We start from the raw sequence: 43,431 nt of genomic DNA on the forward strand, positions 1-43,431 counted from the left end.
CCGCCAACAAGGTTAAGATCCGCCGCCGTGATTTCCTACCCCCGTTGTCGGACATCCGAAAGATCGGCTTTGGCTGCTATTTCAAATCCTGCTTGATAGGTTATTTTGTTGGTACATTGCCAGGTGCGGGCGGCTCGATGGGGTCGTTCCTGGCCTATACCGAAGCCGTGCGCACCTCTTCCGAGCCGGAGACGTTTGGCAAGGGTAACCCTCAGGGCATCGCTGCGTCGGAAAGCGCAAACAATGCTGTCTGTGGTGGGGCCATGGTGCCTATGCTGACCTTTGGTATTCCCGGCGATCCGATCACCGCGATCATGCTGGGCGTTCTGGTGATCAACGGCATTCAGCCAGGACCGCAACTGATGGCTGATCAAGCTGGGCTAATTGCCCCGATGCTAGCCACGCTTTTGTTCAGCGCGGTGGTGCTGATCCCCCTAACGCTCTGGCTGATAGGGCCGTATTTCATCAAGATCGTATCGGTGCGCAAAGATGTGCTATATGCCGTGATCGCGCTTCTGGCCGTCGTCGGCAGCTACGTGGCAACTTATTCAACTTTCCAAATGTTCATGGCACTTGGAATGGGAGTTTTGGCCTTTTATTTGCGGCGCAATGGATTTCCAGTGATCACTATGCTGCTAGGTTACATCCTTGGGCCAAACTTGGAAGAATTCTTGCGGCGGTCTCTGGCATTGTCGAACGGCGACCCGACGACCTTCTTCACCAACCCCGATAGCCTGTTCTTTGTCGTGCTGACGTTGGTGTTCGTCTACTTTTTGGTGATCCGCAAACCTGCACCGAAGCCTGCAGCTATCAAAACCAAGTAGGTTTCAGCTCTCTGGCCATCCCTTTCCAAAGGGGTGGTCGCATGTATTTTAGGCTCGCGCGCGCCGCCACTGTATTTTATACTCAGATGCGGTTTATAAAAAAACTTGACGCGAACGCCCAACCCTCAAACAAGGAGATCACGTTGTCAGAGACAAGGCTACCCTCACTGGCAGATCAAGTATACGATAAGCTTCTGACCAAGATCCTCGAAGAGGAATACCCGGTACATAGTCGGTTGCCCACCGAAGAAATGCTGGCTGAAAATTTCGGCGTCTCGCGACCGATCATACGTGGGGCACTGTCTCGACTTCGAGACGATGGCATCGTACAGTCGCGCCGCGGTTCGGGAAGCTACGTTCTACGCCGCCCTGACCGCGAGTTGATCAGCTTCGTACCGCTGGAATCAGTTTCTGATGTTCAACGTTGTTACGAGTTTCGCATCGATGTCGAGGGCGCTGCCGCCGCTTGGGCGGCGCGGCGGCGCGACGACGAGGATCTGGCGGCGATGGATGCAGCCTATCAAGTGATGGAGCAGACCTATCAGCAAAACGCTCTTGGCGTAGATGCCGATCAGCGCCTGCACCTAACGGTAGCACGGGCGGCAAAAAACCCATTTTTCTCTTCAGTGCTGGAATCCTTGAGCGAGCAAATTGCCTATGGCGTTAAGTTGTCACGTTCCTTGACCCTGCTTGATGCTCCCGTCCGTCAAGAGCTAGTGTTGGCAGAGCACCGCGCTGTGCTTGATGCGATCCGCTTGAAACAACCCGAGGTGGCACAAGCGACGATGCGCCACCACATCACCGCCGCGAAGGATCGAATGTTCGTGGGAACGCAGGACGACTGACTCCACGACGAACCGGCCGATCAAGGCAGAAGTGATATAGGGTTTCTTGGTAAAACGAAGGGAAATATCTTCTTGGTTTTTAACAAGCGCTCAGCCTAGACAGATCGCCATTGATATCCTTCGCAACGAACGTCAGCTTGGATGACTGTTCGTATTTGAGCTAACTGATCTAATCGAGCGCCTCTATCTTGATGCCCTGTTCGAGCTTCAACAGCTGAGCGTCCCGAAGTCCCTCCCAGTCTTCAGCATTCGCACCACCTTGGCGCAAGTCCGGAGCTGTTAATCCCGTTGATGCCAAATCTTCGACCTGTAGTATCAACATCTCTTGGCGAGGGGCATCCGCTGGCACATAAGCAAATCGCGACCAAATATAGTCCTTTGGCACGGGAAAACCTCGTTCGTCTGTAAAGGAATAGTAGCGTTCCGAATCCGTCCCCGGTAAGCCGTTGCGAACCAGCCAATGACGACGGACCGGATCAGCATCCACATAGAATTCCAAAGGTCCGATGCGTATCGCTCGCGGAGCTGCGGAATAATCGTAACTCCCTTTGATGTCAGGCAGGATCGCCTCAAATTGAACATTGATCAAGGCTCGCGTTGAGCCATCCGGGTGCGACGACGCAAACATGTATTGTTCGGCTTCAGCCGTGCCATAGAGAATAAACCTTTGAGCACCGAGATATTCATATTCTGGTGGAAAAGTGATGCGCACGGATGGATGTTCATAAGAAGTAAGCGTGTTACCTTCGACAGTTCGAGTCAAACCCTCCATGCTCACGTCTGATGAGAACCGCCCGGAATGGCTATAATAGATCTTGTAGATGGCGTAGCCAACGGCACCAGAAACTCCAAGAACAAAGAGGGTCGTGGCTATCAAAATCCACTTTTTCACTATCCTGCTCCTACGTCATTAGATCTCGCTATCCGGTGCGGTATTATTAGCGACCAGCTTTGCGGTCTTCAATGCACAGGGCAGCCGTTATGAAACCCTGGTTCTGCTAAGTTTGTCGCCTTATTACGTGCAGTAACTATCGGCTCATGTTCAAAGCAGACACTGGGGGAGGAGGCAGAATGCCAGCTTCTGTCCCCATAACCGGTATTGGCGACGACATTGTTTCGAAAATACAGACATTTCTATTGTACAATAGAAGAAGCAACTTACCTAAAGCAAAGACTGCCTGCACGCCTATCAATCAACAATATTCCGTTAATCTTTATTATGTTAAATTTTATAGTTATTCAATTTTGGTGCAAAACATTCGCCGAATAAATAAGGTTAAAAGTAACCGCTCGTTTGACCTCACCTACCATAATCTAGTGTAATCTGCGATTTTTGGAATGCATGGGTCTCACGTGAACATCACTGACGGGCGCTACGTTTATATGCGAGCCCCCCAAAACCCCGAGAACAAGCCACTCTACCAATATACGCTGATGCCGACCCATATGCGCGCATCATTTGCGGTGGAAGACTTTTCGTTTCAGAAAGGCGCCATGACGATGAAGATCGAAAACGTCACATGGGTTACGCGTGACAAACAGTTCGATACCATGCTCTGGGATACGGAAAAGGACCCAAACCAAGTAAGTTGCCTCGACAATTCAAAGGTTGAAAGTTACCTAAAATCAAAAATGTTCGAACTCATGCTAGAAGTAGATACGCCAACGGAATAGTTTGAGAGATTGGGACTTATCGAATCCTAATCAATCTGACTTTATTCAGCTGTCTTTGAAAGATATTTGCTCATCTGATTTCATTCAAGCAGCAGACCCGCCGGATGGATCACAAAACGGCGCCCATTTGCCACGGCACAAATTCAACGCCGCCAAACCCTAGCGCTTCGCTTTTGGTTGCGGCTCCACTGGCCACCGCAATAAGCGTTTCAAAAATTTCCGCACCCTTATCGGTTAACGAACAACCATCGGCGATGTCGCCACAGTTGATATCAATGTCATCGCCCATACGCGCAAACAGATCCGAATTGGACGACAGTTTAATACAAGGTGTGGGTTTATAACCTGAAACCGAACCGCGCCCCGTCGTAAACGCGATCAAATTTGCACCAGACGCCACCTGCCCTGTGACCGAACATGGATCATATCCTGGACTGTCCATGAAAACGAAACCCTTGGTCGTCAATGGCGCGCCATAATCGAAAACACCTGACAGGGGCGCTTGTCCGCTTTTTGATACTGCACCAAGCGATTTTTCCAAAATCGTGGTCAACCCGCCGCGCTTGTTTCCAGGGCTTGGATTATTATCCATTTTCGCATCGTTGCATGCACAATAATCTTCCCACCATGACAAGCGATCGACCAATGCTTCACCAACCTCTTTTGTCACCGCGCGCGATGTCAATAAATGTTCTGCGCCATAAATTTCCGACGTCTCTGACAGGATCGACGTCCCTCCATGTTGAACCAATAAATCCGATGCAACCCCCAAGGCAGGATTGGCGGTGAAACCAGAATACCCATCCGATCCACCACATTGCATTCCTAACACCAATTCGGAAACGGGTGCGGGTGCGCGGCTGGTTTTATTGGCAAAACTTGCCAGCGATGCAAGGTGTTCCTGCCCCATATCAATAGTGCGTTTGGTTCCACCGGTTTGTTGAATGGTCATATAGCGCAACGCGCCGTCTTGTGTGATTTTGCGATCCCCGACAATTTCGGCCAATTGCAAAACTTCACAGCCAAGACCAACCAACAATATCGCGCCAAAGTTTGGATGATTTGCGTATCCTTTGAGCGTGCGCAACAAAATATCATACCCTGCCCCGCGATTGGCCATGCCACACCCGCTGTTATGAACAATGGGCACAATCCCATCGACATTAGGGTAATCATCCAACATCCCAGATTTTTCGCACGCTTCGGTGATGAAGCGTGCAACAGAACCTGAACAATTCACCGATGTTAAAACGCCAATATAATTGCGCGTCCCAACACGCCCATTGTCACGATGATACCCCAAAAACGTGCGGTCTTGGTCAACCACAGGCAACGGAACGGCCGCCGATGAATATGCATAATCAACGCTATGCGTGCTCATATCCATGTTGTGATCATGCACATGCGATCCTTTTTCAATCGCACATGTCGCCTGCCCAATGATTTGCCCGTAACGCAAAATATGCGCACCCTTGGCAACATCATCCGTCGCCATTTTATGCGAACGCGGGATTTCCATAACCGCGCCAGCATCACCAATTGCTAAGTTTTGCAAAGCAATCACAACGTTATCCGCCGCATTTAGACGCAAAATAGCAGGCTGGTTATTGGATGAACTCATATGATTTGGCTCCGAGTCATTGGGTCGTTTGGCAATCTGTCCATGCTGATATTCCAGATGTTATCGATCAAATTCACACTTGCAGAAATTTCCACACCCTCAAACCCATCATCCGTGGGGCGGATATCATCTGAGCGAATGCCAAAAACCAATTGATCGCCCACCTTTGCACCCGCGGGCATATCACAGGCAATTTCACCACCAGATAATTTAATACCGTTTTTGGTCACAACACATTCAATCAAATTCATCGGCGGGCTTCCCATGAAACCCGCAACGAATAACGTATCAGGATCATGAAAAACCTCGTCTGGTGTGCCTTGCTGTTCAATCCGTCCATCCTTCATGATAACAATTTTATCCGCCAGCGTCATCGCTTCGACTTGGTCATGTGTCACATAAATGATGGTATTCTTAAGCCGTTGGTGCAAGCGTTTGATTTCTGCACGCATTTGCCCGCGCAGTTTTGCATCAAGATTGGACAAGGATTGAACCAAACAAGCCTATTGATACACGATCTGGTAAACCGTGGATCGCCCCCCTGCCCCAGATTTGTTCAACGCGCCGATTTTGACCAGTTCATTCAAATCACGCGTTGCCGTTGCAACAGAAGTTTTGGCGATCTTCACATAGGACTTATTGCTGATGCCAAGATCAACACGCGTTGGCCCTTGTCCGAACAGGTTTTGCAACACCTGTATCTGGCGGTCATTCATTTGAGCCACAAAGCGAGCGAAAAATTGGTTGCGATGGGTTAAAAACAACGCTTCTTGCAAACCGCGCTCTGCGGCTGTTTCCAAACATTGCAAAAACCAGACGACAAACGCAGTTGCATCAATTTGCCCCTCGCCCAAAACCCGCCCCGCCTGCAAGGCCGCGTAATATCCTGTCTTGTCCGATTCAATCTGGCGCGACATCGAAAATGGCAATGCGTCCGTTTTGGCAAAGATGTTTTCAACAATCGCACGCCCGATCCGCCCGTTGCCGTCTGAAAACGGGTGAATGCTTTCAAACCACAAATGCATAAGCGCCGCAAATACGGGCACAGAGCGCCCCTGATGGCTATTCGCACCCGCAACCCAGTTTTTCATTGCATCGCCAACGCTGGCCGCAGGGATCGCGTTATAGAGGATTTCTTCTCGATCCGCGCGCGCCGACTTCACAATCACCATTTCGGATTGGCGCCAACGGCCCAAATCTTCGGCCTCGGTATGGGCGAACAGCAGATGATGCCAACGACACAGGGTTTGTTCATCCAGTTTTGTTTTCGGATCGCGTGCCTCTAACATCATTTGTGCCACGCGATCTGATCGCCGTGTCGCGCCATCCAGATTGCGCCCCGCCATGGATGCAATAACAGATTGTTGGATATCTTGTGCGCGCAGCGTTACGCCTTCTATCCCAAAACTATGCACGGCCTCTTGTGCAATTTCGCGCAACAAAATCTGTTCACGATCCGCCGGCGACAATCCAGCATGAACACCGTGCACACGCCCCAATCCATGCGAAAGCCGTGCTAAATACGGTTCGACAACGTTGTTATCGACACCAAAATTTGGCCAATATGGCGATTCCCAGATTTCTGTCATGAGGCGATTATTATCGTCATTCACCGCAAAAAACAATAAATTATGAGGAGAATAGGCGAATTATTCTCCTCAATACGGTAAACCTTCCCCGCAGGGAAGGTTTTTAATCGTCAAGCGCATCCAACATCTGTGCCACGGCTGCTTCCAATTTCAAACGATCCATCGCGGAAAAATCTTTGGGCAATCGAATTTCCAATCGCCCCGATGATGCCGTACATTTTGCGGCACCTTCAGCGCGGGATAATTGAAATGTTGTCTTGGCAACCCGCGCCTTTTTCGTGACAGGTTGTTTATCTTCGGTGGCATTTTTTGAATCACCCCCCTGCCCCGCATAACGGCGCAGCACGTCCAATTCAGCCGCGGATTTGCGCCCCAGTCGCGGCCCCAAATCCGCCTTGATCGCATTTGCCATCCAATCCTTGGATTGGATTTCCTTTAACACCGCAATCCCCAATGCGCGTGGAATATCCTGTGGAAAAATCAACGCATCACCCAAAGCATCCAACAGAGAAATGAAATTGCGGATATAACTGCGCCGCGCATAATTCGCCGATGAAAACAACTCTGCTACGGCCTTGTTCGGATCGTTCTGCGGCGTGTCCGGGTCGGCGGCGTAACGCATCGCAAGCTGTGCCATTTCAGCAAATGAAATATCCTTGCGGATCATATTTTCATCCACCATCTGGCGATACAAACCTTCTAGCGAATTACCCTGTGCCTGAACCGATGCAGGAATGCGCCCATAGGTTTGCGCATCATCCGTATCGCTCAACAATGCGCGATACGCGCTCAGGCGACGATAGCCTTGGATCAGTTCAAAACGCCCCTGCCCCGTTGGTTCAACCTTGATCGGATTGGACAGACCAATTTGGCTGATCGATGTTTTCAGCTCGTCCAATTCAGGATCGGCACCATCTGCCCGATCACGGGTTAATTTATCGGTATCGATCAGGTGCAACTCTATCTGTTCAACAATGAGGCCCTGTTTTTTCATGCGCACATGTTCATGTGCAAGCGCATCATTTTCTGCACGTATCGCTGCCTCTGTGTCGGCGCGTTCGCGATTGCTCGCAGCATTTTCATTGATCGCCGTTGCCATTGGGCCGCGTCGATTTTTTGATGGCGTCGGTGTTTCAACCACAGGTGGCAAATCATCTGTGGGCATTTCAATGTCAAACATTCTGCGCTTCTTGCTCATGCTTCATCCTCCAATTTCTGCCACGCGGCCAGAAAGGTTTCTTTGAATTCGTCGTAGGCCAAATCAAAACTGCCGCGCGCGCGCCGCCATGTGTCACGCGTCATGTCGCGGTAATCAATTTCGTAAATCGAGCTGAGGAATCGGCTTGATTGTTCTACCGCGCGGGTCATTTCGATTGGGTTGTCGGTTAATCTATCCCCAAAAACCTTTCGAAATGCTTCTACCATCGCACGGTGCAAATCATTGCTTGGCTCGTATCGTGTCACCAAAAAGCGGATGTCTTGGAATACCTTGGGCAATGAAACCTTCCCCGCGGGGAAGGTTTGTTCAAACCCAGCGCTGAGATCTTCCAACGCTTCTGCAAGCTGTCCGATGAAGCTGGTGGTGCTGTCATATTCCCAATAGCCAGGGCCAGATGGAATATACAAAAGGTCCGCCGCAAACACAGCATTCATGGATTGATAGCCAATCGCAGGCGGGCAATCGAAAATAATCAAATCATACGCATCATCAGGCAACGCATCCAAATAACGGCTAACCGCGGCAAAGAATGACCATTCGGGATTCATATGACGATATTGCGCCGAGGCAAATTCCACAAAGGCTGCATTGGCACAGGACGGCACAATATCAATTGTGGACCATGCGGTTGGCTTGATGAAATCATTGACGCGCAAATCACCCAAACCCATATCGGTGATCGCTGCAGGAATGCGGCGTTGGGGCAGGGCGGTTCCGCTTTCGGCGCCCACCGCAGCGGCATTTTGACGGTTGGTTTCGCGCTCCAAGTCACGCGCCATAATGCCCCAAACGGTGTGATCTTCAGAGACATTCGTGAGCCCCATTGAATGGCTTAGTGTAGCTTGTGGATCAAAATCAACGGCCAACACACGGTATCCATCAAGGGCGGCGGCATGTGCAAAATGAAGTGCAACGGTTGATTTTCCAGCACCCCCTTTGAAATTCGCAATCGCGCAGCGCACCGCACGTTTTCCCGCAGGGCGTTCTGGCATCATGCTTTGGCGGTTCACCTTCATCTTGCGGCGCAGCTCGTTCACCTCTTCCAAAGTATACCAGCGCTGGCGGCCATCTTCTTCGACCAAGCCTGCAGGCAAGGTCGGGTCACTGGCCAAACGTCCGCGAAAGGTGGATTGGTTAATTTTAAGGATCAGGCTCGCCACTTCCCAACTTGAAAAACGACGCAGCTTTTTATCCATTTCAGGGCTGAACGTCTGTTGACGGATCCAGTTTTGCATCTTTAATGAATTGGCTTGAAGCTCGCTTAAATCTTGGTGCGTGAACATTTTATAAATCCCAGGACGCTAATTTTGATTATTTTCGTAAATACGCCTAATTTGCAAAAATTGCAAAGATGTAATTCACTCAATTAAGGAAATTGCGAAAATAGGCTTTTGCCTTATCTATAGCGGGTAAATGATCGAAACCGATTCGCAAACAATTGCGTTGTACAGGGAACAATGGCTGCGGGGTGAACACAAAATATAGGGGACACCAAATCACCGAATACCGCACAATGGGTGACACGAATACGCCAATAGGGGACACGTTGAGAGTCACCCTTTACCAATAATACCTTTCTTTTATATTTGATTTGGAAAAATTCTGGGGGAATGTTTCGGTATCCCTTGACAGAATCGGATCGCTCAACGCAAATATGAGGAGGTTGTTGAAAAGCGTTGGGAAACAGGCTAATCAACAGTCACCAAGCAAGACAGTTGGCAAAACTGCGAAAAGGGCGAGCAATGGCAATACGAAAGCCAGTGGGGCAGGGTGCCTCATCAAAGAAATACGATATTTTGACGGCTTTGTCTGTGCATGGTTTGTCGGCGGACAAACATGTTCAACGTCAAGTGTTGCGTATTATTGCGTTGATCACCAGTCGCTATAATTGGCGCGGCGATGAATTGTCGATGGGACACAAAGAAATTGCACGTCTTTGGGCGGTGGACCCGCGTACCGTGAAACGTGAAATGGCAAAACTGCGGGATAAGAATTGGATTGTTGTCAAACGCCAAGGCGCGCGCGGGCGGGTTTCGACATATGGAATAAACCTTGATCTGATCCTCAAAGATACACAGGAACAATGGCCCAATGTCGGGCCAGATTTTGTTGAAAGAGCAGGGGGGCTATTGCCCGCGCCCGCAAGTCCGAAGATTGTCAAAGTTGATTTTGGCAAACCGCAGCCCAAACCGATTGATATTCGCAAAGGCAGCTGGAGCGATGTCTGCGCAAGCCTTCGTGCAATTGATCCAGTGCGGTTTGAAAACTGGTTGGCACGCTTGGATTTTAAAATGATTGACGATGCCGTGCTCGTCCTTACCGCGCCAAGCAGCTTTATTGCGCAATATGTGCAAACACACCTATCTGATTTCATCCTCAAACAAGCGAGTGGCGCATATCCAGGGGTGAAATCATTGCGCGTTGAAACCTAGTGATTCAAGACTGTTCAATCATGAAAGCATCAAAGAATTTTGCAAGCTCTGCATGTGCTGTGACAGGCAAGATTGTCGCGATGTGTTGATCTGGTCTGACAATGACAACACAGCCGTTGGTGCGCTCGATCCCACGAAGATCATAGATATCATTGCCGTCCTGCGCTTGGAATACTTTTTCATAGTCACGCAGTGCGTATTTACCCTTGGCAGGCCAGAGATAGTCAGGAAGGTCATGCATTGACAAATCTTGTTGTTGAAAGACCGCGTAAGTATCAATCAAAGAGTCAATATCGCCATCTTTGGGTGTGTATTTTTTAACAGGAGAAGACGGGTCATTGGCCAAGAAATCAACGCATTGATATGCATCTGACGATGCTTGCCTTGGATCTTGGACGCCACCAAATAGAAAGAGGCGCCAGCGACCGTCGGCTTTGACGAGGTGACCCAAATGCTGGGTTCTGCCATCGGCCACGCGCGTTGCCTGTGCCGAGTGGAAGCGTTGCCCTATTTTAAGACCCGTCGCCAAATGTTGGTTTTCTTGTCCGGTACAAATGTAGGACGGGAAATATTCGATTGATGTGCCGCTTACAAAACCGCTTTGGCGTTTCATAAAGGCTTCGATCTCGGCTGTGCCGATTCTGGCTGAGTCTAAATTGCCACCAGCAGTGGGGCGCGTTGCGATCAATTTTGACAGCTCCTTATCCGCATCAATCAGTTGTTGCGCCACTTTGCGACGTTCGGTGCAATATGTGGCCAGCAATTTGGGATCGCTTTGGCCTTGCAAGACTGCGGCCATTTTCCAGCCCAAGTTAAAGGTATCGGGCAAGGATGTGTTTAAACCCCAGCCACCCTTGGGGCTGTGTGTGTGACAGGCATCACCAGACACAAAGGCACGCGGCATGACATCGTCTGAACTGTCGATGGGGCGGTTATCAAAGCGATCTGCAATACGTTGGCCCACCGAATAGATTGACCACCATGCCACCTCTTTGACGTCCAATGTGTAGGGGTGGAAAATTTTCTGTGCTTTGGCGATCAGGTCCTGTTCGGTTAGCTTGATATCGGTTGCGCGTTTGCCTTTGGCCATTGAATCCATTTCGACGTAAAAGCGGCAAAGATAACCGCCCTCGCGTGGGATGGTCATCACCGCGCCGTGGTCTTTGGATTGGATAAAGCTTTTGACGCGAATATCTGGGAAATCTGTGTTTAACAGAATGTCCATCACACCCCATGCTTTATCAGCGGAATCACCTTGCAACGAAATGCCAAGCCCCTTGCGAACGCTGCTTCTGCCGCCATCGCTCCCAACGATGAAACGCGCCTTGACCGTTTCAACCTTGCCAGCGCCCGCATCATCGGAGCGTTTGAATGTTGCGGTAATCGGATAGGCGTCGAGGTCTTGGGTAAGGGTATCGTCGATATCCAAATCAACCAATTCGCGGCTGTAATGCGGGCGCAGGTTGGTGATCGAATTTTTCATCCCGTCGATCAATATTTCATGCAGTCGTGCTTGGTTGACAATGCCGTGCGTGAATTCTGACAATCCGTCCCTTGCATCGCTGATTTTTTCAGTACGCTTGATGTTTTGTGGATTTGCGTCGTCTGGTTCCCAGAATGTGTTTTGTTTTAACTGATAGGTTTCTTTGACCACCAAGTCGCTGCTGTTAAAGGCTTCCATGATTTCGATGGTACGGCACGAAATGCCATCCGCGCGGCCAAACAGCAACGGACCATGTGCCATATCAACAATGCAGGTTTTGATGTCTGCAAATTCCGACATTTGCCGCGCCATGGTCAAACCTGCTGGGCCAGTGCCAATGATCAGCACGTCGATTTCGCTGGGCAAGTCTTCGATCGGGGGAATTGGGTATGGTTTTCTTGCTGCATCAGGAACCTGATAGTTACCCGGTTTGAACCCGTTTAGATGATATTGCATGATAACCTTCTCCCGAATGATCGTTCCGCATATGCCACAAGATCAGTTAATTGTCATGTTAACTATTATCGAAGGAAGTTGATATTCACAAGTATCCTTTTCACAATTCCTTGGTGCGATCTGGCACAGATATAGGGTGCGCGATCTTGCAGGATGCGCATTTGGTGGAGAATTCGACGTGGGTTTTGTTTATTGCGTGCGGACAACGCCGTTGCGATCAGGGGTTCGCATCGGGGTCCAGCCGGGCCAAAAGATCAAGTAATTCTTCGTATCCTTTGGGGCCGAGTTTTTCTTTGAACCCAGCGACGATCTTTAGCGCTTGGGGCGTGTGTTCATCAATAATCTGCTGACCATTTTTTGTGATTTCAATGAATTGTCGCCGTCTGTCATTGGTGTCGCGCGTTTGTGTCACAAGCCCCTTATCGCGCAAGGTTGCCGCGATCCGTGTGAGGCTTGGAAACATAAGACTGGATCGATTGGCCAGCGTTTTAGTATCCATGCGGCCAAATTCCGTTAAGACCCGCAAAACGCGCCATTGTTGTTCGGTAATACCCGTTGTTTCCAGCATTTCACGAATCGGGGACATCAGGCCTTCGCGTGCTCTGATCAGTGCAATCGGTAGAGATCGGGCCGTCGAAGGAAGTTGTTTTGTCATTGGTGCCTCAATTTATATATTCCCCCTCACTTGCACGAGAAAGAAGGTGTTGACAACGCATGTTAGCATTAATTAACTTAGCATCAATTAACATGTTAAGGAATTTACGTGCCACACTTTCACATCGAATATTCTGCCAACCTAGAGGACGTCATTGATATGGCGGCACTGTGTCAGGAAATCCGCGCCGAAGCGGCAAAAATCGATGCCTTCCCCACGCCAGGTATTCGGGTGCGGGCAACGCGCGTTGATCATTTTGCAATGGCTGATGGAAATCCTAAACATGGGTTTATTGATCTGTCGGTTCGATTGCGCGAGGGCAGGGCGCCAGACGTAAAGCACGCGGCAATCACGCGTCTGTTTGAGGTTCTTAAAGATTTCGTCGCCCCCGCAATGGCCACCCGTTCCATCGCGCTCTCGTCAGAGATGCGCGACATTAATGCCGATCTGTCGCCGAAATTTGGCAACGTTCGCGATCACTTGGAGGATCCTCAATGAGTAAACTGAATGACAACATCGCCAAACTGGATGGATATCTGGGCAGGTTTCGCAAAACCGGCATCCTGAACCGGATCGCAGGACAGGATGTGGCGGGTGCTGATGGGGTGTTTCAAAACACTTCGCCTGTGGACAAATCCGTAATTTGTGACGTGGCACATGGCGCGGCGGCGGATATTGATGCGGCAGCGAATGCCGCACATGATGCGTTTGCTGCTTGGCGTGATATGCCAGCGCTTGAACGCAAAAAAATCCTTATCAAGATCGCCGAAGGCATTGAGGCACGTGCCGAAGAAATTGCGCTGTGTGAATGTTGGGATACGGGCCAGACTTATAAATTCATGTCCAAGGCGGCATTGCGCGGTGCAGAAAATTTCCGATATTTTGCGGATCAAGTCGTGCAGGCGCGTGATGGTCAACAGTTACAATCACCAACATTGATGAACGTCACAACGCGCAAGCCCATTGGCCCTGTCGGTGTTATTACACCGTGGAACACGCCGTTCATGTTATCCACTTGGAAAATCGCGCCGGCCTTGGCTGCGGGATGTACTGTGGTGCATAAACCTGCGGAAGCCTCGCCATTGACTGCGCGTCTTTTGGTTGAAATCGCCGAAGAGGCAGGTTTGCCACCGGGCGTTTTGAACACCGTCAATGGATTTGGCGAAGGTGCTGGCAAGGCGCTTTGTGAACATCCAAAAATCAAGGCGATTGCATTTGTGGGCGAGAGCCGCACAGGCAGTTTGATCACCAAACAAGGTGCGGATACGTTGAAACGTAATCACCTTGAACTTGGCGGTAAAAACCCTGTTATTGTATTTGACGATGCCGATCTGGATCGCGCATTGGATGCTGTGATCTTTATGATCTATTCGATAAACGGGGAACGCTGCACCAGTTCTTCGCGCTTGCTGATCCAAGATACAATTCGCGAAGAATTCGAAGCCAAACTGATCGAACGTGTTAATAATATTAAGGTTGGTCATCCGCTGGATCCCGCCACGGAAATTGGGCCATTGGTCACCGAAGAACACTTTAACAAAGTGACCAGTTATTTCGATATCGCCAAAGAAGACGGCGCGACAGTGGCCGCAGGCGGCGTGACAATTGGCGACGAGGGTTATTTCGTTCGCCCCACATTGTTCACCAACGCCAATAACAAAATGCGCATCGCCCAAGAAGAAATCTTTGGCCCTGTGTTAACGTCCATTCCTTTTTCGACCGAGGAAGAGGCGCTCAGCATCGCCAATGACATCGACTATGGTTTGACTGGTTACGTTTGGACAAATGATTTGACCCGCGCGTTGCGTTTTACCGATGCACTAGAGGCGGGGATGATTTGGGTAAATTCCGAAAACGTGCGCCACCTGCCCACGCCATTTGGCGGGGTAAAGGCCAGCGGTATCGGGCGCGATGGCGGCGACTGGTCTTTCGAATTTTATATGGAGCAAAAACACATCGGTTTTGCCACAGGTCAACATAAAATCACCAAGTTAGGAGCCCTTTGATGCCAATCCCAGCACCAAATCTGTACCCCGATTTCAACACAATCCGATTGAGCCACGTTTGCTTGAATGTAAAAGACCTTGCTGCGTCGCGCAAATTTTATACTGAGATTGTTGGTCTTCAGGTCACTGATGAATCCGATAGTCACGTTTACCTGCGCGCCATGGAAGAGCGCGGGCATCACTGCATAATTTTGCAAAAGTCCGATCAACCAGGCACCGTCGAAGTGATGGGTTTCAAAACCTATGACGAGGCTGATTTGGACAAGGCAGAAACCTATTTTAAAGGCAAAGGCCGCCCTACGTCTTGGGTTGAACGCCCATACCAAGGCAGAACATTGCTGACATCCGACAACATGGGCATTCCGCTGGAATTTTATCACAAAATGGATCGCTTGGACCCAATCCACCAGAAATATGCGCTGTATCGTGGTGTGAAACCGTTGCGGATCGATCATTTCAACTGTTTCAGCCATGATGTTGATGCATCCGTGGATTTTTACAGTGATTTTGGGTTCCGTGTGACAGAATACACCGAGGATGATGACAGCAAGAAACTATGGGCCGCTTGGATGCACCGCAAAGGTGGCGTGCATGATATGGCGTTCACCAACGGTACGGGTCCACGGATGCACCATGTTGCGTTTTGGGTGCCAACCCCGTTGAACATTATTGATCTGCTCGATCTGATGGCGACGTCTGGTTATGTCGATAATATTGAACGCGGCCCTGGCCGCCATGGTATTTCGAACGCTTTCTTTCTTTACATCTTGGACCCTGATGGCCACCGCATTGAGATTTACTGTTCTGATTACCAAACGGTTGATCCTGATCTGGAACCGATTAAATGGGATCTACAAGATCCACAGCGCCAAACGCTTTGGGGTGCTCCTGCACCTGAAAGTTGGTTCAAGCATGGCACTGCGTTCGTCGGTGTTGATCTGAAGGATTCCGAGATTGAGGCCAGCCCGATTATTGCACCTTAACGGATCTGGGTTTGAAAACTCTGATCAATTCGGACAACCGCCCCTTGCAATGGGGGCGGTGTATTGAAATGTTCAACGCTGGGATTGTCTTAACAAGAAATCCTACCTGAAACCGGCGACGATGTTGGATGATGGCCGTCGCTGTCATTCAAGAAGTTTTGGAGAAACTAAAATGAAATACGCAACATATACAACGCATGGGCAAACGCATTACGGGGCCGTCACAGATGATGGCATGGTTGCGCTGGATGGTGATTTTCCACAGTGGCCAACCTTGCTCGATGTGGTGCGGGCAGGCGGGTTTGACGCGTTGGAACAGGCGGCCACTGGCAAACCTGTTACGCATACAGAATTTGAATTTGAAATGGTTCTGCCCAATGCACCGCGCATTTTATGCGTTGGTGTTAATTTCCCCGATCGTAACGCGGAATATAAAGACGGTTCAGAGCAGCCCAAATATATGTCGCTTTTCCCACGCTTTGCCAGTGGGTTCACAGGCCACAACCGCCCATTGATCCGCCCGCCTGAAAACGAAACGCTTGATTACGAAGGCGAGGTTGCGATTGTTATCGGCAAGACGGGTCGCCGTATCAGCCAAGACGATGCCTATGACCATATCGCTGCGCTGACATTGTGTAATGAGGGTACGATCCGCGATTGGGTTCGCCATGCGAAATTTAACGTCACCCAAGGCAAGAACTGGGATAATTCAGGGTCAATCGGCCCATGGTTGGTGCCGTTTACGGATGCAAGCCAACTGGACGATGCCCGTATTATTACGCGTGTAAATGACGAGGTTCGCCAAGACGATGTGTTAAGCCGTATGATGCACCCAATTCGGCGCGAGATCGAATATATTTCTACCTTCATGACGCTTCAGCCGGGTGATATCATTGTCACGGGCACACCAACGGGTTCTGGTGCGCGTCTTGATCCGCCACAATACCTGAAACCTGGTGATGTGGTTGAAATCGAAGTTAACGGCATTGGCACGCTGCGCAACACAGTCGCGGACGAAGCGGTATGACCCCCCAAGATCACGCCCAAGCGGCGGCTGATTTATTGGTCGCAGAAAAATCTGGCGAACAGATTGGATTGTTAACCAAACGCCATCCTGAAATGGGGATGGATGATGCCTATGCCGTGCAAAACGCGATTTACCGTGCGAAACTGGCGGCAGGGCAACGTGTGATCGGCTGGAAGATCGGTTTGACATCCAAAGCCATGCAATATGCGTTGAACATCGACATTCCCGACAGTGGAATTTTGTTTGATGACATGCTGTTTGAACATGGCGCAACCGTTCCAAAAGGTCGCTTTATCCAACCCCGCATCGAGGCAGAAATTGCTTTTGTGTTAAAGGCGCCATTGGGTGGTGCGGATGTCACGTGTGAAGATGTCATCGCGGCCACTGATTTTGTGGCACCATCCATCGAAATCCTTGATACACGGATTTTGCGTGCAGATCCAAAAACAGGAGAGACCCGCAAAGTTTTTGATACGATCAGCGACAATGCCGCGAATGCGGGTATTGTTCTGGGCGCACAAAAACATGCCATTGATGCGTTTGATTTACGTTGGGTTGGCGCGATCACGTCGCGAAACGCAGAGGTTGAAGAAACTGGTCTTGGGGCAGGGGTTCTGAACGATCCTATTGAGAGCGTGGTTTGGTTGGCGCGGCGCATGGCGCAATACGGCCAAAGCATTGAACCGGGTCAAATCATTTTATCAGGCAGTTTTATTCGCCCAGTTGAATGCCCGTCTGGTTCACAAATCAACGCCGATTTTGGCGATTTTGGTCATGTCGATATAACATTTGCATAAAGGATCATCGTAATGCCTGCACCACATAATCCATTTAAATCCGCAATCGCAAACGGTGATCTTCAACTGGGATGCTGGCTTGGCCTTGCGGATCCGTATATTGCGGAAATCAGCGCCGGTGCTGGGTTTGATTGGTTGTTGATCGATAGCGAACATGCCCCCAATGATCTGCGTTCAATCGTTGCACAGTTACAAGTGATCGCTGCGCGTAACAGCCATGCCGTTGTGCGCCCACCAATTGGTGAAACCTGGATTATCAAACAATTGTTGGATGCAGGTGCACAATCGTTGTTAATTCCGATGGTTGAAAGTGGCGAACAAGCGCAAGAGCTGGTTGATGCGATAACCTATCCGCCCCACGGTGTGCGCGGGGTTGGATCCGCCCTTGCACGGGCGTCGGATTTCGCGGCAATTGGCGATTATTTGACAACCGCACGCGAACAAATTTGTTTATTGGCACAGGTTGAAAATCAAAAAGGTATTGATGCGCTGGATGATATTTTGGCGGTTGACGGTGTGAACGGGGTTTTTGTGGGGCCATCTGATCTAGCCGCTGATATGGGTTTTATCGGCAAACCTGGCCAGAGCGAAGTGCAAGATGCGGTCTTGGATGCCGTTGATCGGATCGTGGCGGCGGGCAAAGCGGCAGGTATTTTGACCTTGGACAAAGAATTGCAAGCAGAATGTTTTAAACGTGGTGCGCGTTTTATTGCCACGGATATCGATGTGACCTTGTTTGCGCGCGGTATTCGGGCGTCATGTGCCGCATCACGGGCGCATTTGACGAATAAATAACACGAGGACACGCGCAGAACCGAAAGGTTGGCGCGTGTCTTGTTCATCAAAGGGCGATTTTGATCCCGTCAAAGCCAACGTGCAATGGTCCGCTCCAATGATCTGTAACGCCATTTGCCCAATCATCTTGCGAATAATCTGGATCGTCGGAGGGGATTAAATGGGACAGCGCCAATTGTTTAACCCCTGCAGAGGTTGCGATCTGGGCTGCGTCATGTGCAAAAGTATGAGATCGGAGCCAATGCGCCATTAATTTCTCACTGCCATTTCCGATACGCGCCATCAACGCAGGCAGCGCGGATTCCAACATTGCTTCGTGGATGAGGACATCGGCATCCTTGGCGAAATCAACCATGGTGGCGATGGGCGCGGTGTCACCTGAAAACACTACAGTTTTTTCATCTGACGTAAATTTCAATGCAAAACAATCCACCAAAGGGGGATGTTCTGTGCGCATTGGCGCAACGACAATGCCCGTGTCCAGTTTGATATCATCATTGTCGATCACATGGATCGCAACCAATTTTCGCAGATCGGGGCGACCTTCGTCATCGATGCGCGTTTCAATGTCGGATTTCATTGATGCAACAAAGTTGTTCCAATATTGATCCAAACCAGCAGGCCCCCAAACATTGACCTTGGTTTTTAACCCTGCCGTCCATGCGGTGTGGAGCAATCCGCCCAGTTCAAGGTAATGATCGGAATGCAAATGCGTAATGAACACGGTTGAAATATCTTTTAACTGTAATCCTTGATCGACAAGCCCACGCGTAACACCGAGCCCGCAATCAACGACGATTTTGTGACCGTTCAGGCATAACAGATTGGATGTTGGCATGCTGGAACCTGGGCGAATGGCTGGGCCACCTTTGGTCCCGAGCAGCGCGACAAAATTATTATCCATGTGCTAGCCTTTGACGGTTGAAAGACCAGCATCAAGTGCTGATAAAATTGTATTTACATCCGCATCCGTCACAACCAGTGGCGGTGACATAATGATGTTTGGGCCAGAAACGCGGACCATAGCACCAGCATTGTATGCGGTTTCTTGGATCAATGCCGCTGATGCCCCATCGATTGGTTTTTTGGTGGCGCGATCACTGACCAATTCAATCGCCGTCATCAATCCTTTGCCGCCGCGCACATCACCGACAATCTCGTGTTTATCCATCAAGGCAAGGCAGCCGTCATACATCTGTGTGCCACGGGCCGCGGCATTTTCGATAACATTCAATCGCTTGGTTTCTTTTAAACATGCTAGCGCCGCCGCCGCGCCAACGGGATGGCCAGAATATGTGTATCCATGGCCAATTTTTGCGGCTGGATTGTTTTCAAACGCCTCGATCATCTTGTCACCCATCATGACGACACCAAATGGGAAAAACCCGTTTGTGATGGCCTTGGCCGTACACATCATATCGGGTTTAATCCCCCACAAACGCGCGCCAGACCATGCGCCTGTGCGGCCATATGCGGTAATCACTTCGTCCGTGATCAACAAGATACCATTGCGTTCACAAATTTCGGCAACCTGTGGTGCGAACGATTCATGGGGAACGATGACGCCACCCGCACCAAGGATCGGTTCCATGATCATCGCCGCAATGGTATTTGCACCTTGGAAATTGATCTCGTCCTCAAGCGCAGCAATACATAAATTAGCCAGCGTTTCAGGATCGGTTTCGTTGAATGGGTTGCGATAAGTATAAGGGGCAGGGATGTGGTGACACCCTGGCAATAGGGGTTCGTATGCATTGCGGAAATTTGCGTTCCCGTTCACACTTGCACCGCCAATATGTGTGCCGTGATAACCCTTTTTAAGGCTTAGAAATTTAACGCGCCCTGATTCACCACGCAGTTTGTGATATTGCCGCGCAAGACGTAGCGCCGTTTCAACAGAATCCGACCCACCCGACGTAAAAAACGCACGGCTTAACCCGTCTGGGGCGAAAAAATCGGCCAATTCATACGAAAGCTCTATCGCGGCATCATTGGATGTGCCGCGAAAGGTGGAATAATAAGGAAGTTGTTCCAGTTGAGCGGCAATCGCGTCTTTTACGGGTTGGCAGGAATACCCCAGATTCACATTCCACAGACCGCCAACCGCATCAACAACTTCGTTTCCGTCGATGTCTTGAATGCTGACGCCCTGTGCGCCGGTGATAATTTTGGGCGGCGTTGTTGTGCTATCCTCTGGCGAAGTCATTGGATGCCAAAAATGACGGGCGTTGTTTTCCTTTAGGAAATTTGAATCTTTCATATCGACATTTCTTTCTCTGCTAAAGATTTGGACGATTGTGCCCAAAGGGTTTGGATCGAGGTGGGAACACGTCCCCCCCAGTTATGTGAAATACTGGTGCTGGCTGTGATCAGGCTGTTGTGGATTTGATCGACCAACGCATTGGTAAGACGGCTGGCAACCGCGGCCACGGCAACTGTTCCGGCCATCTGGCCTGTGTGATCAAACAGCGGGGCTGCAAAACCAACGATATCGTTTTCAAATGCGCGATCCGAAAAACCAAACCCAGATTGTTGAACGCGTGAAATATAGCGGGCAAGTGTTTCAACATCCTGTGCCGTTTGTTTTGTAAATTGCGTCAACGTCGTATTGGCGATTTGCGTTAAATCGGCGGGGCCAAAGGCCAAGGCACAGATCCCTGATGCGGTCGCATGTAATGGTAATTTTTGCAGGTCAATGACAGCGCGTGTGCTGTGCAACATCGATTCGCACGCTTCCAATGCATGCAGGCCATTCCCCGAAAGAATCGAAACATGCGCAGTTTCGCCCGTTGCTTGGGCAAGTATTTCAAGCGGCTTTATGGCACCTTCGCGGCGGGGTACAGTTTGTTCGCGAATATCTGCCAAATGCAGAACCGCTGGCCCGATCCGATACATTTTGGAAACAGGGTTTTGTTCGACAAAATCAATAGATTCTAATGTCGTAAGGTATCTGTATGTGGTGGCCTTATCCTTTTTCGCGAGACGGCAAAGCTGTGACAGACCCAGTTCGGGGTTCTGAACAGAAAAGTGTTCTAGTAGAGAAATTGCCTTGGCGACGACCGACATTGATTGGCTCCGTACAGTTAATTTGTAGAAAAAGTTTGACATAAACTAATTAACAAGGCAATCTTTTTTACACAACAGTGGTTTAATAAATGAACCGAAGGAGTGTGAAATGAAAATAATCAACAAGACTCTCATTGCTACCTTTTGCGTCGCAACAGCGTTCGCAGGTATGGCACATGCAGAATATCCAGAAAAACCAGTAGAATTTGTTGTTCCATGGCCTCCGGGTGATTTGGAAGACGTTTTAACGCGCATGATCGCGGAAGATTTCCAAAAAGAATATGGCGTGCCAGCAGCGGTTGTAAATAAACCAGGTGGGGGCGGCGGCCCGTTCCCCGGTGCCGTCGAAGTGGCCAATGCACCCGCAGATGGTTACACAGTTGGGTCATTTATTATTGCGATCCCTGTGGTTGGCCCGCAGATCGGTATTCCTGATTTGAACCCAAATCCATTTGAACCGCTTGGCAATTTCCTAACGTATCCATTTGTTATCGCTGCAGGTGCAGATGCACCATATGATGATATGGCTGGTCTTGCGGCGTATGCCAAAGAGAACGATGTTGTGCTTGGCCATTTTGGCGCGCCATTGGTTCCAACGCAGGTGACCATGGGGCTGGCCAAAGAAATGGGCTTTTCCTATGCATCTGATGCGGCATTTGATGCCTTGGATTGTAATACTTTGGCCTCTGGTGATGTTGATGTTATCAACACAACTCTGCAATTGATTTTGCCTTGTTTAGACAGCGTCAAAGTGCTGGCTTCGGTTGGATCGGAGCGGATTTCTTTGACGCCCGACATACCAACGGTTGCCGAATTGGCGCCAGATTTGAACGTTGCACTTTGGAATGGATTGTTTGTTCACAAAGACACACCAGCCGATGCACGCGAAAAAATTATTGCGGTTGCGCAAAAGACAATGATGTCAGAACGCGCGCAAAAACTGGCAGCTGAAACAGGTGCGACGGTTTACTGGCAAAGTGCAGACGAAGTGACGGCGCAAATCGACACTGACATTAAAACGCTGGGCCATATCGGCACTTTGATCGGCGAATAAAGCGATCCATAAAAATTTGCTCGGGCTGCAACTGGCCCGAGTGTTTCAAAACCCACGAGGAGCTTGCATGTCACGGTACACAACACTGAAAGTGCTGTTCAAGCGATACCGACGCCCCGGAGACATCGTTTTCGCGTGGTTCTTCTTTGCTCTATCCGTATTTCTTTTGACACAAATTCTGGATCAAACGGCATATAAATCGTCGGGAAAATTATTTTCGCAACCGCGATTTTGGCCCGCTGTTTCACTGACAGGTATGACATTTTTTGCAGCGTTACACCTCCTTGCCTCTGGCCTGTCCGAACGTATCGAGGGCCGCTGGAAAGAGGTAATCGTTTGGGGCGCATCGCTAGAGTATGCGGGTTGGTTCATTCTGTACGCATTTGCAATTCCCTATATTGGGTATCTGGGCGGCACTATTTTATTTGCCGTATTGCTGGTGTTTCGTGTTGGTTATCGCAACCGTGCGATATTCATCGGCGCTGTGTGTTCGGCAATCGTGACTGTGCTGATGTTCAAAACCTTTTTGCAGGTCAAATTGCCCGCTGGTCAAATTTATAACGCCTTACCCGATGGTCTGCGTCAGATCATGTTGACTTATTTCTAGAGGATAAATCATGGAAAATTTACTCGCTGGCGCAGAGCTTCTTATGCGTTGGGATGTGGGGATTGCGTTATTAGTCGGCGCGCTGGGGGGCGTGATTATCGGCGCTATTCCCGGTGTTGGACCCGCGGTTGCAATTGCGATCCTTTTGCCCGCCACATTCTCCTTGGAACCAATTGTTGGTCTGACTGTGTTGTTGGGGATTTACGGATCGTCCATGTATGGCGGCGCTATTCCTGCGATCCTTATTAATACCCCTGGCACAGCGGCGAACGCGCTTACCTCTTATGATGGGCATCCAATGACCAAGCGGGGCGAAGGCCACCGCGCGCTGTCGTTGGCATATAGCGCATCGTTTTTTGGCGGTATTTTCGGCATCCTCTGTCTGATCCTGCTTTCACCTGTTTTAGCAGTGATTGCCCCGATGTTTGGCAGCAGAGAAATTTTTCTGGCAGCCCTATTGGGGATTATCCTCGTTGTATTTGCACACCGTGGACAGGTGTTCGCGGCGGGTATGCTTGCGATGTTTGGCATCTTTTTGAACACAATCGGATTGGATGCAATTACCTATACCAAACGATACACCTTTGATTTGACGTTCCTAAGTTCGGGCGTAAACCTTATTGTTGTGGTCTTGGGGTTATTCGCGCTTAGCCAAGCATTTTTCCTGCTAACAAACCCTGACAGCAGTCCAGATACCAAACCCGTTTCGGGCAGTATGACAACTGGTTTCAAAGAGCTGTGGAAACACAAACGCGTGGCCTCTGTCGCGTCCAGCTTTGGGGTGGTAATGGGCATGATCCCAGGTGTTGGTGAATTCACCGCACAATTCATGAGCTATACCTATGCCCAGAAAACCTCGAAAAAGCCCGATGAATTTGGCAATGGATCACCCGAAGGTTTGATTTCATCCGAGGCGGCAAACAACGCCGTTCCAGCGGCGGCGATGATCCCCCTTTTGGCGCTTGGTATCCCTGGCGAGGCCTTAACTGCGATGATGCTGTCGGTGTTTTACGTGCATAATGTCATCCCGGGGCCGGCACTGTTCCAAAACAATATTGATTTGGTTTACGGTTTATATCTGGCGCTGATCATATTGAACGTATTGGTTTTGATGTTCTTGATGGTGTCAACGAATGTGCTGACCAAGGTTATTCAAATCCCCACCCGCTTTCTTGGGGTGATGATCTTAATTTTGTCATTCGTTGGGGTTTATTCGCTTCGAAATTCACTCACAGATTGCATGTTGGCGGCTGGCTTTGGCGTGCTGGGGCTTGTTCTGAAACGCCTCAACCTTCCGATTGTTCCGATCATTCTGGGCATGGTTTTGGGTGGCATTATGGAAGTGAAATTACGTTCAGCATTGCCGCGGTTGAAAACACCCTTTGATATGATCGACCGCCCAATTGCGTTCATCCTCTTCGTCGTGATCGTCCTTGTGTTCGCGATGCATATCCGCACGCTCATCAAAGAGTTTCGCACTGTTCAACCAGATGAAGACCACGATCTTCACGATAGCCAAACACGGTAAATCCCATGAAACAAACTGATATTGATACATTGCGCGCGAAATCCATTTCGCCACAACAACACCTTATTGAGGGCAAATTCGTTCCCGCATCAGATGGTGCGACGATGGATATCATTTCTCCAATTGATGGCACTGTTTTAACATCGGTGGCACGGGGCACGGCGCAGGATATGAATGCGGCTATTGCGTCTGCGCGTGTGGGATTTGACGATGGTCGATGGGCAAACCAACCCCCAGCGGCGCGTAAAAAGGTTTTGATGAAATGGGCGGAATTGATTGAAAAACACGCGCTAGAATTGGCCGTGCTTGGTGTGCGTGACAACGGAACCGAAATTGGAATGGCGATCAAGGCTGAACCGGGTTCAGCGGCGGGCACAATCCGCTATTACGCCGAAGCATTGGACAAGGTGAACGGTGAAATCGCGCCAACGCAATCGGATGTTTTGGCATTGGTCAGCAAAGAGCCCGTTGGTGTGGTTGGCGCGATCATCCCGTGGAATTTCCCTTTGATGATTGGCGCATGGAAACTGGGCCCTGCCTTGGCGTGTGGAAATTCTGTTGTATTGAAACCCGCAGAAACAGCATCACTTTCGTTGATCCGTATGGCCGAATTGGCGCTCGAAGCGGGTCTTCCTGCGGGGGTGCTGAATGTTGTAACTGGTCAAGGCGCCGTGGTCGGCGAAGCGATGGGCCTGTCGATGGATGTCGATGTGTTGGTTTTTACCGGGTCTGGCCCAACAGGCCGTCGTTTGTTGGAATATTCGGCGCGATCCAATCTAAAACGTGTCTATCTTGAACTGGGTGGGAAATCCCCAAATATCGTTTTCGCAGACGCCACCAATTTAGACGAAGCAGCGGCCGTTTCCGCCGCAGGAATTTTTCGCAACTCTGGTCAGGTTTGCATCGCAGGGTCGCGTCTCTTGGTTCAAGAAGACATCCATGATGAATTCGTTGCCAAGGTCGTTGCAATCGCACAAGGAATGCGCGTTGGCGATCCGCTGGATTTGAACAACCAGATCGGCGCTGTAAATTCATTGCCCCAGTTAGAGCAAAACCTTGGGTTTGTAAAAACGGCGATCGCTGAAGGTGGTGAAATCGCGACAGGTGGCCAACAAATTCATACACAATCGGGTGGCTACTATATGGCGCCAACCATCGTGACACAGGTACGCCCTGATGCAACGCTGGCCCAAAAAGAAGTGTTCGGCCCCGTTCTAGGAGTGACGACGTTCAAGGATGAAGCAGAGGCAATCAAAATTGCGAACGCGACCGATTTTGGCCTGTCTGGCGCGGTTTGGACATCGGGATTGTCGCGTGCACATCGCATGATCAAGGCAATCCGAACAGGTGTGATTCACGTTAACACCTATGGCGGCGCCGATAATACCGTGCCACTTGGCGGGGTTGGACAATCGGGAAATGGTCACGACAAATCGCTTCATGCGCTGGATAAATACACAAACTTAAAAACCGCGTGGATCAAGCTGTAACAATAAAACAGGGGACATTATGTTGGAAAAAACCATTTTGGTCATCGGTACCTATGACACGAAAGACGATGAACTGAATTATATGGCGGATGTGATCCGTGACCAAGGCGGACGTGTTTTAACCATGGACGTATCCGTTTTGGGCGATCCCATTAATCCAACTGATTATTCCAAACATGATGTCGCCCAAGAAGGCGGGAGTTCAATCAAGGCTGCGATTGATTCTGGCAATGAAAATGCAGCGATGCAGATTATGGCTGCCGGTGCGGCAATGTTGACCGCGCGCATTTACGCCGAGGGAAAATGCGATGCGATGATCGTTTTGGGCGGCACCATGGGCACTGACCTTGCGCTTGATGTTTGTTCAGCCTTGCCACTTGGTGTGCCAAAATACATTGTTTCAACCGTGTCCTTTTCGCCATTAATTCCCGCCGAACGATTGGCCGCAGATACCCAAATGATCCTTTGGGCAGGTGGGCTCTATGGGCTGAATTCGGTTTGTAAAGCATCCCTCAGCCAAGCCGCGGGCGCCGTGTTGGGTGCCGCGCGCGCCGTGCAATCACCAAATCGCAACAAACCACTGATCGGGATGACGTCACTGGGTAAGACCGCATTGAAATATATGGTGCGCCTAAAACCAGCCCTTGAAGAGCGTGGATTTGAGGTGGCCGTTTTCCATTCCACTGGCATGGGCGGTCGCGCGTTTGAAAGTCTTGCAGGGCAGGGCGCTTTTGCCTGTGTATTTGATTTCTGCACTCAAGAATTGGGAAACCATATTCACGGATCAAATATTTCTGCGGGTGCCGATCGTTTGACGAACGCAGGGCGCAATGGCACCCCGCAATTAGTAGCACCTGGATGTTACGATCTGGTGGATATTATTGGCTGGCAGGGTATTCCCGCCAAATGGCAAAATAGCATGACACATGCTCACAATCGTCTGTTAACATGCATTGTCCTAAATCACGAAGAGCGCGGCGAAGTTGCCAAAGCACATTCGAGGCAATTGGCCACAGCAACAGGCCCAACTGCGCTTTTGCTTCCCAAAGACGGACTTGGCGAATGGGATCGCGATGGTGCTGATCTTTGCAACAAGAAAGGCCTGCAGACGTTTTTGTCAACACTTCACGAAACCTGCCCCGACAACGTCGAGATCCACGAGATAGACGGCCATATCAACGATCCAATTTTTGCAGATACTGCATTGGCATTGTTTGACGCGTGGTGCGAAACAGGCGTTGTAACAAAATAATTTTGGAGCCGTTGCGTATCCACGCGCCTTGTCGTGATGGTAGGTATGAGCGGCCTCGCTATAGAACCTGCCACCGTGATGTGATTCCAATGTCCAACATGTCTATGTTGATGTTGTTGCGGCGCATGAAGATCGAGGGCGTCACCGTCCACGGGTTCCGTTCCATGTTCCGCGATTGGGCGTCAGAGGTCGCCAATGCACCCAGAGAGGTTGCGGAAATGTCATTGGCGCATAAAGTGGGTTCAGATGTTGAACGCGCCTATGCCCGATCTGATCTTTTGGAACGGCGCAGGGTGTTGATGGGAGAATGGTCGCAGTTCGTCTCATCTGATTGCAAATCAAAGAAGGATTAAAGAGCAGATGTTTTGTCCAGTTGGTTACGTTACGATTGCAGAGCTTTGGAATGAGTTTTCTCAAAAACATCGTGCGACGCTTATTCAATTTATACTTGAACAAAATCAAAAAGAAGCTCTGGCCATTGCCGAGGAACATGGCTCGCCAGATGACTATTGCGAAGACATCTTTCTAGCATCGTTCAAATCATTCTCTGCCTATGTCGCCAATACGAACGGACGCGTTTCAAAACTGTTAATTGACGTTGATCTGGGACATTCCAATATTTTTACAAAAATGAGTGCGCTTGAGAGTTTCTTTGCAGCGAGCGACCCCATTGATGCGGGCGAGGATGGTTATTGGTTGCGAAGAATGGGGTCCAATAATTTTGTCGCGCTTGATCCACATGATCGAGAGGCATGGAAAAATGGTGTCTGGGAGCAAAGATGTTTAAATGGGGATGATTTTGCCTTTGCGTCACATGCGTATCACACGCTTCCATATGTGTTTGAGCGTGGTCGTTATATCATTCCTGATACGCCCCCACCCTGGCATGGTGATGCAATTGATGAGCATTTTTTACCAAAGATCGTTGAACTATTTGCCGGCAACTCACTTTGCCTTCTAGAGAAAGACGCAAACAAGTGGCGCAAAGTTACGCTCAACGGTTCAACATTTGTACAAGCATTGATGGGTGAAAAAATTTCAATTGGCCGAACTTCGAAAATTCCTGCTGCGATGGCCGATATGAAGCGCGTATTTCCTAAGGGTCTCCCCGATATAAGCTGGAAACAAATGCTCTCCCAAATCGCATTGGAAACTGGGAATCGTTATTCCGAAAGTACCCTCAGGCGCGCGATAGAGCGTAGTGAGCTATAAACGAAGCAATAAAAGTGATCGGAAAGTGCAGATTTCTTCTGTCAAAACCCCTGTCAAAACTCTTTTTAGGTTTTGACAGTTCTGACAGACTAGCGCTGACTTAAAATTCTGATTGAACCTCCACTCATCGAAATGAACGTGGAGGCATCGCAGAATGACCAATCTATTTGAAGATAATCGAAACTATGTGTTGGGTGATCCCGAGCTTGAATTAATCGGTGATCGCGACAAGCTGGCGCAATGGCGCCATAAAAACATGGAGCCAGCATTTTATAAGCTTGGGCGCAAAATCATCTATCGTGGTACAGATTTAAACGCTTGGGCGAATGCCTGTCGTATCGATCCTACGAACACTTGTTCAGGTAAGTGAAGCATTCTGTTGGCATAAGTTGCAACGTGATTGATGTTGCTTGGCATTTGATGCCTTTGCAAATTTTTCATTGCAAGCGAGGCTGTGGGCCATCGGATAGAGCCAGCCAAAAAGTGTTGGGGTATTTTTATCGCGGTAGCTCCAAATGAGCCGCTCATATAAAAACGTGCGTTTGAAAAAAGATCGTGTGTATTGCGTTGATGATCTCTGCTCAAAATACAACGTTTGCAAAAACACCGTCTCGAATTGGGTTCAAACGGACCTAAAACCAATAGATAAAAAACGGCCAAATTTGTTTCGCGGAGCAGCTCTGAACTTGTTTCACAAGGAACGACGACAGCGCTCAAAGTTAAATCTTCGCGCAGGTGAATTCAAATGCACTGGCTGTAAGTCTGCCGTTTTTCCGTTGCTCGAAACCATAACTGAAAAGAAACTTCGCAACGGGACAATTATGTATTTTGCGTACTGTACGGACTGCAATGCGATGGTGCAAAAGATATCATCTGAGGCTGATCGAGACTATTTTGCGCGTCTTCGAAATCCCAATACCACCGTGGGCTGCCTACACGAAGTAAAGAAGGCAGTCCCCGCTGGTATTGGGATTAACGAGGAAAAGTTTGCGCAAGATTGTTGGTCGACAAATGATCGCATCATCTTTGCATGGCAAATTTATGCGGGGCGATTGGATGAAAAAACAATTGATCGCCACCTGGCTGCAATCCGGTATTGTGAACGGATTACTAAAGGAAAGGCCTTTGATCAGTTCACTGTTTTAGATGTGTCAAAGATACGAGATGATTTAAAACGTCGCGCATGCCCTGATGCAGAAGATCATTTGTCAAAGTCGTCTGTTTTGCACTTCGTATCGCATTTAAAAGCGTTTGTTAAATGGTTGCTGAAGCAAGATGGCTACAAACGTTTACCTCAAGATTTACCGGATTATTTTGATTTGCCGCGGCGCGCTTTTTCGAAAAGCTTGCCACGTAGTGCCAAGCAATACAAATCTATAGAGGACGCAGCGCAATTGTTGCAAGAAATGCCAACAGGAACTTTGCAAGCGCAGCGAGACCGCGCAATCGTTGCCATTGCATATCTTGGGGCATTACGTGCCGATACAATCGTATCCTTGAGGCTGTGCCATTTGGACATCCCAAATAAACTCATTATCCAAGACGCAAATGTCGTGCGTGCAAAAAATGGCAAAAGCTTAAAGATAAGGTGGTTTTCAATCCTTGATATTTTCCACGAGGTTATTGTGGACTGGGCTGCAACGCTAACAGATTTAGGGTTTAAAGATGATGATGCACTATTCCCGAGCAATAATCACTTAGTGAATAAAAAGGCGTTTCGAGAAAATGATGGTGTCTCAATCCCAGTTATGGCCACCACGTATGCAGTGACCAAAGCCTTTGCAATGGCTTGTCGCAATAGCCCAGAAAAGATCACACCGCATTCGGCCAAGCATTCAATTTCAGCCGAGCGTGATCGGCGTCGGTTAAGCCAAGAACAACGCAAAGCGTGGTCAGAAAATATGGGACATGAAAACGAAACGACCACGAAGAAATTTTACGGAAAACTACCAGATGAACGCCGCTTTAAGCTTCTTGAAGAGGTGCAGGAAGACCAAGTCGCTCCACCGTTGTATTTGTCTGATGAAGAGAAAATTGAGATGGCAAACGAATTTTTGAAATTGATGAATGAGAAATTTGGGTAACATTGCGGCATATGCGAAGCTTCGAATGACAAGTTAATGGCGAATTTGGGCGGAATGCGGACCTTCGCTGCAACCGCAACCTTCATTAGAGACCGCACAAAACCGGACGTTATATACCCGACAGTGCCGTCCCCCGTGTTTAAAGGGTTGCAAACGCCGTTGGCTCGACGATTATGGTTGAATTAAAAGTATTCACTATATCTTTTTGGAAGCTATCAAATGCGTATCGCACATATTTCCATTTTGGAATTTCGAGGTATCAAATCACTTGAGTGGTCACCTTCACCGAACGTGAACTGTCTTATCGGCTCGGGTGACTCCTGTAAGACAACTATATTGGATGCCATTGAAATCTGCTTAAACCCGCGCTTCGGGTTCTCGGGCAGTGATCCCGACTTGTTCGGTTGCGATCCAGCCAGCAAACCAGAAATTTGCCTCACCCTGGTTGATCTGCCAGAAGAATTGATAGTTGAGCACAAGTATGGTCTGTATTTGCGTGGATGGAGCGACGCAGATAAAAAAATTAACGACGAACGAGCCGAAGGCGATCTTCTTGCCTTGACGGTTAAAGCGGCGCTTGATCCCGAAACACTCGATTGGCGTTGGGAGATTTTCAATGAACGCCTAGAAGGTGAACCTCCACGTTTCGGCTTCAAAGACGCCAAATTGATAGCTCCCAACCGACTTGGTGAATACGCAGACCGTCATCTCACATGGAGTAGAACCTCTGTGCTCGGAAGACTTGAAAAAGGTCCAAACGCCGCTGAGCTGCTTGCTGGTTCGGTTAGGCAAGCAAAGAAATCATTTGCAGCCGGAGATCGCACCTCGTTCGATGATGTTGTAAAACTGACAGAGAAAGTCAGTGCAGGCTTTCTGGTCCCCAAGAACCAAGGCTACGAAGCCCAATTGGACATTCATTCAGGCATGTTAGCTTCAGGCGCAGTTTCTTTGCACGATGGCAACCTGCCGCTGCGAACCCTCGGAAGTGGATCCTCGCGCCTTATGGTGGCAGGCGTCCAAAATTCTGGCCCAACACAAAACATCACGCTTGTCGATGAGCTTGAACTTGGGTTGGAACCGCATCGCATAATGCGCTTGTTGCGTTATCTACGATCTGGATTTCCACAAGATGGTATCGCTCAGCCTATCGTACACCAAACATTCCTGACAACACATTCCCCAGTTGTTGTTTGCGAATTGGAAGTCGCAGAACTGTTTTGCGTTCGTAGCAACGCAGGCAGTATTGCCGTTAAGTGTGCGCGGCCAGTCGAAGGAGACGCGGATACGGCACAACGGCACATTCGGTCCAGCCCAAGTGCATTTCTTGCCCCGCGCTTGTTGATTGGCGAGGGGCGAACAGAGGTCGGATTTTGGCGCGGCATGGACGACCTTTGGTGCGACGAAGGCAAGGAATCCTTCGCCTATCAGGGAGCCGTGGCAATCGATGGCAGCGGCAATGACAACGCCATAAAGCTTGGCTTGCATATGCAAAATCTAGGCTATCGGTGCTTCGTATTGCTAGACTCTGACGTTCCTGTGTCAGAAGCCAATCAGCAGGCGCTTAATCAGGCGGGAGTCCAAGTCGCGGAATGGACCGATGACTGCGATATCGAGCGCAGGGTCTTTCTTGACGTTCCATGGGCAACAGTAACGGCAATAGTTGACTTTGCTATCGAAGTTGTCGGTGAAGGAAGGGTTCTAAAAAATCTTCAGTTGGCAAAGCCTGCGGGCCCGGGCGTCGATCGAGCGGCGCTAGGTGCTCTCGCTGATACGGAAGATAATCGCAAGTGGTTAGCAATGGCCGCAACTCTGAAAGTTGAAAAAGGGCTGGGTAAAAAAGAAGATCGATCATGGTTCAAAAATATGTCACGTGGCGAGCAGCTAGGAAGAATTGTATTTGTTTGCCTCAAAGACATTCCGGATACCCCACTTGCCAAAACGATAAATGAAGTGAGGCAGTGGATTGATGCCTGAGCTTTCCCAAGAGGAAGTCACAGCCATCATACGTGCCACCAATGCAGGCAGCGTGATCGCGGCAGCCGGGTGTGGAAAAACTGAGCAAATCGTACGGACGGTGAAAGCGATTAGTGACGATCCGGAGGTATCGAAACGCAGCCTCATTCTTACCCATACGTTTGCGGGAGTCGATGTATTGCACAAGCGACTACGCAAGCTAGAGGTACCCGCGTCGTCCTACAGGCTCGATACAATCGCCAGTTGGTGCCTGCGATTTGCAAAAAACTATCCGAAGACGTCGGAAATCCTTAAAACTAACCCACAGAGCAATGAGGAATGGCGTAACGTCTATCCTGCCGCGGTCAAGCTGCTTGATTCCCGTAGTATCGATGATGTGGTCCTTAGCACGTACGACTGTGTTTTCGTAGATGAGTATCAGGACTGTAGCGCACACCAGCATGAGCTAATTGTGCGACTTAAACAGCTTGTTCCCGTCTGCATTTTTGGGGATCCGCTGCAATCGATTTTCGAGTTCGATGGTGTAGTGGATTGGTCCGATGTTGTCGAAAGGGACTTTCCTAATGTCGCTAAGCTCACCACGCCTTGGCGTTGGAGGAGCGAAGATTCCAACACAGAGCTTGGAGAGTATTTGGTCGAGTTGCGGGAACAGATTGAAGCTGGGGGCCCCTTGGACTTTCGGATCGACGGAAGAGGAATTCAGCGCTCTTGGCTACCTGATCTTCCTGGACCGAAGTCTGGGAAGGTTTTAAGCACTTGTCTTGATACAATGGACTTGGAAGGCACCTTAGTGGTTGTGGCGCAATCCGCATCAGAAGCCTCGCGAGCAAAAATCGCCGAAAAACTTGCTAAGCAACGGTTCGCAGTTGTTGAGCCAGTTTCATGCAAACCGCTAGCCAAGCATGCTAAATTAATTGAGCAATCAGGCGATGAAGGTAGGCTTTCAGCGGTTCTTGACTTTGTTAAGCTTTGCGTTGTTGGCCTCAGGGCTGATTTTTCAAGTTCAGTGAAATCTCACCAAATCGGAAAACGCGCTGGAAGATCGAAGTTCGGCGAGCTTATCGACATCGGAGATCGAGTCACTGAGCCGGATGGGTTAACGCATGTGTTGGACCTTATTGAAGGTATTTTGGACCGAGACGACATTTTTTCGTATCGCCGCGAAATCCTTAGCATGATGCTCTCGGCGCTTCGAACATCAAGAGCTACAGGGGTGGCGCTGACCGAAGCCGCAGCGGATGTGGAAGCTAAGACAAGGCACTTAGGGCGTCATGTTGCCCGAAGAAGCGTGGGTAGCACACTGCTACTGAAAGGCCTCGAATTCGAGCATGTGGTAATCGTGGAATACGCTGGGATGACCAAAGAGGATTGGTATGTCGCTCTAACGCGAGCGACAAAATCCGTTACCGTATTATCATCTTCTGCAATCGTCGCCTTTGATAAATAGCAACGCGCGTTTTTGATCTGCTCTCAAAAGCCAATCTCTGTTTCTGTTTAGAATAGCATACGATTAGGCCATGTCATCGCTTGCCGGAAGCGTCGGGTTTGATGTCAGCTAGGCACAGTCGAAGCATAATTTGACATTTTTACGTAAATCAGTTATTTCACGTAATATACATTTTTTACGTAAGTAGGGAGCAACATGGAATTTCGCGCTAACCAAGCAGCAGACCGTTTGAACAACAATGTGACGCGCTACTTTACCAAGAATCTGTCTGATCCGGCAGCGGGAGTGAGACTCCTCGGCGAAATACAAAAAAGACTCGGGAATGCCGTCGAAGGCTTGCCCGACTGGCATCCGATCTTGACTGCACCGGCTGAGCGCCCTCAAGCCCACTGGCACGCGTCGAGTTACTCATCACTACCAATATATAACTCATGCGATCACACTCAGGAATTTGTGCGAGGAATGCTCACCTGTCCATATAGTGAATCAGACGCCGATAAACTCGTAGAGACGGTGAACCAAGTCCAGGGGTTGAACGCTGAACGTCTTGATGGAGCCCTCTATATGGACAACGCATTTCCGGTGTTGATTGAGGCTTGGGAGGTAAAATTAGAAGCGGATGGAACCATTCGGAGCCGAGATGCATTAGCTTGGTTCGTGCAGGCAACTGTAGAACACGCTCGGGAAGCAAAAGTCGCTGAAACGTGGTGGAACGTTCGGTATCTGACACTTGGTAAGCCACACGGAGCCCGGTCATCACTACTGGTAAACGACTATACAGGGCGGCATATGCGAAAGATTCTTGAAACCCTGAATGAAAGTGGAATGTTCGGTCCGGTTAAAGAAGTGTCGCTAGAAATGCTTTCAGAGCGAAAACGCAGTGCGATCGCTCGCACGCTGATGCGGGCGGCTATAGACGCCGCTACACCTCTTGACAGTGTGACCGATGAGCCTCGTGACTTCACTTTCGAGTTGCGAGGGGAAACCTGCATAGGGCGAATTCGTGATACTTGGGGTGATGCTACAGAATATTCGCTGCGGATTAGTATTGGTGAATTCGATTTGAATACGTCAGGATTTTACTACCCCAGCGGTGATAAGTTGGAACACACAGAACCAACTGGCAAACGAAAGCTTGCGGAAAAGTTCGTTTGATCCCACTTGCGTCCTAATCTTGTTTCAAATCAAGCGCGGTGAGAATGACCAGAGCGTATGCTCTGGAGGCGCATTCAGTTCGGTGGTAGCTTTACAGTTCTGTAAATTATTAAGGTGAGCTCATGTCCGAGTTGAAAATCCAATGCCCGAAGTGCTCTAACGAAATTGAGTTGACCGAACAATTGGCTGGCCCGATGCTGGCCGACCTCAGGGCGTCTTTCAACGATGAGCTTGCCAAACAAGAAGCGCAAGCGACGAAGGCGCTCGCCGCCGCGCAGGCGCAGGCCAAGGAAACGGCCAAAGCTGAAACTGCAGCAGAACAGGCCGCCCTTGAGGAACGCGTCAAAGCACAGGATGAAAAGCTGCGCGAGGCTCAAAAGGCTCAAGCTGCAGCGCTAAAACGTGAACAAGAGCTCAAGGACAAGGAGGCTGAGATGGAGCTGACCTTGCAAAAGATGCTCGCTGCGGAACGTCCAGCACTAGCTGAAAAGCTAACCCGCGAGGCGAATGAAAAGGCTGAACTGAAACTCGCAGAACAAGAGCAAGTCATGCAAGGCATGAAACGTCAAATCGCGGCGCTGAAACAGAAATCTGAACAAGGCTCGATGCAGACCCAAGGTGAGGCAGCCGAGATCGTATTGGAAGAAACCCTCGGTGCGGCCTTTCCGTTGGATGCCTTCGTGCCCGTTGCCAGAGGCGTTAGCGGTGCGGATGTGCGCCAGGACGTGACCGCATCGGGTGGCATTGCCGGCAGTATCCTATGGGAAAGCAAACGGACCAAGAACTGGACCGCGGGCTGGCTGGCCAAACTGCGTGATGACCAGCGTGCATCGGGATGTGAGGCGGCTGTGATAACCTCCCAAGCTTTGCCCGAGGGAATTGACGGTTTCGGCATGGTTGACGGTATTTGGGTTTGTGCGCCCCGCTATGCAGTCCCGCTGGCGTCGTCCTTACGCCAAGGTCTGATCGACGTGGCAAACGCCAAGGGACGCGCTATGGGACAGGAAACCAAGATGGAAATGATTTATGATTACCTGACCGGAACGCAATTCAAACAGCGTGTCGATGCGATCGTCGAACGCTTCGAAGACATGCAGGACAACCTGCGCAAGGAACGCGTCTTTATCGAAAAGCAATGGGCTCTGCGTGCCAAACAGATTGATCTGGTGATCGCATCAACGGTTGGGATGCACGGTGATTTGCAGGGGATCGCTGGCCGGTCGATGCCTGAAATCGAAAGCGTTGAAGCGTTGTCGATCGGGAAGGATGACTGAGGGTGGTAAATGCTCTGCAAAACGGCAGGCGAGGCTCTTCGACAGGCGGAAGGGCCCTTCGCTTCAAAAGCCTAAGCTCGTCAAGTGGGTTAGTGAAACACTAGCTTATTCGAATGTCCGCAATGCGGGCTGCAACTGCAGCATTGGGTCATCGTGTCCAATGTCGATTAAGGGCCGTTCGTATTTATCGTAATATTAAAGTCGAATATCAGCCCAAGATAATTCAAACCTATCCAAGTATTTTCGCAATCTGTCCGCATCATTTTTACTCTTCTTCTCTGCACGCGAAGCCGCAAAAAGTGTGCGCCCAGCTTCGCTCAGCGTTTGAGACGAGCTGCATGTTCTTATTACGTTAGCCAACTGCGGAATATCAAAGGGGTCAACCTTATCTATATTTGGCCCTAAGAATTCAGACAGTAGTTTCTGATCAGGGTCCTGGACAGCGTCCCGCCATTGTTTTTTGAGAACTGAAATTTCATCCTCCACCATCGAAACCGTAATTCGTCCCCGAGCAGCGAATGTACAGAGCCGTTGGATGGATGCCCCGAGATCTCTGAAGTTACCGGGCCACGGTGTTGCAGGGTTTTTGGCAAACCGCAGGTAAGCATCGGACGCATCCTTGTTAAAGCCAACGCGCCCACCCAATGTTTTCTCCGCGCGGCCAAGTTCGCATTCTATATTTGCCTGAATATCCTCGCGCCGTTCCCGAAGCAAAGGAAGTGATACCGTCCAAAGATTTAATCGCGAATAGAGGTCGGCTCGAAACTTGCCTTCGGCAACCAGTTTGGCCAAATCCCTGTTCGCCCCCGCCAGCAGTTGAAAGTTCACTTTGATCTCATGATCCGAACCCAATGGATAGAATGAACCTGTCTCGACGGCATGTAGAATGGTTGCTTGATCATCGAGGCTTAGTTGATCGATTTCATCCAGAAATAAAACGCCGCCATCTGCTTCGCGCAGCAAACCCTTGCGATCTTGCCCACCACTTCCCAATGCAGCGCGGCGATACCCAAAAAGAGCGGACATGCCTTGTTCGCCTTTTAGGGTCGAACAGTTGATGTGAATAAATCGACCTTTGACCATTCTGCGCTGCCGCTTGAGGTCATAAATTCGAGAAGCAAGATGCGATTTTCCTGTACCTGTGGCACCAACCAAAAGAATGGGCGCATTTGACGAGGTCGCAATATTTTCCACTTTTTCGATTAGAGCATTGAAAACTTGGTTTTCAGTTTTTATCCCACCCTTTAACAGAGCGTTAGATTCAGCAGTCACTAAGTCAAAACGCTGTTGAAGCGCATCGTACCGACTTAAATCAAGATCGATGATTTGGATCGAGCCGTTTACGCCATCCTCTTCTGTAGGGGGTGAGGTTTGCAGCAGCCGCGCCGGAACATGACGAGATTCAGTCAAAAGAAACCAACAAATTTGTGCTACGTGTGTACCAGTGGTCAGGTGAACGTGATAACGCTCTCTGTCTTCGTCAAATCCATAGCCTTGTGCGAAATCAAACAGGGCGCCGTAAACCTCTTGGAAATCCCAAGGATCAGATAGATCGACTTGGCGTAGAATAATTTCAGTTTCTGGAGCTAAGGCTTCGATGTCACGCTTTACGGATTTAGCCAATCGAGTGAATTTACGATCGTGAAGTAGTTCCAAGCGATCGACATCGAAATCTTCTTGCAGACATATGGATACAGATGGGCGCCATTTGCGACGTTTCCCCATATCTAACTGCGTTCCAAGGAATCCAATTACAACGTTTCTCATATAAGTATATTATTTCGGATAAAAGCGTATATCAATAGATATAATTATTCGATCACGAATTCACTAAAACATGATTTAATTTTTTAAATACAGTTACTTAATGAATTTTAAAATTTTCTTTGGAACGTCGCAAGTGTTCCGTCATCTTAATCCTACACAAAAGAGAGAAGCAAAGGAGCAAACAAATCCGTGTTTGCAAAGACAGACAGATCGATGCAGGCCCTGATGCCCATATCCTTCGGGGTTTTGCATCGATCACCATAAATATTCGACCGTAGCTCAGATGGTAGAGCAGCCGACTGTTAATCGGCGCGCCGCAGGTTCGAGTCCCGCCGGTCGAGCCAAATTCGAAAAGCTGCAATAGGCCAGCGACGAAAGATGAAGAGTAAGAAAATGACGACCATTGACGAAACTAAACACATTGTAACTGGAAAAGATCTGATTGCATGGGGCCATCGCCCTGGACCTGAATTTGCATCGCTACTGGAAAAAGCGAACTGCGCAGTGAGCGAAGGTGCTTCCATTGATGCCGTTCAAAAACAACTTGAACTGTTTATTGTGCCGATGCCTGATCATCTTCCCTTACATCCTGATGGTAAGATTCCTTATCATATGAACATTGATGTTTCTGAAGACGATGAACTGGACAATGTGGAAAAGGTCAAATTGACCATGAATGCGGTTATGCGCACGCCCACCATTGTTGGTGGTGCAGTGATGCCGGATGCCTGTCCTGCGGGTCCAATCGGTACCATCCCAGTAGGCGGTGTGGTTGCAGCAAAGAATGCTATCCATCCTGGAATGCACTCTGCAGATATTTGTTGTTCAGTAATGTTCACCGATCTCGGTGACGCTGACCCAAAGACCGTTCTGGATGCAGCTCACTCAGTTACCCATTTTGGGCCTGGTGGACGTCGCAATGGACAGCGTTTTACGACTTCGTTGAAGTTGCTTGATGCGTTTCGTGAAAACCGTTTCCTTAGGGGCCCTCGTACGATGCGCATGGCGCAAGAACATATGGGCACACAAGGTGATGGTAACCACTTCTTGTTTGTTGGGCGGTCGCGTAAAACGGGCCGTACAGCAATGGTGACCCATCATGGTTCGCGTGGCCCAGGTGCGATGCTCTACAAAGAAGGCATGATCGTTGCGGAAAAGTTTCGTCGTGAATTGTCTCCTAAGACATTGAAGCAGAACGCTTGGATTCCAGCTGATACCCTTGAAGGTGTTGCATATTGGGAAGCTTTGCAATTGATCCGTAAATGGACCAAGGCAAATCATAACGCGATCCATCAAGCGACGCTTGAAGTTGCCAAAGCACAAATGGGTGATCGTTTCTGGAATGAGCATAACTTTGTGTTCAAACGCGATGATATTTATCTTCATGGTAAGGGTGCTACCCCCGCTTGGGATGGATATGCATCCGATGCATCGGGTCTAACACTTGTTCCGTTAAACATGTCGGAACCTGTGCTGGTCGTAAAAGGTTCAGATGCTGGTCACGCGCTGGGATTCGCTCCGCACGGCGCAGGACGAAACTATTCTCGCTCTGAGCATCGTCGTCGTATGGGTTCTGCTACAGCCGAAGATTTGTTGATCGCAGAAACCAAAGGTCTGGATATCCGCTTCCATGCCGGTCCGATTGATCCGTCGGAACTACCTTCCAGCTACAAAAAAGCTGAGACGGTTGTTTCGCAAATCAGCAAATTCGAGCTTGCTGATATTGAGGATTATATCGACCCTTACGGCTGCATTATGGCTGGTGATGTTCCACCGCCTTGGTTGAACAGAAAAAAGCGTAAATGACGTAGATAAAACTGACCATGGCTCACGGGCCGTGGTTACCGTTTATATACAGCGGCAGCTAATGGTGCTTTCGGAAACTGTCAAAACTCAGATGTATTTCTATTTAAAGGCAGCTTTGGGCCGAAACTTCGGTTTAATGTCCATGAAAAATACTGAATTATGCGTTTAGATTACGAATTGCAGAAATCCATGGGGACGATTACTCACTCTTCTTTTTCAATACATGCAGTGTCATAAGGCCCAGTGCCGAGAGCGACCTTTGTTCAGCTACCTCAAGGTCAGGTTACTGAAGCACTGAGCGAATTCCAAAGTCAGAATGCCAGCCCAACAGATTGGAAAACGGTGCGGTAAGTCGCTCGATCCGAGAAAGTATACCCGTTTCTCTGGCAAAATGGTTGGTGATAACGAACAGACCGTCAGGTTTACAGACCCGCGCCATTTCTTCCATGACCCTCCCAGGTTCCGGTACAACTGAAATAATATGCATCGCAGCCACGACGTCGAATGATGCATCGGGAAATCCACCAACATGGCAGCGCATCACCCGTATTGTGAATTTGCCCGTTTTTGTTATAATTTGTCCTATTTAAGAACAAATATAAGCATTTTTTGAACAAATAATCACATAATGTGTAAAATTTGTCTTGATTTGTAAATATTAACCACCTAGCCTGACTAAACCTTCAACGGCTTCGCCCCAATTGGCGTGCGTGTGAAGAGGCAATATGCCGAGACGAAAGGGGAGAGTTGTATCAGCTGTATCGGAGGCACAGCCCACTTACGTTAACGCGATGAACATTCATGACGCCGAGCCGGGAAAGCACAGCTTTTCGGGACCAGTCGGTGCACGGAGGACGCCAGACCTGTCTGGCAAACGACATCTGTATAGGAGGAACAGAACTATGTTTTATAAAAGCTTGAAAGCCACACTCGGCATTGCACTTGGTGCAGCCGTACTTGGGACATCTTTGGCCGCGGCGGATTTCCCGACCCGCGATATTCGTCTGATCGTGCCATGGCCCGCAGGCGGCGGCGCAGACGCAATCTCACGCAAGATCAGTAATATCGCTGAGCAAAGTTTACCAAAGTCCATCTATGTGGAAAACATTGCTGGTGCAGTCACTGCCACTGGGCTGATCCAGATGTCCAATGCGCGTCCCGATGGACACACCGTTGGCGTCCTCACTTATGACAGTGTCATCACCTTGCCGCGCGGCGAAATGGTACCGGGCTATTCGCTCGACAACATGAAGTTAATTGCGCGCATCACTTCTGAGGCAGACGCCATTGTTGTCTCTAAGCATTCGGGGATCGAAAGCTACGAGGATCTGATTGCCCGCGCCAAGGAAAACCCCGGCCAAGTACGTGTCGGCGTGGCCCCTAAGGGCTCTGGCCCCTACCTCTCCGTTATGCAGCTGGAAAAATTGCTAGACGTGGACTTTAACGTCATCACCTATGCTGGCTCGTCCAGCGCAGAAGCTGAAGCGTTGCTTTCTGGCGAATTGGATGCGGCAATCTCAAGCCTCGGAGACTTTAGCGGCATCTTAGCCTCTGGCGATGCCAAGGGTGTGGTCGAATTGACTTCAGTACAAAACGCCACTTACACCGACGTGCCTACGCTGAAATCCAAAGGTCACGACCTACAGACGGGTAGCTTCATCGTGCTCGCCGCTCCGGCAAACACGCCGGATGATGCGGTCGAGACGCTGGAGACCACTTTCAAGTCGGCCTATGACAGCGCCGAATTCCAGGACTGGTTAGCGCAGATTGGCGTAACCGCCGATTGGTTGGGATCCGATGAAGTTGTCACATGGACCGAAAATCTGCAAACCAAGACGTTCACGTTGATGGACGAACTGGATCTGTAATCCTCCACACCAAAGACATGGCTTTGGTGGAGCCAGCGACGCTGATGACGGCGCCGCTGGCAAAACGCCACTTTTTTCGCGCTCAGGGCAAATGTGAGGTCATCCGTTGCAACCGACCGCGCTGACGCACCCGATCACGCCCAACCCAGGAGAAGACGATGCTCTTACATAAGCAAATGGTATTTCTGTATGTCACTCTCGCAGTGTCTGCTGGTTATTTAGTCACGGCTCTGAGTTTGGGCCCTCCGATTGCCGAGAGCGGGTTGACGCCTGCCTTCTTTCCAACCCTTGTAGGCGGCGCGGCGATTGTCTTTTGCAGCATCTTGATTGTGCAGGCGCTGCAAGCCAAGCCAGAAACCGCACCAGCGGATGACGCGCGACGCTACACACATGTTTGGGTCGTGGTGGCGATCTTCTTTTACATTGTGGCGTTCAAGCCGCTTGGCTATTTCTTGTCGTCCGGCCTTTTCGTCTTTACGCTAATACTGCTGTTTTCAAACTTCGAGAAGTTGGTCCTCAAGGCTATTATCTCGGCTGCAATCGTCGGGATTGCCTTTGTCATGTTTCAACAATTGTTCGGGGTCCGCCTCCCGACGCTGTGGGGTTAAGTCATGGATTTCATCTTCCTCGTTTTCAGCAGCTTGTCATTGCTGGCCGATCCGCTCAACCTCACTTACGTAATCCTTGGCTTTGTGATCGGCACGGTTTTTGCTGCCATTCCCGGCCTGACTGCAACGTTAGCAATGGCGCTACTTTTGCCACTGACCTATTCGCTCAGCGTCGAAACCGCGCTGATGGCCTGTGCGAGCATCTATATGGCTGGCATGTGCGGTGGATCGATCACGGCCACAACGATCAACATTCCCGGCGCGCCATCCTCTATGATGACCGCGCTTGACGGGTATCCGATGCAGTTGAAAGGTAAAGGCGCACTGGCGCTTGGGCATGCGGCGCTTGGCTCGATGTTTGGCGGTGCAGTGGGGGCGTTATTACTGATTGCCGTCGCACCATTCGTGGCTGAACTGTCGCTTTTGGTAAAAACCACCGGGAAGTTTTCACTTCTGGCCTTTGCTTTGATAGTCGTAGTGATCGCGCAACGCGGTCGCATTCCACAGGCCGGGCTGGCCGCCTGTATCGGACTGATGCTGGCTACCGTCGGGCTTGATGCAATGGAGCCTATTACCCGCTTTACCTATGGCTATTCCAGCCTGACCGCTGGGATCGATCTGATGCCAGTGATCATAGGCACCTTTGCCATTGCCGAGGTGCTGATGCAAGCGTGCACGCGCGCAGATATCAGCGCCGCGACCGCAGCCGCCAACAAGGTTAAGATCCGCCGCCGTGATTTCCTACCCCCGTTGTCGGACATCCGAAAGATCGGCTTTGGCTGCTATTTCAAATCCTGCTTGATAGGTTATTTTGTTGGTACATTGCCAGGTGC

40 protein-coding genes and 1 tRNA gene are annotated in these 43,431 nt (G+C 49.7%); 28 read left to right on the plus strand and 13 right to left on the minus strand.

The features are described from left to right. Positions 1–824 (plus strand): tripartite tricarboxylate transporter permease (locus IE094_RS14665; RefSeq protein WP_189641469.1); only part of this gene is annotated, 824 nt, incomplete at its 5' end. A gap of 41 nt (positions 825–865) precedes the next feature. Then, positions 866–1,669, plus strand: a complete 804-nt coding sequence (locus IE094_RS14670; protein WP_229802369.1) for a FadR/GntR family transcriptional regulator — start codon at positions 866–868, stop codon at positions 1,667–1,669. A 169-nt stretch (positions 1,670–1,838) separates the two neighbouring features. On the opposite strand, the gene IE094_RS14675 is transcribed toward IE094_RS14670, so the two are convergent. Then, complete coding sequence (locus IE094_RS14675; protein ID WP_189641470.1) at positions 1,839–2,561, minus strand: hypothetical protein; 723 nt, start codon at positions 2,559–2,561, stop codon at positions 1,839–1,841. A 461-nt stretch (positions 2,562–3,022) separates the two neighbouring features. Between IE094_RS14675 and IE094_RS14680 the strand changes: the two genes are divergently transcribed. Then, a complete protein-coding gene (locus IE094_RS14680) occupies positions 3,023–3,343 on the plus strand; it encodes a hypothetical protein (RefSeq protein ID WP_189641471.1) in 321 nt (106 codons plus the stop codon). 109 nt (positions 3,344–3,452) lie between these two features. Here the strand turns inward: IE094_RS14680 and IE094_RS14685 are convergent, their stop codons facing one another. From IE094_RS14685 to IE094_RS14705, 5 genes are all read right to left on the minus strand, one after another. Further along, positions 3,453–4,964, minus strand: coding sequence for a UxaA family hydrolase (locus tag IE094_RS14685; RefSeq protein WP_189641472.1), 1,512 nt, complete (start codon positions 4,962–4,964; stop codon positions 3,453–3,455). Beyond that, a complete protein-coding gene (locus tag IE094_RS14690) occupies positions 4,961–5,449 on the minus strand; it encodes an ABC transporter ATP-binding protein (protein ID WP_308429228.1) in 489 nt (162 codons plus the stop codon). Before IE094_RS14690 ends, IE094_RS14685 begins: the two co-directional genes overlap by 4 nt. Before the next feature lie 18 nt (positions 5,450–5,467). Further along, positions 5,468–6,553 (minus strand): Fic family protein, encoded by a 1,086-nt coding sequence (locus tag IE094_RS14695; RefSeq protein ID WP_189641473.1) that lies wholly within the window; start codon positions 6,551–6,553, stop codon positions 5,468–5,470. A gap of 103 nt (positions 6,554–6,656) precedes the next feature. Beyond that, complete coding sequence (locus tag IE094_RS14700; RefSeq protein ID WP_189641474.1) at positions 6,657–7,751, minus strand: ParB/RepB/Spo0J family partition protein; 1,095 nt, start codon at positions 7,749–7,751, stop codon at positions 6,657–6,659. Beyond that, positions 7,748–9,055: an AAA family ATPase gene (locus IE094_RS14705; RefSeq protein WP_189641475.1), complete on the minus strand. Its 1,308-nt coding sequence runs from the start codon at positions 9,053–9,055 to the stop codon at positions 7,748–7,750. Before IE094_RS14705 ends, IE094_RS14700 begins: the two co-directional genes overlap by 4 nt. A gap of 459 nt (positions 9,056–9,514) precedes the next feature. On the opposite strand from IE094_RS14705, the gene IE094_RS14710 reads away from it, so the two are divergent. After that, complete coding sequence (locus IE094_RS14710; RefSeq protein ID WP_189641476.1) at positions 9,515–10,204, plus strand: DnaA N-terminal domain-containing protein; 690 nt, start codon at positions 9,515–9,517, stop codon at positions 10,202–10,204. 4 nt (positions 10,205–10,208) lie between these two features. On the opposite strand, the gene IE094_RS14715 is transcribed toward IE094_RS14710, so the two are convergent. Together IE094_RS14715 and hpaR are read right to left on the minus strand one after the other, a co-directional pair. After that, positions 10,209–12,143 (minus strand): FAD-dependent monooxygenase, encoded by a 1,935-nt coding sequence (locus IE094_RS14715; RefSeq protein WP_189641477.1) that lies wholly within the window; start codon positions 12,141–12,143, stop codon positions 10,209–10,211. A 217-nt stretch (positions 12,144–12,360) separates the two neighbouring features. After that, positions 12,361–12,798 carry a homoprotocatechuate degradation operon regulator HpaR gene (gene hpaR / locus IE094_RS14720; RefSeq protein ID WP_189641478.1) on the minus strand — a complete coding sequence of 146 codons (438 nt, stop codon included), beginning with the start codon at positions 12,796–12,798 and terminating at the stop codon, positions 12,361–12,363. 108 nt (positions 12,799–12,906) lie between these two features. Between hpaR and IE094_RS14725 the strand changes: the two genes are divergently transcribed. The 6 genes from IE094_RS14725 to IE094_RS14750 all read left to right on the plus strand — a co-directional run bounded on the left by IE094_RS14725 (position 12,907) and on the right by IE094_RS14750 (position 18,406). Next, positions 12,907–13,296, plus strand: a complete 390-nt coding sequence (locus IE094_RS14725) for a 5-carboxymethyl-2-hydroxymuconate isomerase (RefSeq protein WP_189641479.1) — start codon at positions 12,907–12,909, stop codon at positions 13,294–13,296. Further along, positions 13,293–14,804 carry a 5-carboxymethyl-2-hydroxymuconate semialdehyde dehydrogenase gene (hpaE, locus tag IE094_RS14730; protein WP_189641480.1) on the plus strand — a complete coding sequence of 504 codons (1,512 nt, stop codon included), beginning with the start codon at positions 13,293–13,295 and terminating at the stop codon, positions 14,802–14,804. Before IE094_RS14725 ends, hpaE begins: the two co-directional genes overlap by 4 nt. Continuing rightward, the gene (gene hpaD / locus IE094_RS14735) at positions 14,804–15,787 is read left to right on the plus strand and encodes a 3,4-dihydroxyphenylacetate 2,3-dioxygenase (protein WP_189641481.1); all 984 of its coding nucleotides are present in this window, start codon (positions 14,804–14,806) and stop codon (positions 15,785–15,787) included. The genes hpaE and hpaD overlap by 1 nt, the downstream gene beginning before the upstream one ends. 172 nt (positions 15,788–15,959) lie before the next feature. Then, a complete protein-coding gene (locus tag IE094_RS14740; protein WP_189641482.1) occupies positions 15,960–16,814 on the plus strand; it encodes a fumarylacetoacetate hydrolase family protein in 855 nt (284 codons plus the stop codon). Next, on the plus strand, positions 16,811–17,611 hold the full coding sequence (hpaH, locus tag IE094_RS14745) for a 2-oxo-hept-4-ene-1,7-dioate hydratase (RefSeq protein WP_189641483.1): 801 nt from the start codon (positions 16,811–16,813) through the stop codon (positions 17,609–17,611). Before IE094_RS14740 ends, hpaH begins: the two co-directional genes overlap by 4 nt. 12 nt (positions 17,612–17,623) lie before the next feature. Then, positions 17,624–18,406, plus strand: coding sequence for an aldolase/citrate lyase family protein (locus tag IE094_RS14750; RefSeq protein ID WP_189641484.1), 783 nt, complete (start codon positions 17,624–17,626; stop codon positions 18,404–18,406). Between the two features lie 46 nt (positions 18,407–18,452). Here IE094_RS14750 and IE094_RS14755 read toward each other — a convergent pair whose 3' ends face one another. Genes IE094_RS14755 through IE094_RS14765 form a run of 3 tightly spaced genes read right to left on the minus strand, consistent with a single transcriptional unit; the run spans position 18,453 to position 21,472 of the window. Continuing rightward, entirely contained in the window at positions 18,453–19,310 is an 858-nt protein-coding gene (locus IE094_RS14755; protein ID WP_189641485.1) for an MBL fold metallo-hydrolase, read from the minus strand. Between the two features lie 3 nt (positions 19,311–19,313). Then, on the minus strand, positions 19,314–20,666 hold the full coding sequence (locus IE094_RS14760; protein ID WP_189641486.1) for an aspartate aminotransferase family protein: 1,353 nt from the start codon (positions 20,664–20,666) through the stop codon (positions 19,314–19,316). Continuing rightward, positions 20,663–21,472 (minus strand): IclR family transcriptional regulator, encoded by an 810-nt coding sequence (locus IE094_RS14765; protein WP_189641487.1) that lies wholly within the window; start codon positions 21,470–21,472, stop codon positions 20,663–20,665. The genes IE094_RS14760 and IE094_RS14765 overlap by 4 nt, the downstream gene beginning before the upstream one ends. A gap of 169 nt (positions 21,473–21,641) precedes the next feature. Here IE094_RS14765 and IE094_RS14770 point away from each other — a divergent pair, with 169 nt between their 5' ends. The 13 genes from IE094_RS14770 (at position 21,642) to IE094_RS14830 (ending at position 36,549) form a co-directional block, all read left to right on the plus strand. Further along, positions 21,642–22,526 (plus strand): tripartite tricarboxylate transporter substrate binding protein, encoded by an 885-nt coding sequence (locus IE094_RS14770; RefSeq protein ID WP_229802370.1) that lies wholly within the window; start codon positions 21,642–21,644, stop codon positions 22,524–22,526. A gap of 67 nt (positions 22,527–22,593) precedes the next feature. Beyond that, positions 22,594–23,133 carry a tripartite tricarboxylate transporter TctB family protein gene (locus IE094_RS14775; protein ID WP_189641489.1) on the plus strand — a complete coding sequence of 180 codons (540 nt, stop codon included), beginning with the start codon at positions 22,594–22,596 and terminating at the stop codon, positions 23,131–23,133. A gap of 10 nt (positions 23,134–23,143) precedes the next feature. Then, complete coding sequence (locus IE094_RS14780; protein ID WP_189641490.1) at positions 23,144–24,661, plus strand: tripartite tricarboxylate transporter permease; 1,518 nt, start codon at positions 23,144–23,146, stop codon at positions 24,659–24,661. A 5-nt stretch (positions 24,662–24,666) separates the two neighbouring features. Next, positions 24,667–26,151 carry an aldehyde dehydrogenase gene (locus IE094_RS14785; protein ID WP_189641491.1) on the plus strand — a complete coding sequence of 495 codons (1,485 nt, stop codon included), beginning with the start codon at positions 24,667–24,669 and terminating at the stop codon, positions 26,149–26,151. 19 nt (positions 26,152–26,170) lie between these two features. Next, positions 26,171–27,403, plus strand: a complete 1,233-nt coding sequence (locus IE094_RS14790) for a Tm-1-like ATP-binding domain-containing protein (protein ID WP_189641492.1) — start codon at positions 26,171–26,173, stop codon at positions 27,401–27,403. Positions 27,404–27,492: 89 nt separating this feature from the next. After that, positions 27,493–27,756: a tyrosine-type recombinase/integrase gene (locus IE094_RS14795; RefSeq protein ID WP_229802371.1), complete on the plus strand. Its 264-nt coding sequence runs from the start codon at positions 27,493–27,495 to the stop codon at positions 27,754–27,756. Between the two features lie 7 nt (positions 27,757–27,763). After that, the gene (locus IE094_RS14800) at positions 27,764–28,615 is read left to right on the plus strand and encodes a hypothetical protein (protein WP_189641493.1); all 852 of its coding nucleotides are present in this window, start codon (positions 27,764–27,766) and stop codon (positions 28,613–28,615) included. A gap of 154 nt (positions 28,616–28,769) precedes the next feature. Further along, a complete protein-coding gene (locus IE094_RS14805) occupies positions 28,770–28,985 on the plus strand; it encodes a MerR family transcriptional regulator (RefSeq protein WP_189641494.1) in 216 nt (71 codons plus the stop codon). Positions 28,986–29,130: 145 nt separating this feature from the next. Then, a complete protein-coding gene (locus IE094_RS14810) occupies positions 29,131–30,699 on the plus strand; it encodes a tyrosine-type recombinase/integrase (RefSeq protein WP_189641495.1) in 1,569 nt (522 codons plus the stop codon). Between the two features lie 219 nt (positions 30,700–30,918). After that, complete coding sequence (locus tag IE094_RS14815) at positions 30,919–32,673, plus strand: ATP-dependent nuclease (RefSeq protein WP_189641496.1); 1,755 nt, start codon at positions 30,919–30,921, stop codon at positions 32,671–32,673. Further along, a complete protein-coding gene (locus tag IE094_RS14820) occupies positions 32,666–34,120 on the plus strand; it encodes a UvrD-helicase domain-containing protein (protein ID WP_189641497.1) in 1,455 nt (484 codons plus the stop codon). The genes IE094_RS14815 and IE094_RS14820 overlap by 8 nt, the downstream gene beginning before the upstream one ends. A gap of 195 nt (positions 34,121–34,315) precedes the next feature. Then, a complete protein-coding gene (locus tag IE094_RS14825; protein ID WP_189641498.1) occupies positions 34,316–35,275 on the plus strand; it encodes a hypothetical protein in 960 nt (319 codons plus the stop codon). A gap of 122 nt (positions 35,276–35,397) precedes the next feature. After that, positions 35,398–36,549 carry a DUF2130 domain-containing protein gene (locus tag IE094_RS14830; RefSeq protein ID WP_189641499.1) on the plus strand — a complete coding sequence of 384 codons (1,152 nt, stop codon included), beginning with the start codon at positions 35,398–35,400 and terminating at the stop codon, positions 36,547–36,549. Positions 36,550–36,744: 195 nt separating this feature from the next. Here IE094_RS14830 and rtcR read toward each other — a convergent pair whose 3' ends face one another. Next, positions 36,745–38,316 carry an RNA repair transcriptional activator RtcR gene (rtcR, locus tag IE094_RS14835; protein WP_189641500.1) on the minus strand — a complete coding sequence of 524 codons (1,572 nt, stop codon included), beginning with the start codon at positions 38,314–38,316 and terminating at the stop codon, positions 36,745–36,747. A gap of 268 nt (positions 38,317–38,584) precedes the next feature. On the opposite strand from rtcR, the gene IE094_RS14840 reads away from it, so the two are divergent. Both IE094_RS14840 and IE094_RS14845 read left to right on the plus strand, forming a co-directional pair. Then, positions 38,585–38,660: transfer RNA gene (locus IE094_RS14840), tRNA-Asn, on the plus strand. Between the two features lie 34 nt (positions 38,661–38,694). Further along, entirely contained in the window at positions 38,695–40,122 is a 1,428-nt protein-coding gene (locus IE094_RS14845) for an RtcB family protein (RefSeq protein WP_229802372.1), read from the plus strand. A 283-nt stretch (positions 40,123–40,405) separates the two neighbouring features. Here IE094_RS14845 and IE094_RS14850 read toward each other — a convergent pair whose 3' ends face one another. Then, on the minus strand, positions 40,406–40,663 hold the full coding sequence (locus IE094_RS14850) for a class I SAM-dependent methyltransferase (protein WP_373295883.1): 258 nt from the start codon (positions 40,661–40,663) through the stop codon (positions 40,406–40,408). A 361-nt stretch (positions 40,664–41,024) separates the two neighbouring features. On the opposite strand from IE094_RS14850, the gene IE094_RS14855 reads away from it, so the two are divergent. From IE094_RS14855 to IE094_RS14865, 3 genes are all read left to right on the plus strand, one after another. Continuing rightward, positions 41,025–41,990, plus strand: coding sequence for a Bug family tripartite tricarboxylate transporter substrate binding protein (locus IE094_RS14855; protein WP_189641502.1), 966 nt, complete (start codon positions 41,025–41,027; stop codon positions 41,988–41,990). A gap of 158 nt (positions 41,991–42,148) precedes the next feature. After that, the gene (locus tag IE094_RS14860; RefSeq protein WP_189641503.1) at positions 42,149–42,598 is read left to right on the plus strand and encodes a tripartite tricarboxylate transporter TctB family protein; all 450 of its coding nucleotides are present in this window, start codon (positions 42,149–42,151) and stop codon (positions 42,596–42,598) included. Positions 42,599–42,601: 3 nt separating this feature from the next. Continuing rightward, on the plus strand, positions 42,602–43,431 hold an 830-nt coding region (locus tag IE094_RS14865; RefSeq protein WP_189641504.1), incomplete at its 3' end, for a tripartite tricarboxylate transporter permease.

Origin of the sequence: Paramylibacter ulvae (assembly GCF_014652655.1) — a bacterium.
GTDB lineage: Bacteria > Pseudomonadota > Alphaproteobacteria > Rhodobacterales > Rhodobacteraceae > Amylibacter > Amylibacter ulvae.

Bases quoted from the DNA above. Each gene is read 5' to 3' on its own strand.
- IE094_RS14785 (WP_189641491.1), top strand. From the start codon at position 24,667: ATGAAACAAACTGATATTGATACATTGCGCGCGAAATCCATTTCGCCA.
- IE094_RS14845 (WP_229802372.1), top strand. From the start codon at position 38,695: ATGAAGAGTAAGAAAATGACGACCATTGACGAAACTAAACACATTGTA.
- IE094_RS14710 (WP_189641476.1), top strand. From the start codon at position 9,515: ATGGCAATACGAAAGCCAGTGGGGCAGGGTGCCTCATCAAAGAAATAC.
- IE094_RS14805 (WP_189641494.1), top strand. From the start codon at position 28,770: ATGACCAATCTATTTGAAGATAATCGAAACTATGTGTTGGGTGATCCC.
- hpaH (WP_189641483.1), top strand. From the start codon at position 16,811: ATGACCCCCCAAGATCACGCCCAAGCGGCGGCTGATTTATTGGTCGCA.
- IE094_RS14670 (WP_229802369.1), top strand. From the start codon at position 866: ATGTATTTTAGGCTCGCGCGCGCCGCCACTGTATTTTATACTCAGATG.
- IE094_RS14850 (WP_373295883.1), bottom strand. From the start codon at position 40,663: ATGCGCTGCCATGTTGGTGGATTTCCCGATGCATCATTCGACGTCGTG.
- IE094_RS14695 (WP_189641473.1), bottom strand. From the start codon at position 6,553: ATGACAGAAATCTGGGAATCGCCATATTGGCCAAATTTTGGTGTCGAT.
- IE094_RS14820 (WP_189641497.1), top strand. From the start codon at position 32,666: ATGCCTGAGCTTTCCCAAGAGGAAGTCACAGCCATCATACGTGCCACC.
- IE094_RS14855 (WP_189641502.1), top strand. From the start codon at position 41,025: ATGTTTTATAAAAGCTTGAAAGCCACACTCGGCATTGCACTTGGTGCA.
- IE094_RS14830 (WP_189641499.1), top strand. From the start codon at position 35,398: ATGTCCGAGTTGAAAATCCAATGCCCGAAGTGCTCTAACGAAATTGAG.
- rtcR (WP_189641500.1), bottom strand. From the start codon at position 38,316: ATGAGAAACGTTGTAATTGGATTCCTTGGAACGCAGTTAGATATGGGG.
- IE094_RS14740 (WP_189641482.1), top strand. From the start codon at position 15,960: ATGAAATACGCAACATATACAACGCATGGGCAAACGCATTACGGGGCC.
- IE094_RS14825 (WP_189641498.1), top strand. From the start codon at position 34,316: ATGGAATTTCGCGCTAACCAAGCAGCAGACCGTTTGAACAACAATGTG.
- IE094_RS14810 (WP_189641495.1), top strand. From the start codon at position 29,131: ATGAGCCGCTCATATAAAAACGTGCGTTTGAAAAAAGATCGTGTGTAT.
- IE094_RS14800 (WP_189641493.1), top strand. From the start codon at position 27,764: ATGTTTTGTCCAGTTGGTTACGTTACGATTGCAGAGCTTTGGAATGAG.
- IE094_RS14815 (WP_189641496.1), top strand. From the start codon at position 30,919: ATGCGTATCGCACATATTTCCATTTTGGAATTTCGAGGTATCAAATCA.
- IE094_RS14775 (WP_189641489.1), top strand. From the start codon at position 22,594: ATGTCACGGTACACAACACTGAAAGTGCTGTTCAAGCGATACCGACGC.
- IE094_RS14795 (WP_229802371.1), top strand. From the start codon at position 27,493: ATGTCCAACATGTCTATGTTGATGTTGTTGCGGCGCATGAAGATCGAG.
- IE094_RS14760 (WP_189641486.1), bottom strand. From the start codon at position 20,666: ATGAAAGATTCAAATTTCCTAAAGGAAAACAACGCCCGTCATTTTTGG.
- IE094_RS14750 (WP_189641484.1), top strand. From the start codon at position 17,624: ATGCCTGCACCACATAATCCATTTAAATCCGCAATCGCAAACGGTGAT.
- IE094_RS14770 (WP_229802370.1), top strand. From the start codon at position 21,642: ATGGCACATGCAGAATATCCAGAAAAACCAGTAGAATTTGTTGTTCCA.
- hpaE (WP_189641480.1), top strand. From the start codon at position 13,293: ATGAGTAAACTGAATGACAACATCGCCAAACTGGATGGATATCTGGGC.
- IE094_RS14765 (WP_189641487.1), bottom strand. From the start codon at position 21,472: ATGTCGGTCGTCGCCAAGGCAATTTCTCTACTAGAACACTTTTCTGTT.
- IE094_RS14700 (WP_189641474.1), bottom strand. From the start codon at position 7,751: ATGAGCAAGAAGCGCAGAATGTTTGACATTGAAATGCCCACAGATGAT.
- IE094_RS14790 (WP_189641492.1), top strand. From the start codon at position 26,171: ATGTTGGAAAAAACCATTTTGGTCATCGGTACCTATGACACGAAAGAC.
- hpaD (WP_189641481.1), top strand. From the start codon at position 14,804: ATGCCAATCCCAGCACCAAATCTGTACCCCGATTTCAACACAATCCGA.
- IE094_RS14780 (WP_189641490.1), top strand. From the start codon at position 23,144: ATGGAAAATTTACTCGCTGGCGCAGAGCTTCTTATGCGTTGGGATGTG.
- IE094_RS14715 (WP_189641477.1), bottom strand. From the start codon at position 12,143: ATGCAATATCATCTAAACGGGTTCAAACCGGGTAACTATCAGGTTCCT.
- IE094_RS14685 (WP_189641472.1), bottom strand. From the start codon at position 4,964: ATGAGTTCATCCAATAACCAGCCTGCTATTTTGCGTCTAAATGCGGCG.
- IE094_RS14755 (WP_189641485.1), bottom strand. From the start codon at position 19,310: ATGGATAATAATTTTGTCGCGCTGCTCGGGACCAAAGGTGGCCCAGCC.
- IE094_RS14705 (WP_189641475.1), bottom strand. From the start codon at position 9,055: ATGTTCACGCACCAAGATTTAAGCGAGCTTCAAGCCAATTCATTAAAG.
- hpaR (WP_189641478.1), bottom strand. From the start codon at position 12,798: ATGACAAAACAACTTCCTTCGACGGCCCGATCTCTACCGATTGCACTG.
- IE094_RS14860 (WP_189641503.1), top strand. From the start codon at position 42,149: ATGCTCTTACATAAGCAAATGGTATTTCTGTATGTCACTCTCGCAGTG.